The sequence below is a fragment of the Streptomyces sp. Edi4 genome, from assembly GCF_040253615.1.
In the GTDB taxonomy this organism is placed as follows: Bacteria; Actinomycetota; Actinomycetes; order Streptomycetales; family Streptomycetaceae; genus Streptomyces.
The window spans coordinates 5,593,821-5,651,491 of record NZ_JBEJGY010000004.1 but is presented as its reverse complement, the minus strand read 5'-3'; the positions used below and the strand labels follow the sequence as shown (position 1 = coordinate 5,651,491).

The window sequence follows — 57,671 nt, the reverse complement described above, 5'->3', positions numbered from 1 at the left end:
GCCGCCATCGCCGTCTGGTGGACCCAGCTGATCTGCCCGGCGACCAGCGAGGGCAGCGGCTCATCCGGGCGCGCTTGGACCTCCTGGCGCAAGGTGGTGTCCAGGTTCTCCAGGACTTCCTGGCCCACCGCCCACAACCGGGCCTTGAGCGCGGGCGAGTCGTGGATGACGGCCATGAAGCGGCTGTAGCCCTCCATCAGGCCGACCCGGGGCGACACCGACTCCACCTCGGCGCGCAGCTCGCGCAGGACGGCGGCGGCGGCCGACTCCCCCTCGTCCCGACCGCGCACCCAGCGCGAGAGCCGGTCCACGACGCCGTGGCTCCGGTCGAAGAACAGGTCTTCCTTGGCGGGGAAGTAGTTGTAGACGGTGTTCACCGAGACGTCGGCCACGTCGGCGATCTCGGCGATGGTGACCGCCTCGAAGCCGCGCTCGATGAAGAGCCCGGTGGCCAGGTCCGAGATCCGCTGCCTGGTCTCGCGCTTCTTCCGCTCCCTGAGCCCTTCTGCCATGCCACCAGCGTAGACGAACCACTGCACCCGCTTAAAACTTGGGGGCATTGCAAAATTGGCGTGACTCTGTTTTTCTGGAGTCATGGCAATCATCAGCACGGCCGGGCTCGCCCGGACCTTCCAGGGCAAAGGCGGGCCCGTCGAGGCGGTGCGGGGCATCGACCTGACGGTGCGCGAGGGCGAGATCCTGGGCTTCCTCGGGCCCAACGGCGCGGGCAAGACCACGACCCTGCGCATGCTCACCACGCTGCTCCCGCCGACCGGCGGCGCCGCGACCGTGGCCGGGTACGACCTGGTGCGCGAGCCGTCGGCGGTGCGCGGGGCGTGCGGTTACGTGGCTCAGTCCGGCGGCCTCGACCCCACCGTCTCGGTACGCGAGGAGCTGGTCACCCAGGGCCGCCTCTACCGGCTCACCAAACCCCAAGCCGCCCTGCGCGCGCGGGAGTTGGCGGCGGAGCTCGGCCTCGAAGACCTCCTGGAACGCAAGACGTCCACGCTCTCCGGCGGCCAGCGCCGGCGGCTGGACATCGCGATGGGCCTGACGCACCGGCCCTCGGTGCTCTTCCTCGACGAGCCGACCACCGGGCTCGACCCGGGCAGCCGCGCCGACCTGTGGGACCTGATCCGGCGGATCCGCGCCGAGCACGGCACCACCGTCTTCCTCACCACCCACTACCTGGACGAGGCCGACGCGCTCGCCAACCGCCTGGTGGTCGTCGACCGGGGCGTGGTCGCGGCCGAGGGCACACCGGCCCACCTCAAGACCCGGTACGCGAAAAGCCCGGACGCCTCGCTCCAGGACGCCTTCCTCGCCATCACCGGGCGCAGCCCCACGCCCCAGGAAACCGCCCCCGTAGCCGTCTAGGACTCCCCCATGACCGTCTCACCTTTGCTGCGTGACACCGCGCTGGTCTTCGGCAGGTACGCCCGCCAGACCCTGCGATCCAAGTTCCAGATCTTCTTCGGTGTCCTGATGCCGCTGCTCTACCTGCTCTTCTTCGGCCCGCTTCTGACCGGCATGCCGCTGGGCTCCCGGGGCAGCTCCTGGCAGGTGCTCGTGCCCGGCCTGCTGCTCCAACTGGCCCTGTTCGGCGCCTCGTTCACGGGCTTCGGGGTCATCATCGAGAACAGCTGGGGCGTCGTGGAGCGCCTTCGCGTCACGCCCGTGTCCCGTCTTGCGCTGCTGCTCGGCCGGGTCCTTCGGGACTGCGCGCTCTTCGTCTTCCAGGCGGCCCTGCTCGTCCTGACCGCCCTGGCGATGGGCCTGCGGGCTCCGCTCGCCGGCATCCTCATAGGCTTCGCCTTCGTGGCCTTGCTGGCCCTGGCGCTGGCCTCGCTGTCGTGCGCGCTGGCCATGAAGGTGCCCACGCCCCAGGGGTTCGGCCCGTTGGTCAACGCCATCGCCATGCCCTCGATGCTGCTCTCCGGTCTGATGCTGCCCATGACGCTCGCGCCCGCCTGGCTGAACGTGCTCTCGCATTTCACGCCGCTGCGCTATCTGGTGGACGCGGTGCGCTCGGCCTATCTCGGCGCGTACGCCACGCCGGCCATGCTGTACGGGGCCTTGGTGGCGGCGGGGTTCGCGGGGGCGGCCGTGACGGTGGGCACACGGGTCTTCCGGACGGCCGGAGCGTAACTACGCTGGCGGCATGGTCAATCTGACGCGCATCTACACCCGCACCGGCGACCAGGGCACGACGGCCCTGGGCGACATGAGCCGGACCGCCAAGACCGATCTGCGGATCGCGGCGTACGCCGACGCCAATGAGGCCAACGCCGTCATCGGCACGGCCATCGCGCTCGGGCAGCTGTCCGAGGAGGTCGTGAAGGTGCTCGTCCGGGTCCAGAACGACCTCTTCGACGTCGGGGCGGACCTCGCGACGCCGGTCGTCGAGAACCCCCAGTACCCGCCGCTGCGGGTCGAGCAGTCGTATGTGGACAAGCTGGAGGCGGACTGCGACCGCTTCCTGGAGGACCTGGAGAAGCTGCGGAGCTTCATCCTGCCCGGCGGCACGCCCGGGGCGGCGCTGCTGCACCAGGCGTGCACGGTGGTGCGGCGGGCGGAGCGCTCGACGTGGGCGGCGTTCGAGGTCCACGGCGAGGTGATGAACCCCCTCACCGCCACCTACCTGAACCGCCTCTCCGACCTCCTGTTCATCCTGGCCCGCGTGGCCAACGTGGGGGTGGGGGATGTGTTGTGGGTGCCGGGGGGTGAGCGGTGACACTTTTTTTGGGGTGAGTGCGACCGGGTTGAGGGTGCGGGGGGGGCTCCCCGGCCCTCTGTCGGGATGGCATCCGGGCCGCACGAATTGCGGGCCCCGCACCCCCGTTCGCGCAGTTCCCCGCGCCCATGCCTGCTCGGCGCCGGCCCGGACCCGCAACCCCAGCCCGTCCGGCTGAGCGCGCAGTCCCCCGCGCCCCTGGCGGGGTCCGTGCTGGCCCATGTGCATATACCCAGCCCGTCATGGGGTCCCCCCTGGCCCTTAAGGTCTTGGGGGAGTTTGAGGACGAGGCCCTTCAGGCCGAACGGGGTCCGGGGCGGAGCCCCAGGGGCCTCGGCTGCGGACCGTGGTCGCTCCTCGCGCAGTTCCCCGCACCCCTGACTACTTGGCGCTGGCCGCATGGGCATACCTAGTGCTGTGACCGGGAAGGTTCGCCTGGGTTGCTCCTTGCACTGGCTGGTAATGCTTTCCCGGCCTACTGGGAAGGCGGGATGGCAAAACCGGTCGGGGTTCGCGGGCTGACGGAGCACGAGGGCCAGAAACTCCAGCACAGCGTCTGGTAGGGAAGTACCAGCTCGTGTGGTTCCGGCGGGCAATGATGAGAACGCCCGCCATCCCGCCCTACCCGCAGCCTGACGACGCGAACGCGTCCGCATCCGCGGCGTCGCCGTGCAGGAGCGGAAAAGCCCGTGCTTCCCGGGACAACCGGGTGGTGACTGAGGGGAGGCCGGCTCTTCTTCCGCATGGTTGAAGGTGGGGTGGAAATTGTCGGAAAAGCCGACAAGGGTAACGAGCCCAAGGTAATCGCTCGATTGGAGAAGATTTTTGCGAAGTGACACCACGAGGGAGATCGGAACTCTCGGGCTGAAGGTGGAATTCTCGATTTCAGAGGATGAGGATCCAGGATCTATTGCTGACGTCGACGCCATCATCACGGCGAAAGATGGGACACGTTGGAGTGCTACGCTCATGACGGTAGAGCGGATCACCTCATTGATGGATCGTTGGTCCACCACAGGAGAATCCCTCTCGGGGGCTTACTTCCAAGTGCGTGATCTGGTGATTGTGCGAAACGAAGGCATCGATGCCATGGCCCTCGCGCTGGAGGACATCTTCCGGGAGTATGGCCTGGCCACACACGTCCTGCCCCAACTGGACTGAGAGACAGGTTCGGTAGGCGTCAAGTTCCGCGCCTCCTGCGAGGCGCGGAACTACGACGGGCGCCGAGCGCGTTGCGCAGTGGAATGTTGGATGCCGCGATGCGCCGGCCTTGCCATCCACGAGTAGCGCGTCCGGCTCCTGCGCACCCGGCTCGACGGATCAACTGGGCGTGCCTCGACAGCAGACTTCGGCTATTTCGCGGCCGAAGCCGCTTCCTTGGAGGCGGGCCCACCCAGCCTCGACCGCTCGGCTCTCGATGACCTCCGCGGCCAGCCCCTGAACGTCCAGTGTGTAGATGCCGGTTCTGAAACCGGCGGCAGCGCGGGGCATCCGTCAGGCGGTATAGGCCCCGGTGTCCTAGCGCAGACACCAGCCGCAAAGTAGCGGGGTGATCACGTACTCGCCTCCGTAGCGGCCTGCGCGTCATGCTCGCGGAGCATCCGCATGACGGTGGCTGGCGAGGGAGGCTGCCCCTTCTTCGCGCCCGTGGTGATGACGAGTCGCTTGGCGATGTCGCGCAGGCTCATCTCCTGGTCGCGCAGGTGGAGGGCCATGGACAGCATGGAGTCGTCGGTGACGCCAGCGCCGCCGATGGTCTTGCCGCGCTTACGGGCGGACTCGTGGCCTTCGAGGGTGCGGTCGCGGATGTACTCACGCTCCATCCCGGACATGGCCGCGAGCACCGCGAAGACGATGCCGGAGGGGTCGTGCGAGCCTTTCAGCTCGCCGGTGAGGAACTCCAGGCCGACGTCGCTCGCCTTCAGCTCCTCGGCGAGCATGGCGAGTTCGATGCCGCGGCCGAGCCGTTTGTGTTCGTGGACGACGAGGGTGACGGCGACGCCGGAGGAGCGGATCTCCCCGGCGAGCTTCACGGCGGCCTCCAGCTCGGGGCGCTTGGTGGCGCGGGTGGAGATCTTCTCCGAGAAGACCCGGGTGACCCCGGCCTCGCCGAGCGAGTCGAGTTGTGCGTCGAGGGACTGCCGGGCGGTCGAGGCGCGGGCGTAGCCGAGGCGGACGTGTCCGACCGGTTCGGCGCTGGCGTGCACGGGCCTGGGTAGTTCGGTCCACGCCGAGCCCGGCTTGCGTACGGCGGGAGTCGGCACGCTCAGGGCCTTGGCGAGTTGGGGCACGAGGCGGAAGCGGGCTGTGTGGTACTGGATGGCCACCTTGCCTTTGCCGGTCCGGCACGGGGAGCCCGAGGGGGCGGCGCAGGTGGACATCGGGCAGTCGTGCGCTTCCACGCGCTTGAAGTCGTCGCTCACGACCCCGGACTGTTTCATGAGGATGTTTCAGGTGTCCAGTTTTTTGCAACAACTCATGAAACATGATCGCCGCAGGTGGCCGACGTCCCGGCTGGGTGTTTCATGAGCGACCACCTATGAAACGAACTGCTGCAAGCAGTGCGGAGCTGGCGAAGTCTTGCTCAGACACTGCATGCTGATGGGGGCTCGGCGAAGGCGCCGGCGGCTGCGGCGAGGGCGGCGGTTCTGGCTGCATGGCCGGGCAGTTGCGGATCGGGTGTCGTGCGGAGGAGCACCAGTTGGTGGTACAGCGGTGCGGTGGCCGCGATGAGCAGCTGCCGGGCGTCAGTGTGCGGTGGTAGTTCGCCGTGCCGGACAGCCCGGCTGACGATGATTTCGCAGCGGGCGTACCGGTCCTCCCAGAGCCGCTGTTGGGCCTCGGCGGCTTTCTCGGAGCGGAACGAGGCGGCGATCAGTGCTGCCATGATCGGTGGCTGTGCAATCAGGGCTGTGTGGATCTCCTGGTTCAGTGCTGCCAGGTCGCTTTCCAGTGAGCCGGTGTCCGGTGGCTGCCAGTCGTCATCGGACGCCGCGTCGAGAACGTCGGCGAGCAGGCCGCCGACGTCCCCCCAGCGCCGGTACACCGTTGTGCGGTGTACGCCGGCGCGGGCGGCGACGGCGTCGGTGGTGAGCCCGTCATAACCGTGTTCGCCGAGTTCGGCGACGACTGCGTCGAGCACCTGCTGACGAATACGGGCGGTGCGACCCCCGGGCCGGCGGCGGGTCGGCGGCGGAGGGGTGCCTTCCGGTCCTGGGTCTGCGGGAGTCATCGCTGAATACCTTTGCTCGGGCGTCGTCGCTATGGCAAGATCTTAAAGCAGCAGTTGTCGCACTAGTGGAGTGATTGATGCTCTTCCGAAGCGTTCGCCCGGCCGCGCAACCCTCGACGGCCGCCTCGTTCCCGAATGCTTTGGAGTCTCTGCATGCCCACACAGATCACTGCGCTCGCCGTCAGCAAGTCCTTCAACGGCAGGCCCGTTCTTGACTCGGTGACCTGCTCGCTCGCCGCGGGCGAGCGCACCGGGATCATCGGCGAGAACGGATCGGGCAAGACCACCTTGCTGCGCCTGCTCGCCGGGCGTGAACGGCCCGACCAGGGCGAGGTGGTCGTCCAGGCCACCGGCGGGGTCGGCTACTTCGCCCAGGACGAGCAACTGGCGGCGCAGGCGACGGTCCAGCAGGTCATCGACCGGGGGCTGAGCGATCTGCGTGCGGTCGAGCAGCGAATGCGCCGTCTGGAGACCGCGATGGCCGACGGTGACGAGTCCGGCATGGCCGAATACGGCGAACTGCTCACGGTCTTCGAGGTGCGCGGCGGCTACGACGCCGACGCCCGCGTGGAACGTGCCCTGTACGGGCTGGGCCTGGGGCTCGTGGGCCGTGACCGTACGGTGGGCAGCTTGTCCGGCGGGGAACGGGTCAGGTTACGACTGGCGGCCTGCCTGGCGGCGGCGCCGGAAGTGCTGCTGCTGGACGAGCCGACCAACCATCTCGACGACAGTGCCCTGAGCTGGCTGGAAGAGCACCTGCGCGCACGGCGGGGCACCACCGTGACGGTCTCCCACGACCGGGTCTTCCTCGAACGGGTCGCGACCAGCCTGTTGGAGGTGGACAGCGACACGCGTCGCGTGGTGCGGTACGGCAACGGCTACACCGGTTACCTCGCCGAGAAGGCGGCTGCCCGGCAGCGCTGGGCCCAGACGTACGACCAGTGGCGCGCCGACATCGACCGGCTCCGCGAGGCAGCCGCGACCACCGCCCGCCAGGTGGCCCCAGGCCGTCCGATGAAGGACGGCAACAAGCTGGCCTATGACCGCGCGGGCGGCCGCGTGCAGCAATCGCTGGCCAGCCGGGTGCGCAACGCCGAGGAACGACTGCGCCGCCTCCTTGCCGACCCGGTACCGCCCCCGCCGGAGCCACTGCGCTTCACCCCCGTACTACGGACCCGCCGCCTACAGGGCGTCGTACTCGACGCCGCCGACATCGCCGTCACGGACCGGCTTGCCCGCACCTGCCTGTCCGTCACGGCGGGCCAGCGCCTGCTGATCACAGGAGCGAACGGAGCGGGCAAGAGCACCCTGCTGCGCGTACTGGCCGGGGACATCACTCCCGACAGCGGAAGCCTCACCCGCCGCGGCAGGATCGGCTACCTCCCCCAAGAACCGCGCCCCGGCAAGCCGGCCGAGACCGTGCTGGCCGCCTTCGCCCGTGGCCGGACAGGAGAGGCCGCCGGACACGCCGAACAACTACTGTCCCTCGGCCTGTTCGACCGCGACCAGCTCGCGGTGCCGGTCGGCCGGCTGTCCACCGGGCAGCTGCAGCGTCTGGCCCTGGCGCGCTTGCTCAGTGCGCCTTCGGACGTCCTGTTGCTCGACGAACCAACCAACCATCTCTCGCCCGCCCTCACCGAGGAGCTGGAAACCGCTCTGAGCGGGTACAACGGCACGCTCGTCATCGTCAGCCATGACCGCTGGCTGCGTCGGCACTGGCAGGGCGTCCATCTGGCCTTACAGGCGACAGATACGTCCGCCGCCACGTGCTGAGGTCCTCCGGGCCCGCAGACACCCGCAGACATCGCTCAGGAAGGATGAAATTCGTAATGCCGCCTGTTCCCGCCGACCCGACCGTGGTGCACCCGATGCCCGAACAGCCGCGGGTGGTGCTGCTGAAATCGCTGATCACCTCGCCCCTGATCGAGGTCGGAGACTTCTCCTACTACGACGACCCCGATGACCCGACCGCCTTCGAGACCCGCAACGTGCTGTACCACTACGGGCCGGAAAAGCTGGTCATCGGCAAGTTCTGCGCACTGGGCGAGGGCGTGCGGTTCATCATGAACGGCGCCAATCACCGCATGGACGGCCCCTCCACGTTCCCGTTCCCAATCATGGGTGGTTCCTGGGCCGAACACTTCGACCTCATCACCGGCCTGCCCGCACGAGGCAACACAGCGGTGGGCCATGACGTCTGGTTCGGCTACCGGGCCACGGTGATGCCCGGCGTCCGCATCGGCCACGGAGCGATCATCGCCTCCGGCTCCGTCGTCGTCGACGACGTCCCCGCCTACGGCATCGTCGGCGGCAACCCCGCCCGCCTCATCCGCCGCCGCTACAGCGAAACCGACATCAACCGCCTCCTCGCCCTGGCCTGGTGGGACTGGCCCCTCCAGCACATCACCGAACACATCCGCACGATCATGTCCGGCAGCATCGACGACCTGGAGAACGCCGCACCCGGGCACGTGGAAACGGAACATCTGGACCCAACAACCCCCAGCGCCACCGACCGTTGAACGAGCCCGGCCCAGGACGACCTGCGCGGTAACCCGCCCCCTATCCACGCTCCACCATTCCAGCACCGAGAATCGAGCTGTCAGCATGCCTGCTTCGCTCCACCACAACCCGTTCGTCAACTGGCTTCGCACGCACGCCGTCCCCCTCGACCACCTCGACCCCGAGGCACCACTGGATGATCTGGAACCGCTGCGCGCCATCATCGGCGACGCACGTGTCGTCGCGATCGGCGAAAGTTCCCACTTCATCAACGAGTTCGCATCCCTGCGCGAGCGCATCCTGCGCTTCCTGGCCGAGCGCTGCGGATTCACCGTCCTGGCCTTCGAGTACGGCTTCAGCGAAGGCTTCCCCCTGGACGCGTGGGCCCAGGGCGAGGGGAGGGACGACGACCTGTCGGCGCACCTCGCCGGGACGATCCCGGTGGGAGTCGACGAGCCGCTGCGCTGGATACGCCGCTACAACCGAACCGCCTCAACACCGGTGCGCTTCACAGGCATCGACATCCCGGCCGCCGGTGGGTCCTTGCTGCCCGCCCTGGCCCCGGTCGCCGACTACCTGCGCCGCATCGATCCCGAAACCCTGCCGGTCGTCCAGGAGGCGATACGGATCGCCGAATCGTTCGCCGGCAGCTCCGCGGCCGTCGCCGCGCCCGCGTGGGCACGCCTGGCCACCGCCGAACAAGACGCCCTCACCGCGACCCTGACGCGCCTGCTCATCCGGTTCCGCTCCGTCGAACCGCTGTACGTCTCCCGCAGCGACCAGCACAGCTACGACATCGCCGTACGCCGACTCGAAGGCGCCTGCCACGCCGACTACACCTTCCGCGCCATGGCCGACCTCTTCGCCGGCAAAGGGCTGACCGCCGACACCTCAGCCCGCGACGTCTACATGGCCGAGTCGGTCCTGTGGCACCTGGGACGCTTCGAACCCGGGACCCGCGTCGTGCTGGCGGCTCACAACGCCCACATCCAGAAGACACCGGTGGCCTTCAACGGCCACCTCACGGGACTCCCCATGGGACAGCACCTGCACCGCACGCTCGGCGATGACTACTTCGCCCTCGGCCTGGTGAGCACCACCGGACATACCGCGGACATGCCCCGCGACGAGAACACGCCCTTCGGCTTCACCATCGAAGCCACCGCGCTGGAGCAGGCCGAGCCGGGAAGCATCGAAGCCGCATTCGCCGACGCCGAACTCGGGCTCAGCATCGCCGATCTCCAGCAGGCACGCCCGCAGGAGGCCCATGGAGACTCCGACCTTGCCCCGAGCCCCGACCGCATCCGGGTCCAAAGCACCTACCTCCACACCCCCATCCTTGAGGCGTTCGACGCCATCCTCCACACCCCGACCTCCACCGTTGCCGACGACCTCAAAAACATGTGACAAGGGCCAATGACCCGGGCGGTGAGGCCAAGCCAATACACCCGGACCCAGCGCCGGAACCATCCCTCACCGTCCCGGGTGCCGAGTCCGCCGCCGTCTGGTCGGCAGTCCTGGGGGTGCCCGGCGATGTGCTCACCGTGACCGGCCCCCGGTGCCCGCCGCGCGGCTTCGTTCATCTGGGGGTCGGTGAGGTCGGCAAAGTCCTTCATCGCATCTCCGTGCTCGATCGGTCGGCGGCCTCCGCCGGGGTTCGAGGACGGGGCATGGCGGCCGGCCCAAGGTCGATGCGCTTGCTCATGTCCAGGCGGAAGGTGCCGTACGGGTTGACGTTCGACCAGAACAGCGCGGTCAGGCCGCGTCGGTCCTCGTCGCTCAACTTCTTCGCCCACGCCGGTTCGGCCAGGACCTGCTGCATCAGCAGGGTGTTGACGTGCACGAGCGCGGACTGGAGCAGGTGCAGAGCGAGCATCGACGTCTCGGCGTGCTCCTTGTCCGGGCCGGTCAGGGCGCCGTCCTTGCCGTAGTGGAGCACGGTATTCGCACTGTTCCAGTTCTCCACGACCTGGAGCCCACCGTGGATCTCACGGCGCAGGCCGGGACTGGCCAGGCAGTCGCAGGCGAAGATCGTGCGCACGGCGCGGCCGAGTTCTTCGAGTGCCTGGTAGGTGGAGTGCTTGGGGCCACCGCGGGTGAAGCGCCGCAGGACCTGCTCGGCCTCCGCTGTCCCGAGCCGGAGCGCGGTCGCGTACTTCACCATCTGGTCGTACTGCTGCTCGATCAGCTCCCAGCGGATCGGCCGCGTCAGCGAGGCGCCGAGCGCGGGCCAGCCAGGCGGGGCGTCGTCCGGGCGGTACAGGCGGATGCTGCCGATATTCTTCAGCCTCGGCAGCAGGCGGAAGTTGAGCAGTTCGGTGAAGGCGAACCCGACGACGCTCGCACCGTGGGTGTCGACGTAGTTCGACTCGATCTCGGCGTCCGTGCAGTGCCGCAGCAGGCCCTCGATCATCGCGGCGACCTCGGACGACGAACAGCTCTTGAGCTGGGAGTAGATGCAGACGTTCTTCCGCTCGACGTGCCAGTAGATCATCACGCCGTTGCCGCCGTAGCGGGCGTGGTACTCGGTCATGAAGTTCGAGGACCAGGACCCGAACTTCTTCGAGTCTGACGCGCACGCGGTGCCGCGGCCCCACCATGCCGTGTCTCGGGCGGCCAAGGTGGAGTTCACCAGCCTGGTGACGGCGGCCCGCAGGTTGTCGACCGTGATGAAGTGCCGCCGGACGTGCCGCAGCGCGGCCTCACTCTCGCCGTGCTCGCCGGTCGCCACGATCGCGCGGATGCCCATGTTCGTGCCCAGGGCAAAGAGGGCCAGCAACAGGCGGCGCTGGAGGACGTCACGCTCGATGCGCTCGTACGCGGCCACCGAGGAGAACTCCTCGGTGAATCCGGTGAGAAAGTCGGCGTTCTTCAGCACGTCCAGGAGGTCCAGGACGCCCCAGCGGCGTGCAACCTCGTCCTTGAGGTCCGCCAGGCCGGTGGGCTCGGCCAGCAGCTCCAGCTTCGGAACGGTGATCCACGGCTCGCCCTTGCGGATGGTGACCTTCACTCCACCCGCGCTGCCGTCCGCGAGCGAGGCGGAGAACCGGTCCAGGCCCGCGGTCATGCGCTTCTTCAGGTCCGCGATGAACGCCCTTGGGTTCAGCGGCTGACGGATCGCGGCGTAGTGCACAGCGCGGGTGGCCTCGAAGTCGCCGGGCAGGTCGTCCTCAGGGTTTCGCCAGCGGGCGGCACCCCCGATGTAGATCTCGCGGCGGCGAACCGCGTCCCGCAGCGCGACCAGGACGCACAGCTCGTAGGGGATTCGCTCGACCTTGCCCTTGTCGTCGACGACCGCCTCGCGCCATTCCTTGCGCACCACGCCGTCCATGGGTGCCTCATCGCCGACGTCGTAGAAGCGGGTCTTGCCGTCGATGTCGGCGTACTTCTTCAGCAGCTTCATCGCGTCCATCACCGGCCGGTACGCGGTGTTGTTGCAGTGGAAGCCCAGCGTATTCAGCAGCGGCGGCAGCATCTGCCGGTAGTACGAGCTGTACGACGACCGGAGCGTGGTGCGGACCTTGGCCTTGAAAACCTTCTCGTTCGCCTTTGCCTCGGCCACCAGCTCGCGCAGCGTCTTCTCCCCGACCACCGGGAACAGGGCCCGGCGGACGACCTCGTCGGGCTTGTCGACGGCAGCTGTCGCCAGCTTGAAGAGGATGCCCTCCTTGCCGCGGACTTTCTTCAACTCGGCGGTGAGCTGCTTCTCCACCCGCCGCTCGGCACGAGCGTTGATCTTGTGGACCAGAGCGACCAGCAGGTCAACCAGAGCGTCCGTGATCTCTGCCTGACGGGACGAGCACAGCGCCGCGAGCAGGGTGATCCGTACGTCCTCGCTTGTGTCGCGGAAGTCCGAGGGGTACATCTTGATCGCCCGCGCCCGCCAAGCGGCCACCAGCTTCTCCGAGCAGTCCGCGAACAGCCCGTCGGGCAGCCCGAGCCTGCGCACGTCGTTGAGCTTGGTGATCTCCGTCAGGAGGGAGTCCAGGCCGACCGCGCCCGGGTCGCGCTTGAGCGCGGCCAGCAGGGCGGTACCCGTCTCCTTGTCCTCGGCCACCAGGGACAGCAGCCGAGCCGTGCTCGCCTCGCCCAGGCGGTCGATCGTGCGGACGCAGAACGTCCTCTCCCACCTGCCCCGCGCCGCGGCGAGTACCTTCTCGACCCGGGTCCGGCCCGGCGGCTCGATCTTCCGGGCCCGGCACTCCACCAGCAGAGCCTCGCGCTGCCGGTCCTCCACCAGCTCCACCGGGCAGACCTCCACAGCCAGCCACTCGGTCAGCGACTTCTCGCCGGCGACCGTCGACGGCCGAAACCCCAGGGCCTCACGGATCTGCTTGCGGTGGTACTCGGCAGTCCGGCCGACCAACGTGTACTTCACGAAGTCGGTGGCCGGGACCTTCACCAGATCGGCGACGTACTCCACCGCGGCCGGCGGGACCTCTTCCAGCACATCGGGGAACCGGCCTTCCAACTCGAAGAACTTCAGCAACAGGCTGAAGCCGAGCCGGGTCGCCCCGCTCTTGTTCGCCACCAGGTCCCAGTCGCCGTCTACCAACGTCCAGTTCGCCAACAGCTCCTCTGACGACCACTCTTGCCGCACGCCCGCCCCTTTGGCCTCGATCACTCCATCAGACCAACGACGACGCCCAGGACCCGGAAACGGGGCGAGTCCGGCTACCCGCGACCTACTTTGCGGCTGGTGTCTGAGCTAGGACACCGGGGCCGTATAGAGAACTCGCCTCCTCGGACGTGCGATCGACAATGACCAAGCGGTCAGCCGACGTTCGTTGTCCCCGTCAGCCTGCTCGGACCCTCCTACCGCAACCGCGGCACCCCACAGCCCACAAGCCCTGCTCAAGACCGTGCGACAGCTGATCGAGTCGGTCAACGACACCCTCAAAGACCAACTCGACCTCGAACAGCACAGCGGCCGAACCATCGGTGCACCCACCACCAGGTCACTTGCGGCCTACGACCACTGAGCCACATCGGAAACTACTCATCCAGTGCTGCGACCGGCGATTAAGGACGAGGCCGTTCAGGCCGAACGGGGTCTGGGGCAGAGCCCCAGGGACCCCGGCTGCGGACCGTGGGCGCTCCTCGCGCAGTTCCCCGCGCCCCTGGCGGGGTCCGTGCTGGCCCATGTGCACATACCCAGCCCGTCATGGGGGTCCCCCCTGGCCCTTCAGGCCGAACGGGGTCTGGGGCAGAGCCCCAGGGACCTCGGCTGCGGACCGCGGGCGCTCCTCGCGCAGTTCCCCGCGCCCCTGGCGGGGTCGGCGCTGGTCCGCATCGCATGCCCAGCCTGTCCGGAGATTGAGGACGAGCGCCTTCAGTGCGGCCGGGGTCTGGGGCGGAGCCCCAGGGGGCCCGGGTTATTGGTTCGCGGTGGTGTCCGCGTCGGCCGCCGCCGCCGCGGACTCCGCGTCGCTGACCTTCTGCTCCATCTGCCGCTCCGTCCCGGAGGACGACGCCCCGGACGCCGGATGCCCATGCCCGCACCCCGCGGCGAGCACGCCGGTGAGCGCCACCGCCGCCAAGCCGAAGCGCACCCGCCGCCCCCGCATCACTTCGTCCCGTTGTTGTTCGCCCGGCACCACGCCGTCACGTCCTTGAGGTCCTTCTGACGCTGCTGAAGAGTCGTCACCAGCCCCTTGCGGTAGGTGAGTTTATGGTCGAGCAGGGTCGCGATCGCGGTGTGCCCCTCCTTCTTCGCGTTGTCCTCCCGCAACTGCATGCGCGCCACCGAGCCCACCGTGGTCGCGCCCCCGTCGAGCCGGTTCAGGGCGCGCTCGACGCGCTGGTCCGCCTTGGGTGCCCGCTTGCAGATGCCCTTGGCGCCGTCCGTCGTGGGCGCCGGCGCGGTGGCCGCCTTCGAGGGCGCCGAGTCCGCGAAGGCACTGGGCGCGGTCACGGTCAGCACCGCCGCCGCGGCGAGCGCGGCCGCCGCGATCCGGCGGTGGTTGGAGATGGGGTTGTTCATGGCTGTTGCCTCCCAGAAGGTGGGGACCGGTACGCCCCACAAACTAGGAAGACTCTTTGTGGGAACTCTGTGACCGCTCGGCGGTGAGCGTCAACCAGTCCCGCCGCCCCGGGAGTTCCCCGCCGCGGCCCGGCTCTTCGCGGGGCAGCCGTACCGTGCACCGGGTCCCGGTGCCGTCGGCTCCCGCGCCCAGCTCCACGCTGCCCCGGTGCAGCGCCGCCTGCTGGGCGACGAGGGTGAGCCCGAGCCCGGATCCGGTGCTGCCGGGCCCCCGGTGGAAGCGGCGGAACACCTCCTGACGGTCGGCCGGCGCGATGCCGGGCCCCCGGTCGTCGACGGTGATCAGCACCTCGCTCCCGGCCACCACGACGGCGACCGCGATGTGGGCGCGGCCGAGCGCGTCCCTGCCGTGCGCGAGGGCGTTGCCCAGCAGGTTGTCGAGCAGGATGCGGATCCCCGGCTCCCAGCCGTGCACCGGCGCGGGCCCGGCGTCCAGGGTGATCACGGCGTCCGGGGCGCGCCTGCGGGCCTCGGCGACCGCGGCGTCGGCGACCTCCGCGACGTCCAGCACCCGAAACGCGTCGGCCTCGACCAGGTCCCCGCGCCCGAGCTCGCGCAGCGCCACCAGCATGCCGAGCAGCCGCGCGTGCTCGCGGCGCAGGTCGTCCACGACCTCGGCGCGTTCGGCGTCCGCGAGGCCGGGGTGGGCCAGGACGTCCAGGTTGGTGCCCATGCTCATCAGCGGGTTGCGCAGTTCGTGCGACGCGGCGGCCGAGAAGGAGCGGGCGGTGTCCAGGGCCTCGGCGGTGCGGGCGGCCTGTTCGTCGTAGCGGGCGAGGACGGTCTGGAGGGTGGCGGCCAGGTCGTCGACCTCGGCGATCCGGGTCGGGCGGTGGGCCAGGCGTACGGAGGTGGCGCGCGGGTCGAGTCCGGCCGCGGCCTTGCGCAGCCGCCCCAGCGGACGGGCCGCGCCGCTCGCGATCGCCCAGGCCAGCAGCGCCGACAGCGGGGCGGCGAGCAGCGCGGTGGTGACGACGCGCCCCCGGACCAGGGCGATCTGGGCGCGGCTCGCGGTGTCCGGCGCGAACACCCACAGCGTGGCGGAGACCTGGGCCCCCTTGACGGGCAGTGCGTACGCCCGCCAGCTCCGGCCGCCGCCGCGCACGGTGACCGGTCCCTTGCCGGGCGCGGGCAGCGTCACCGCCGGGCCGGGCTGGGGGCCGCCGCTGAAGGTGCCCTCGGGGCCGGTGAGACGTACACCCACGTCCAACGCGGCGTTGAACAGCCTGCGTTGGCGGTTCTCCTCCGCGCTCGGCTGCCCGTTGGCGGCGGCCCGCAGCAGCGTCCGGGCGTCCGGGGCGATGGCGGCGGCCCTGGCCCTCAGATGACTGTCCTCGGCCTGGCGCAGATCGCGGGCGACGAGGGCGAGCAACAGCCCGCCGCAGGCCAGCACCAGGAGCGGAACGGTGACGCCGACGGCGAGCGCGATACGGGTGGAGAGCTTCACGGCCGCTCCCGCAGGACGAAGCCGACACCGCGCACGGTGTGCACGAGCCGGGGCGCGCCGTCCGCCTCCAGTTTGCGGCGCAGATAGCTGATGAAGGTGTCCACGGCGTCGGTGCGTACGTCGACGTCGTACCCCCAGACCCGTTCGAGCAGCTGGTCGCGGGTGAGGACGATCCCGGCGTTGCGGGCGAGCACGTCGAGCAGCGCGTACTCGCGCCGGGTGAGGTCGAGGGGACGCCCGTCGCGGTGTGCGGTGCGGGCCGAGGGGTCGATGACGAGGCCGAAGGCACGGACCACGTCGTGCTCGGCGGGCGGCCGTCGGCGCAGCAGGGCGCGCAGGCGCAGCACCAGTTCCTGCAAGGCGAAGGGTTTGACCAGGTAGTCGTCGCCGCCCGCCTGGAGGCCGGCGATCCGGTCGGCGGTCTCGTCGAGCGCCGAGAGCATCAGGACGGGCAGGTCGTGCCCGTCCCGCCGCAGCGCGGCGCACACCTCGATGCCGCTCATGCCGGGCATGGACACATCCAGGACAAGGACGTCGGGCGGGCGCCGGGCGATCGCGGCGAGGGCCGCGGGGCCGCCGTCGGCGGTGCGCACGCGGAACCCGTGCAGCCGAAGCCCCCGGTCGAGCGAGCGGCGTACCGCGTCGTCGTCGTCCACGACCAGGACGTCACCGGCCCGATCCGTCCCGCTCATCCGCGCTCCCTCACTTGGTCCCGCTCACCTCGTCCGCCCATCGCCGGGTCAGCGTACGGTCCTCGGCTGTGTGCGCCGGGGAGCGCTTTTGGCGGTTCGCGGAGTGCGCCCCGGCTGGTTTGCGCGCTGACCGCGGCCCGTCCCGGCAGGGCGAAGGCGGCGGTGGAGGCTCCGGCGAAGGCCCCGGTGAAGCCCCACGTCAGCGGCCGCCCGGACAGGCCGGAGACGCGCGGCCGGGCCCAAGTGGGCGGCGTGGCAGCGGAGTTGCCGGGCCGAGGCGGATGCGGGTGTCGGAGGTCTGGACCTCTTGACGGTTGGTCCAGACCTTTCTACGCTCGCCGCACACTGCTGTGGTGGGCATGCCATCCCTGACGCACCCAGGCACGCTCACCGGACGGAGCAGGGTTCCACCCCCACCACCGTCGCACCATTCGGGAGCAGCCTTGAGTACCGCACGTCGCATCCGCACGGGCTTCAGATCAAGAGCCGCAGCGGCCCTGACCGCACTCGCCCTCCCCGTGGCCGCACTCGTCGGCCTCGCCTCCCCCGCCCACGCCGCCACATCCGCGACCGCCACCTACGCCAAGACCTCGGACTGGGGCGGCGGGTTCGGCGCCTCCTGGACCATCAAGAACACCGGCTCCACGGCCCTGAGTTCCTGGACCGTGGAGTGGGACTACCCCTCGGGCACATCCGTGACCTCGGCCTGGGACGCGGACGTCACCAGTTCGGGAACGCACTGGACCGCCAAGAACAAGTCCTACAACGGCACCCTCGCCCCCGGGGCGAGCCTGAGCTTCGGCTTCAACGGCGCGGGCTCGGGCTCACCCTCGGGCTGCAAGCTCAACGGCGGTTCCTGTGACGGGAGTTCGACGCCCCCGACCGGCGACAACCCGCCCTCCGCCCCCGGCACGCCGACCGCGAGCAACGTCACCGACACCGGGGTCTCGCTCTCCTGGTCGGCGGCCACCGACGACAAGGGCGTCAAGAACTACGACGTCTACCGGGGCTCGGCGAAGATAGCGACCGTCACCGGCACCACGTACGCCGACTCCGGTCTGACCAAGGGCACGACGTACACCTACAGCGTGACCGCGCGCGACACCGCCGACCAGACCGGGCCCGCCTCGGGCACGGTGACGGTGACGACCACCGGCGGAGGCGGCGGGCCCGCGCCCAGCGGTGACAAGGTGCGGCTCGGCTACTTCACCGACTGGGGCATCTACCAGCGCAACTACCAGGTGAAGAACATCGTCACCTCCGGCTCGGCGAGCAAGCTGACCCACATCAACTACGCGTTCGGCAACGTCACGAACGGGCAGTGCGCCATCGGTGACGCCTACGCCGACTACCAGAAGACCTACGACGCCTCCTCCAGCGTGGACGGCACCGCCGACACCTGGGACCAGCCGGTCGCGGGCAACATCAACCAGCTGCGCGAACTGAAGAAGAAGTACCCGAACATCAAGATCCTGTGGTCCTTCGGCGGCTGGACCTGGTCCGGCGGCTTCGGGGCGGCGGCCGCCAACCCGGCGGCGTTCGCCGACTCCTGCTACTCCCTGGTCAAGGACCCGCGCTGGGCCGATGTCTTCGACGGCATCGACATCGACTGGGAGTACCCCAACGCCTGCGGCCTGTCCTGCGACACCAGCGGACCCGCCGCCCTGAAGAACCTGCTGGCGGCGCTGCGCGCCAAGTTCGGCAGCTCGGCCCTGGTCACGGCGGCGGTCACCGCCGACGGCTCCACCGGCGGCAAGATGGACGCGGCGGACTACGGGGGCGCGGCGAGCTACGTCGACTGGTACAACGTGATGACGTACGACTTCTTCGGCGCGTGGGACGCCAAGGGCCCCACCGCCCCGCACTCCCCGCTCACCTCCTACAACGGCATCCCGATCGCCGGCTTCAACACGGACGCGGCGATCCAGAAGTACCTGGGCAAGGGCGTCCCGGCGAGCAAGCTCAACCTGGGCATCGGCTTCTACGGCCGCGGCTGGACGGGTGTCACGCAGGACGCGCCCGGCGGCACGGCGACGGGTCCCGCGCCCGGCACGTACGAGCAGGGCATCGAGGACTACAAGGTCCTCAAGTCCTCCTGCCCCGTGACCGGCGCGATCGCGGGCACGGCCTACGCCCACTGCGGGTCGAACTGGTGGAGCTATGACACGCCGTCGACGATCACCGGGAAGATGAGTTACGTGAAGAACCAGGGGCTTCGCGGCGCGTTCTTCTGGGAGTTCAGCGGCGACACGTCCAATGGCGAGCTGCTGACGGCCATGGACTCCGGCCTGAAGTAACCCGGCCCCACCCCGGCACCCCGGCCCAGCGGGCCCGTCCCCCGCGACCGGGGTGCCGGCGTACCCCTGGGGCGCCCCCGGCGGGGCTGACCTCGGCAGGGTGCCCGGTGCGGGCGACCTCAGCCCGTCCGGCAGTCGAGGACGAGCGCCGTTCAGGCGCGAACGGGGTCTGGGGCGCAGCCCCAGGGCTTGGACCTCAGCCTGTTCAGAGCCCCGGAGGGTTTCGGGAAGGGGCGGGGTGGGGCCATCGTCGGGGTCTGGGGCGGAGCCCCTGCTCGGGCTGCTACGCCACGTTGACCCGCTGGCCTGGTGGGGCCGCTTCCAGCCAGGCCAGGAAACCCGTCAGCGCGTCCTCGCTCATCGCGAGCTCGAGCCGCGTACCCCGATGGGTGCAGCCCAGGATGATCGCGTCGGACAGGAGCGCCAGCTCCTCCTCGCCCTCGGGCAGGCGGCGCGACACCACATCAATGGCGGACCGCTCCAGTACGCGGCGCGGCCGAGGCGCGTAGGAGAACACGCGGAACCACTCGATCCGGTCACCGTTGTAGCGGGCCACCCCGTACACCCAGCCCTTGCCGCTGGTGTCCGGCGTCTCCGGAAGCCCCCAGCGCAGACTGCAGTCGAAGGTCCCGCCCGAGCGCTGGATCAGCCGCCGGCGCAGACCGAAGACGAAGAGTCCCACCAGTACCAGCGCGACGACCAGACCACACACAAGCAGAGCGAGAGTCATCTACACCGACCTCCTCGCTCAACCAGTAATCCAGCAACGGAAAAATCTGCCTGCATCGCCTCAGCCGCGACCGGCTCCGGAAAGTTCCGGACCGTGCCGCGGCTGAGGGAAATCTCCGGCGGAGTGCTAGCGCACCGCCACCGCACGCAGTCGTACGTCGGCACGCCGCTCAGCGGCGGCGTCCGACTCCGACTTCGCGCTCTCCAGCGCACGCTCGGCGCGCTGGACGTCGATCTCGTCCGCCAGCTCGGCGATCTCCGCGAGCAGCGACAGCTTGTTGTCGGCGAAGGAGATGAATCCACCGTGCACGGCCGCGACGACGGTGCCGCCCTCGCTCGTACGGATCATCACCGGGCCCGACTCCAGCACACCAAGGAGCGGCTGGTGACCGGGCATGACGCCGATGTCGCCGGACGTGGTGCGCGCGACGACCAGGGTGGCCTCGCCGGACCAGACACTGCGGTCCGCGGCGACGAGCTCGACGTGCAGCTCAGCAGCCATGGTTGGCTCCTCGGGTCACCACCCGGCGGTTCGGCCGGGTGTTGGGTCGATTCTAGTCAGTTCTCGGGTGGCGATACGGAGAGGGGCGGGACGCGCCCGCCCCTCTTCGTGGCCGGAGCGTCAGGAGACGCCCAGCTCCTTGGCGTTGGCCTTGAGGTCTTCCAGGCCACCGCACATGAAGAACGCCTGCTCGGGGAAGTGGTCGTACTCGCCGTCGCAGATCTGGTTGAACGCCGTGATCGACTCCTCCAGCGGGACGTCCGAACCGTCGACGCCGGTGAACTGCTTGGCGACGTGCGTGTTCTGCGACAGGAAGCGCTCCACGCGACGGGCGCGGTGCACGACCAGCTTGTCCTCTTCGCCGAGCTCGTCGATGCCGAGGATGGCGATGATGTCCTGGAGATCCTTGTACTTCTGAAGGATCGTCTTGACGCGCATGGCGGCGTCGTAGTGCTCCTGCGCGATGTAGCGCGGGTCCAGGATGCGGGACGTGGAGTCCAGCGGGTCCACGGCCGGGTAGATGCCCTTCTCGGAGATCGGACGGGAGAGAACCGTCGTCGCGTCGAGGTGGGCGAACGTGGTGGCCGGGGCCGGGTCGGTCAGGTCGTCCGCGGGGACGTAGATCGCCTGCATCGAGGTGATCGAGTGACCGCGGGTCGAGGTGATGCGCTCCTGGAGGAGACCCATCTCGTCGGCCAGGTTCGGCTGGTAGCCCACCGCGGAGGGCATGCGGCCGAGCAGGGTCGACACCTCGGAACCCGCCTGGGTGTACCGGAAGATGTTGTCGATGAAGAAGAGGACGTCCTGCTTCTGGACGTCACGGAAGTACTCCGCCATCGTCAGACCGGCCAGGGCGACGCGCAGACGCGTGCCCGGCGGCTCGTCCATCTGACCGAAGACCAGGGCGGTCTTGTCGATGACGCCCGAGTCCTGCATCTCCTCGATGAGGTCGTTGCCCTCACGGGTGCGCTCGCCGACACCGGCGAACACCGACACACCGTCGTGGTTGTTGGCCACGCGGTAGATCATTTCCTGGATGAGGACGGTCTTGCCGACACCGGCACCACCGAACAGGCCGATCTTTCCACCCTTGACGTACGGGGTGAGAAGGTCGATGACCTTGACGCCGGTCTCGAACATCTCGGTCTTGGACTCGAGCTGGTCGAAGTTGGGCGCCTTGCGGTGGATCGGCCAGCGCTCGCCGATGTTGGCGTTCTCCTCGGGCTTGTTCAGCACCTCGCCGAGGGTGTTGAACACCTTGCCCTTGGTGAAGTCGCCGACCGGCACCGTGATGCCGTTGCCCGTGTCGGTCACCGGGGCCTGGCGCACCAGGCCGTCGGTGGGCTGCATCGAGATCGCGCGGACGATGCCGTCACCGAGGTGCTGGGCGACCTCGAGCGTCAGCGTCTTGAGCTTGCCGTCCTCGGCCGGGTCGGCCACCTGGACGTGCAGCGCGTTGTAGATCTCCGGCATCGCGTCGACGGGGAACTCCACGTCGACGACCGGGCCGATGACCCGGGCGACGCGGCCCGTGGCAACGGCCGTCTCAACAGTGGTCGTCATTACTTGTCACTCCCCGCGGTCGCGTCGGCCAGCGCACTGGAGCCACCGACGATCTCGCTGATTTCCTGGGTGATTTCGGCCTGGCGGGCCGCGTTGGCAAGCCGGGAAAGGCTCTTGATGAGCTCTCCGGCGTTGTCGGTGGCCGACTTCATCGCACGGCGACGGGCGGCGTGCTCGGAAGCGGCCGACTGAAGCAGCGCGTTGTAGATGCGGCTTTCGACGTAGCGCGGCAGCAGGGCGTCGAGGACGTCCTCCGCCGACGGCTCGAAGTCGAAGAGCGGAAGGATGTGGTCCTTCGTGCTCGTCTCGTCCTGAGCCTTCTCCAGCGACAAAGGCAGCATCCGGTTGTCGACCGGCGTCTGCGTCATCATCGACACGAACTCCGTGAAGACGATGTGCAGTTCGTCCGCGCCGCCCTCGGCCGTCTCCGTCTGGATGGCCTCGATCAGCGGCGCGGCCACCTGCTTGGCGTCCGCGTAGGTCGGGCTGTCGGTGAAGCCGGTCCACGACTGTGAGACCTTGCGCTCACGGAAGCCGTAGTAGGCGACACCCTTGCGGCCGACGATGTACGTGTCGACCTCCTTGCCCTCGCCGCGCAGCCGCTCCGACAGCTTCTCCGCGGCCTTGATGGCGTTGGAGGAGTAGCCGCCGGCCAGACCGCGGTCGCTCGTGATGAGCAGGACCGCGGCGCGGGCCGGGGCCTCGGCCTCGGTGGTGAGCGGGTGGTTGGTGGTGGAACCGGTCGCCACCGCGGTCACCGCACGGATGAGCTCGGTCGCGTACGGCGTGGAGGCCGCCACCTGGCGCTGCGCCTTGACGATGCGCGAGGCGGCGATCATCTCCATCGCCTTGGTGATCTTCTTGGTCGCGGTGACGGATCGGATGCGACGCTTGTAGACCCGGAGCTGCGCTCCCATGAGTCAGGTCCCTTCCGTCGTCGTCACTTGCTGGTGCTGACCGGCACGTCGTCGCCCAGGAGCTTGCCGTCCGAGGTCTCGAACTGCCGCTTGAAGCCGGCGATGGCGTCGGCCACGGACTGAAGGGTGTCGTCCGACATCTTCGCGCCCTCGGCGATCGAGGTGAGGAGTTCCTTGCGCTCGCGGCGCAGGTACTCCAGCAGCTCGGCCTCGAAGCGGCGGATGTCCTCGACCGGCACGTCGTCCATCTTGCCGGTGGTGCCGGCCCAGATGGAGACGACCTGCTCCTCGACCGGGAACGGCGAGTACTGCGGCTGCTTCAGGAGCTCCACCATGCGCTTGCCGCGCTCGAGGGAGGCCTTGGAGGCCGCGTCCAGGTCGGAACCGAAGGCGGCGAACGCCTCCAGCTCGCGGTACTGGGCGAGGTCGACACGGAGACGGCCCGACACCTGGCGCATCGCCTTGTGCTGCGCGGAACCACCGACTCGCGAGACGGAGATACCGACGTTCAGGGCGGGGCGCTGACCGGCGTTGAACAGGTCCGACTCCAGGAAGCACTGGCCGTCGGTGATGGAGATGACGTTGGTCGGGATGAACGCCGACACGTCGTTCGCCTTGGTCTCGACGATCGGCAGACCCGTCATCGAACCGGCGCCCATGTCGTCCGACAGCTTCGCGCAGCGCTCGAGCAGACGCGAGTGCAGGTAGAAGACGTCGCCCGGGTAGGCCTCGCGGCCCGGCGGACGGCGCAGCAGCAGGGACACGGCGCGGTAGGCGTCGGCCTGCTTCGACAGGTCGTCGAAGATGATGAGGACGTGCTTGCCGTCGTACATCCAGTGCTGGCCGATGGCCGAACCGGTGTACGGGGCGAGGTACTTGAAGCCGGCCGGGTCGGACGCGGGCGCGGCGACGATCGTCGTGTACTCCAGCGCGCCGGCCTCTTCCAGGGCGCCACGCACGGAGGCGATGGTCGAGCCCTTCTGGCCGATGGCGACGTAGATGCAGCGGACCTGCTTCTTCGGGTCGCCCGAGCGCCAGTTGTCGCGCTGGTTGATGATCGTGTCGACGGCCAGAGCGGTCTTGCCGGTCTGACGGTCACCAATGATCAGCTGACGCTGGCCACGGCCGATCGGCACCATCGCGTCGACGGCCTTGTAACCGGTCGCCATCGGCTCGTGCACCGACTTGCGGACCATGACGCCAGGAGCCTGAAGCTCCAGGGCGCGGCGGCCGTCGGTCTCGATCTCGCCGAGGCCGTCGATCGGGTTGCCGAGCGGGTCTACGACGCGGCCGAGGTAGCCCTCGCCGACGCCGACCGAAAGCACCTCACCGGTGCGCTGCACCGGCTGGCCCTCTTCGATGCCGCTGAACTCGCCGAGGACGATCGCACCGATCTCGCGCTCCTCGAGGTTGAGGGCGAGACCGAGGGTTCCGTCCTCGAACCGCAGCAGCTCGTTCGCCATGGCCGAGGGAAGACCCTCGACCTTCGCGATGCCGTCGCCGGCAACGCTGACCGTACCGACCTCCTCGCGCGAGGCCGCGTCCGGCTGGTACGACTGGACAAAGGTCTCCAGCGCGTCCCGGATCTCCTCCGGCCGGATCGTGAGCTCCGCCATCTGGGTTCCCTGCTCTCCTTGTTGGGCCCGAAGTTTCTAAGGGGTCTGGGGGCCGACCCCCAGGAATCTTCCGCAATTTCTGCACGGCCCAACCGGGCCGCTGGTGTTGCTGAATTCAGTTGGTGCGCGACCCGGGGGTCAGCGCGCCAGCCGCCGGTTCGCCTCTTCGAGGCGTTCCGCGATGGTGCCTTCGATGACCTCGTCGCCGACACGCACCGAGATCCCGCCAAGGACCTCGGGGTCCACGTCGAGGTTCAGGTGCATCTGACGGCCGTAGATCTTCGCCAGAGCCGCGCCGAGGCGCGCCTTCTGGATGTCCGTGAGCGGGATCGCCGAGGTGACGACCGCGACCATCCGGTCCCGGCGGCCCGCGGCGAGCTTGGACAGGGACTCGAGGCCCGCTTCCAGGCTACGTCCACGCGGCCGGGTCACCAGACGGACGACCAGGCGCTCAGTGACCGGGTTCGCCTTGCCGCCGAGCAGACCGCGCAGCAGCTCGCTCTTGGCCGCGACCGTGGCGGTGCGGCTGGTGAGCGCGGAGCGCAGCTCGGGGCTCGAGGTGACGATGCGGCCGAACCGGAACAGCTCGTCCTCGACGTCGTCGAGCGCGCCCGACTGCTGCGCGGCGGTGAGGTCGGCGGTGCTCGCCAGCTCCTCGAGCGAGTCCACCAGGTCACGCGACTGCGACCAGCGCGAGCGGACCATGCCGCCCACCAGGTCGGCGGTCTCGCCGCCCACCTGACCGCCGAGAAGACGCGCGGCCAGCTGGGCCCTGGCCTCACCGGGCTGCGCCGGGTCGGTCAGGACCCGACGCAGCGAGACCTCGCGGTCGAGCAGCGTGGTGACGGCGGCCAGCTCGTCGCCGAGCTTCGCCGCGTCGACGGACGTGTGGTCCATCAGCGCGTCGAGACGCTCCCGTGCGGCGGCCAGTGCCTCGCGGCTCGCGCCGTTCATCGGACGGCCTCGGCCTTCTCCTCGAGCTCGCCGAGGAAACGGTCGATGGTGCGGCTCTGGCGGGCGTGGTCCTCAAGGGACTCGCCGACCAGCTTGCCGGCCAGGTCGGTCGCCAGCTTGCCCACGTCCTGACGGAGCGAGTGCGCGGCGGCCTTGCGGTCGGCCTCGAGCTGGGCGTGACCGGCAGCGATGATCTCCTCACGCTGCCGCTGGCCTTCCGCCCTCATCTCCTGGATGAGTGCGGTGCCCTGCTCAGTCGCCTCCTGACGCAGGCGCGCGGCCTCGTGGCGGGCCTCGGCGAGCTGCGCCTTGTACTGCTCAAGGACGCTCTGCGCCTCGGTCTGAGCGGCTACCGCCTTCTCCATCCCGCCTTCGATGGCCTCACGACGCTCGTCCAGAACCTTGTTGATGTTCGGAAGGAGCTTCTTGGCGAGGAAGCCGAAGACGATGACGAAGGCGATGAGGCCGATGACGAGCTCAGGCCACGGCGGGATGAGCGGGTTTTCCTGCTCCTCGGCCGCCAGCTGAACCATGGTGAGGTTCACATCAGTGCCTTTCGTCTAAAAATGCAATCCGAGGACTGCGTCAGACAGTCGGGTAGACGAACGGCATGACCAGGCCGATGAGGGCAAGCGCCTCACAGAAGGCGAAGCCGAGGATCTGGTTGGCGCGGATGAGGCCGGCGGCCTCGGGCTGACGGGCCAGCGCCTGCGTACCGTTACCGAAGATGATGCCGACGCCGACGCCGGGGCCGATGGCAGCAAGGCCGTAGCCGATGGAGCCCAGGTTGCCCTTGATTTCGACGCCAGCGGCGACGGTCTGCGCGAGAGCGGACATGCCGGTTCTTCCTTTTCTTTCATGGACCGGTGGGGGTTGGCCACCGGACGTCTGATGGCTTGGGGGGTGTGGCTGGGTCAGTGGCCCTCGGCGAGAGCGCCCTGAACGTAGCTGCAGGCCAGCAACACGAAGACGTAGGCCTGGACAGCCTGGATGAAGAGCTCGAAGGCGGTCATGACGATGACCATCGTGAACGAGACCGCCGAGTACGCGATGCCGATGCCGTTGAGCATGTACCAGCTGGCGATCGTGAAGAGCAGCAGCAGCGTGTGGCCCGCGAACATGTTGGCGAACAGTCGCACGGTGTGCGTGAAGGGGCGGACGATGAGGTTCGAGAAGAACTCGATCGTCATCGACAGCGGCAGCACCGGGCCGAGCGACTTGTCGTAGCCCGTGAAGTTCTTGAAGGCACCGACGAATCCGTGCCGCTTGAACGTCAGGCACACCCACATGAGGTAGACGATCGCGGCGATGGCGGCCGGGTAGGCGATGATCGCCGTCACCGGGAACTGGGCGATCGGAACGATCGACCAGAGGTTCATCATCCAGACGAAGAAGAACAGCGAGACCATGAAGGGCACATACTTCTCGCCCTCCTTCTTGCCGATCGTCTCGTACACGATGCCGCGGCGCACGAAGTCGTAGCCGGCCTCGGCGACCATCTGCAGTTTGCCTGGGACGAGCTTCGGCTTGCGGAAGGCCGCCCAGAAGAAGGCCACGATGACGACCGAACCGAGCAGGGCCAGCAACATCGTCTTGTTGAAGTACAGGTTGCTGTCACCGTCGCCCCAGAGGGGCTTGAACAGGAACGAGTGCAGGCCGGGAGCCGGGAAGCCACACCCGTCGAAAAGGTGGCAGTTGGTCTCGAAGGCGAGCACCTGCGTCGGATCAGCACTCACCGCGGGCTCCTTCAGCGTGGCGCATGGGTACGGCAACCTCGTTGTGTCGGCGCGGCGCGCAGCCGCGGTTCGGCACTGGACTGGTGTTTCGGATGATGGGGCGGCGGTCGGGCATCAAGCCTCGCGATCGAGCAGGCGTCAGCTCAGATGCCCAGGCCCGCAGTGCCGCAGTTGGCACCGGACGATAGCAGGGTCCAGAACTCGCACTTATCCCGCCCCTACCGTTCACGATTTCGATCCCGGCGTTACGGACTTTTCGGTCTTGGCGGAATCCGGCTCGACATAAAGGATCTTGGCCTTCATGTGCGCGCGTGCCTGCGCGCCGATCCATGCGAGGGTCAGCGCAACCAGCGTGATGGCAAAGGCCTTTGGGTTGAACAGCGTCGTGTTCTTGAAGACCGCGACGAAGATGAACAGCAGCAGCAGCTGAGCCGTGTACAGCGCCAGGCCCATGGCCTGGAACAGCTGCGGGTAGGACCTGGCGGTGCGTTGCAGGACGACGAGTCCGATACCCATGAAGAGGATCACGACCAGCGTCGCGACGATGGCACCCAGTGCCCCCTTGCCACCCGCGACCACGCCGCTGACAACGGTCGCGACAGCGCCGGCGGCAGCGGTGGGCAGGGCGGTCTGGAGAAGGGTGCGTGCGTCGTTGGACGGCATGGCGGCAGCTCCGCTTGCTGGTGGGGGCAAAGTGGTGTCGTCATGGACGAGCGTAAGCCCGGGCCGAGTTGGTATCTCAGGCCAACGGACCGTCGCACTACGGTCCTTCGGCTCTGGCGCCGGGTCTCGTGAACCGTATCACAAACTATTTGATGAGGTCTTTACCATGAGAGTGTGCTGCCCGTCACACTTGAGAGTGATGCTGCGCGTTTGTGCGCAACGGGCGGCGAGATGTCTGGTATTGGGCGTCGACGCGGCAATTCGTCAGCGCGACGCACCGGTCTTCCGTCGGTCGGGGAAACGCGAACGGGGGCCGATGGCGGTCGCTCCGTTGACGCCGGAGACACCGGCCGCCACGGGAGTACGCTCCTCGGCCGCCTCGGCTGCCTCGTCGTCCTGTGCCGTCCCCTCCTCGTCGGCCTCTTCGTGAGCGGCCGCTCCGCGCGAGGCAGCCGACGCGCCGCCCTTGACCCGTCGGTAGCGCGGCGGCACGAACCGCTCGGCCCACCGGGGGGCGCGCGGCGTGAACCGCGGCAGCAGCAGCAGGACGAGCCCGACCGCGCTCAGCGCGACGATCATCAGCACGATCCACATCGACGCCGAGTGCACCGAGTAGGCGACCGCGCCGAACGCGATGAGCGCCGACCAGAAGTACATGATCAGCACCGCCCGGCTGTGCGAGTGCCCGATCTCCAGAAGCCGGTGGTGCAGGTGTCCGCGGTCCGCCGCGAACGGCGACTGTCCGTTCCAGGTCCTGCGCACGATCGCGAGCACCAGGTCGGCCATCGGAATGGCGATGATCGTCAGCGGCATGAGCAGCGGGATGAAGACCGGCAGCATCGCGTGGGTGGCGTCGCGGGTGCCGCCGAAGTTGAGCTTCATCGCGTCCGGGTCGACCTGGCCCGTGATGGAGATGGCGCCGGCGGCGAGGACGAGCCCGATGAGCATCGAACCCGAGTCGCCCATGAAGATCCGCGCGGGGTGCATGTTGTGCGGCAGGAAGCCCAGGCACATGCCCATGAGGATGGCGGCGAAGAGGGTGGCGGGGGCGGCCGCCTCGATTCCGTACCCGTACCAGAGCCGGTAGGCGTACATGAAGAACGCCGCGGAGGCGATGCACACCATGCCTGCGGCCAGGCCGTCGAGGCCGTCCACGAAGTTCACCGCGTTGATGGTGATCACGACGAGGGCCACCGTGAGCAGGGTGCCCTGCCAGGAGGTCAGCGAGACCGAGCCGATACCGGGGATGGGCAGCCACAGGATGGTCAGACCCTGCATCACCATGACGCCTGCGGCGATCATCTGTCCGCCGAGCTTGATCAGGGCGTCGATCTCGAACTTGTCGTCCAGGACGCCGATCAGCCAGATCAGGGCCGCGCCCGACAGCAGCGCCCGTGGTTCGTTGGACTGGCTGAAGACCGCGTTCAGCCCGTCGAGATGGTCGGCGACCAGCAGTCCCGCGCACAGGCCGCCGAACATGGCGATGCCGCCGAGTCTCGGCGTCGGCTCCCGGTGCACGTCGCGCGCACGGATCGCCGGCATCGCGCCCACGGCGATGGCGAACTTCCGCACCGGCCCGGTGAGCAGATAGGTCACCGCGGCCGTGACGCAGAGCGTCAGCAGGTATTCACGCACGGGCTGCCCCAGAGGTATCGCTGGCCATCTCAGCCCCACACCCTAGCTTCGCGCGCATGTGGTTGAGGACATCCGGATCCGGCGGATGGTTGCGGGTACCCCCCGGAAGCGGGGATAAGCCAGCATTTTTCCCGTATGCGCACCCTGTGAATGCGGGCCGGAGCGTGAATTCGGGCCTTCTTCCCGACCGCTCCGGCCCCTTAAGGAGGAGGAAACCGTTCCGCCAGCTCCCGTACGCCCGCCCGCGCCCTCGGATCCTCGCGCATCGCCATCGCGAACAGCACCGCGATTCTGGCCATCTCCGTCTCCCCCATGCCCTGGGTGGTGACGGCGGCGGTGCCGAGCCGGATGCCGCGGGCCTCGGCATGCGGCAGCGCGCAGCTGTCCAGGACGAGGCCGGCGCCGGCGAGGCGCCCGCGCGCGGCGCGGCCGTCGACGCCGAACGGCGCGGGGTCGGCGAGCACGAGGTGGGTGTCGGTGCCACCGGTGGCCACCCCGAACCCCTCGGCGAGCAGGCCCTCGGCGAGGGTGCGGGCGTTGACGACGACCTGGTGGGCGTAGGCGGTGAAGGCGGGCGTGGCCGCCTCGCCGAAGGCGATCGCCTTCGCCGCGATGGTGTGCATCTGCGCGCCGCCCTGCGTGAAGGGGAAGACGGCGCGGTCGATGCGGGCGGCGAGGTCGGCGCCGCACAGGACGAGCCCGCCGCGCGGGCCGCGCAGCACCTTGTGGGTGGTCGCGCACACCACGTCGGCGTACGGGACAGGGCTCGGCGCAGCTCCTCCCGCGATCAGGCCCATGGGGTGCGCGGCGTCCGCGATGAGGTAGGCGCCCACGTCGTCCGCGATCTCCCGGAAGGCCCGGTAGTCCGGGTGGCGGGGGTAGGCGATGGAGCCGCACACGATGGCCCGGGGCCGGTGCTCGGCCGCCAGGTCCCACACCTCGCCGTAGTCGATGAGCCCGGTGTCGGGCTCGACGCCGTAGCCGACGAAGTCGAACCAGCGCCCCGAGAAGTTGGCGGGTGAGCCGTGCGTGAGATGTCCGCCGTAGGGCAGGCCCATCGCCAGAACGGTGTCTCCCGGCTTCAGGAGCGCCGCGTAGGCCGCGAGCACCGCCGAAGTGCCCGAATGCGTCTGTACGTTGGCGTGGGCGGCCCCGAAGAGGGCTTTGGCGCGTTCGACTGCGACGCGTTCGGCGACGTCGACGACCTCGCAGCCGCCGTGGTGGCGGGCGCCGGGATACCCCTCGGCGTACTTGTTGCCCAGGTGCGAGCCGAGAGCGGCGCGCACGGCCGACGAGGTGAAGTTCTCGGCGGCGATCAGCTGGAGCGAGGTGGCCTGCCGCTCGGCCTCACCGAGCAGCACGTCGGCCATGTCGGGGTCCTGCCGCCTCACGGCGTCGAGCCCGGCGAGTTCAGTGCCAACTGCGGACGTGACGGACATGCGTCCAGCGTAGGTCGCGGGTGCTACGCGCGCCCGGTGTGCGGGCGGGCGGTACTCCGGGTGGTGCTTCGGGTGGTGTCAGTGGTGCTGTCAGCGGTGGGTCGAGACGCCCGTCAGCGCGGTCACGACCGGGTCGAGCGCCTGGTTGATCTCGTCGCCGATGGAGCGGAAGAACGTGATCGGGGCGCCGTAGGGATCGTTGACCTCGTCGGCTTCCGCGCTGGGCGCGAGCAGCCACCCGCGCAGCGCCGCAGCGGCCCGCACCAGGGCCCTGGCCCGCTCGACCATGCCCTCCTGGAGCGGATCGGGCAGGGTGGCCGGGTCTATGGCCCGCACCAGGCGCGTGAACTCCTTCAGGGTGAAGGTGCGCAGGCCCGCCGAGTGGCCCATCGAGATGACCTGGGCGCGGTGGTCCCGGGTCGCGGTGAGGACCAGGTCGGCGGTGATGACGTGCTCGTCGAGGAGTTCGCGCCCGGTGAAGCCGGTGGCGTCCGCCCCGAAGTCGGCGAGCACGGCGGCGGCGTTGGCCTCCATCGGGGCGCCCTCGTGCCCCCAGGTGCCGGCGCTCTCCACGATGAGGCCACCCGTGAACGGGTCCCCGAGGCGGTCGCTCAGGGCATGGCGGGTCAGCCGCTCGGTGATCGGCGAGCGGCAGACGTTGCCGGTGCTGACGTGGAGGATGCGGAACGAGTCCACCGTTGGGTGGACCGTGCCTATGCCACGCCCCTCAGGGGCGGTCAATTGGCCACCTCGAGGTCGGGTACCACCTTGCGCAGCTCGTCCGCGTCGAGCGCGCCGGCGCGCAGCAGCACCGGGACCTTGCCGGTCACGTCCACGATGGAGGAGGGCACGATGCCCGGGGTGGGGCCGCCGTCCAGGTACACCGAGACGGAGTCGCCGAGCATGCCCTGGGCCGCGTCGCAGTCCTCGGGCGAGGGGTGACCGGTGAGGTTGGCCGAGGACACGGCCATCGGGCCGACCTCGGTCAGCAGCTCGATGGCGACGGGGTGCAGCGGCATCCGGATGGCGACGGTGCCCCGGGTGTCGCCGAGGTCCCACTGGAGGGACGGCTGGTGGCGCGTGACCAGGGTCAGGGCGCCCGGCCAGAACGCGTCGACGAGCTCCCAGGCCTGCTCGGTGAAGTCGGTGACCAGGCCGTGCAGGGTGTTGGGCGAGCCGATGAGCACGGGCGTGGGCATGTTGCGGCCCCGGCCCTTGGCGTCGAGCAGGTCGGTGACGGCCTGCGAGCTGAAGGCGTCCGCGCCGATGCCGTACACGGTGTCCGTCGGCAGCACCACGAGCTCGCCGCGGCGGACGGCGGCAGCGGCTTCACGCAGACCGGTGGTGCGGTCCGTCGCGTCGTTGCAGTCGTATCGCCGAGCCATTAGCGGGCCTCCTCGTACACGTACGCGGTCTGGGGGGTGGGGCTGGTCACGGTGTGGCCTTGCGGGCGGTGGCGAAGCGCGGGCGGTTGTTCAGGTCGGGGTGGTCGGCCGCGTCCGCCCAGCCGGCCTCCTCGTTGAAGATCCACGGCACTTGGCCGCCCTGGGTGTCGGCGTGCTCGATGACGACGAGCCCGCCGGGCCGCAGGAGGCGGTGCGCGGTGCGTTCGATGCCCCGGATGGTGTCGAGACCGTCCTCACCGGAGAACAGCGCGAGTTCGGGATCGTGGTCGCGGGCCTCGGGGGCGACGTACTCCCACTCGGTGAGCGGGATGTACGGCGGGTTGGAGATGACCAGGTCGACCTGACCGTCGAGCTCGGGCAGCGCGGTGAGGGCGTCGCCCTGGTGGAGAACGACGCGGGACCCCTCGACGTTCTTCCGTGTCCACGCCAGGGCGTCCTCGGACAGCTCCACGGCGTGCACGCGCGAACGCGGCACCTCCTGCGCCATGGCGAGCGCGATGGCGCCCGAGCCCGTGCACAGGTCGACGATCAACGGCTCGACGACGTCCATCGCGCGGACGGCGTCTATGGCCCAGCCCACCACCGACTCCGTCTCCGGGCGGGGCACGAACACCCCTGGCCCGACGTGGAGTTCGAGGTAGCGGAAGAAGGCGCGGCCGGTGATGTGCTGAAGCGGCTCACGCGCCTCGCGGCGGGCGATGGCCTCCCAGTAGCGGGCGTCGAAGTCCGCGTCCTTGACGTGGTGCAGCTCTCCCCGCTTCACGCCGTGGATGTGCGCGGCGAGCTCTTCCGCGTCGAAGCGCGGCGAGGGCACGCCCGCGTCGGCCAACCGCTGGGTGGCCTGGGCCACTTCGGCAAGCAGCACGCTTCGGGGGCCTGGGGTTCGCCCCCCAGAGTTTTGCTGCACGCTGGTCCTCCGGCAGTCGTACGGGGGTGGGGATTACTGGGCGGCCGCGAGCTTGGCGGCGGAGTCCGCGTCGACGCAGGCCTGGATCATGGCGTCCAGGTCGCCGTCGAGGACCTGGTCCAAGTTGTACGCCTTGAAGCCGACCCGGTGGTCCGAGATGCGGTTTTCCGGGAAGTTGTACGTCCGGATCTTCTCGGAGCGGTCGACGGTGCGCACCTGGCTGCGGCGGGCGTCGGCGGCCTCCTGCTCGGCGGCCTCCTGGGCGGCGGCCAGCAGCCGCGAGCGCAGGATGCGCATGGCCTGCTCCTTGTTCTGGAGCTGGCTCTTCTCGTTCTGGCAGGAGGCGACGACGCCGGTGGGGATGTGCGTGATGCGCACGGCGGAGTCGGTGGTGTTGACGGACTGACCGCCGGGACCCGAGGAGCGGTACACGTCGATGCGCAGGTCGTTCATGTTGATCTCGACGTCCACCTCCTCGGCCTCGGGCGTGACCAGCACGCCGGCGGCGGAGGTGTGGATGCGGCCCTGCGACTCGGTGGCCGGCACGCGCTGCACGCGGTGCACACCGCCCTCGTACTTCATCCGCGCCCAGACGCCCTGGCCGGGTTCGGTTGCGCCCTGGCCGCCCTTGGTCTTCACGGCGACCTGGACGTCCTTGTAGCCGCCCTGGTCGGACTCGGTGGAGTCGATGATCTCGGTCTTCCAGCCGACGCGCTCGGCGTAGCGCAGATACATGCGCAGGAGGTCGCCGGCGAACAGGGCCGACTCGTCACCGCCCGCACCCGCCTTGATCTCCAGGAGTACGTCCTTGTCGTCGCTCGGGTCGCGCGGGACCAGGAGCAGGCGGAGCTTTTCGGTCAGCTCCTCGCGCTGCGCTGTCAGGTCCTTGACCTCGGCGGCGAAGTCGGGGTCGTCGGCCGCGAACTCCCGGGCCGTCTCGATGTCCTCGCCGGCCTGCTTCCAGGCGCGGTAGGTCCCCACGATCGGCGTCAGCTCGGCGTAGCGCTTGTTCAGCTTGCGCGCGTTGGCCTGATCGGCGTGGACCGAAGGGTCGGCGAGCTTCGTCTCGAGATCGGCGTGCTCGCCGATCAGGTCCTCGACCGCTTCGAACATCGGTGGCTCCTGGGATTTCAAACGGAGAAAGACAGAGAAGAGCGGGGAAGAGCGGAGAAGTAGGTCTTGACGGCAAAGCGCCGGTCGCGGCGCCCCCGGGAAGGAGGCGCCACGGACCGGCGCAGTGGGCTCGCTACTTCTGGGCGGAGCCGGCAGCGGCCTTGCCGAAGCGGGCCTCGAAGCGGGCCACGCGGCCGCCGGTGTCCATGATCTTCTGCTTGCCCGTGTAGAACGGGTGGCACTCGGAGCAGATTTCGGCGCGGATGGAGCCGCCGCCGATCGTGCTACGGGTGGTGAAAGCCGCGCCACAGGTGCAGCTGACCTGGGTCTCGACGTACTCGGGGTGGATGTCGCGCTTCAAGGTGTCTCCTAGGTTCGGGAGGGCGCCGGGTCGCAGACGCGGATTGCGCATACGTGAACCGGGGCCGACGTACCAGTCTGCCAGGACTGGGCGCATCTCCCAAAACCGGGGTGGAGGCGGAACTATTCCCCCGCCCGCGCCGGGGCTCTCCCCCGGCGCGGCCCTGGCATCCCCCCAGCCCCGCCGCGGCCCTACTGACCAGCCACGTAGCCACCGGCCGTGCCCTTGTCGCCCGCCGAGTCGGCGGTGGCGGACGCCGGGATCGGCTGGTCCTTGGCGAGGGCGTCCCACACCTGGCGCGACTGCTCCTCCAGAGGGCTGACGCGGTTGGGGTCGCGCTTGTCGTACTGCACCGGCAGCGTGATCATCTTGACGTTGGACGCGTCCAGCCCCTTGAGGCCGCTCGCGAAACCGATCAGCGAGTTCACCGAGCTCAGATCGGTGTCGGTGGTGATCGCCTTGGTGGCGGCGTCGGCGAGACCGTAGAGCCTGGCGGGGTTGCCGAAGACGCCGACGCTCTTGACCTGGCTGATCAGCGCCTTGATGAAGGCCTGCTGGAGCTGGATACGGCCCAGGTCGCTGCCGTCGCCGACCACGCCGTGGCGGGTCCGTACGAGGCCGAGCGCCTGCTCGCCGTTGAGGGTGTGCTTGCCGGCCGGCAGGTCGAGGTGGCTCTTGTCGTCCTTGATCGGCTTGTTGGTGGTGACGGGCACCCCGCCGAGCTGGTCGATGAGCTTCTTGAAGCCGGTGAAGTCGACCTCGACGTAGTGGTCCATGCGGATGCCGGACATCTGCTCGACGGTCTTGACGGCGCAGACCGGGCCGCCGACCTCGTACGCCGTGTTGAACATCTGGCGCTTGCCGCCGGGGTCGCTCTTGCCGTCGTCGGTGGTGCAGGAGGGGCGCGTGACCAGGGTGTCGCGCGGGATGGAGACGACGCTCGCGCTCTTGTGGCCCTGGTAGACGTGGACGATCATCGCGGTGTCGGAGCGGGCTCCGCCGTCGTCCGTGCCGTACTCCTTGTTGGCGCCGGCCCGCGAGTCCGAGCCGAGGACCAGGATGTCCTCCGAGCCGTTGTCGACGTTCTGCGGGCGGTCGGTGCCGAGCTGGGCGTTGATGTCGACGCCCTTGAGGTTGCCGTTGAGCTTGAAGTACACGTAGCCGAGGCCGGTCCCGCCGACGAGTACGACCCCTGCCGCGCTCCACGCGGCGATCCGCACGGCGCGGCGGCGCCCGCTGGGCTGCTTGCGGCGCTTTCCCGCCCCGCGTATTCGACTGTTGCGTGCGCCCTGCTCGGCCATGGTCTCCTCAGTTCTCGGTGCTTCCCGATTGCCCCCTGCCCCGGTGTTCAGGCACGGATTGTCGACACTCGTCAGACGTCGAAGCACCAAGAAGGGTTGCACAGGGTTCTAAGAGCCCCCTAAGAGAGCGGCGGGTTCCGCGCGCTCCTCGGCGCCCCTTTCGCCGCTCTCACCTGCGGGTTCGCGTGGACGCCGCCGACCGCCCCGGGCCCGGGCGGGCGCGCGGGGTGTGTCGAATACCTCAGCCGGCGCGCGTGCGGCCCCGAGCGCCCCGCACGCGACGGCGCCCCCGGCACCGAAGTGCCGGGGGCGCCGTCAACTGGCCCTGGGGGAACCGGAGTTACTAGTCGTTGCCGTTGCCCGGACCCGGAGTGGTCTTCTGGATCTGGAGCAGGAACTCGGCGTTCGACTTCGTCTGCTTCATCTTGTCCAGGAGCAGCTCGATGGCCTGCTGCTGGTCGAGGGCGTGCAGCACCCGGCGCAGCTTCCAGACGACCGCGAGCTCGTCGCTGCCGAGCAGGATCTCTTCCTTGCGGGTGCCGGACGCGTCCACGTCCACCGCCGGGAAGATGCGCTTGTCGGCGAGCTTGCGGTCGAGCTTGAGCTCCATGTTGCCGGTGCCCTTGAACTCCTCGAAGATCACCTCGTCCATGCGCGAGCCGGTCTCCACGAGCGCGGTGGCGAGGATGGTCAGCGAGCCGCCGTCCTCAATGTTGCGCGCGGCACCGAAGAAGCGCTTCGGCGGGTAGAGCGCGGTCGAGTCGACACCACCGGACAGGATGCGGCCGGAGGCCGGGGCCGCCAGGTTGTACGCACGGCCCAGACGGGTGATCGAGTCGAGAAGGACGACCACGTCGTGGCCGAGCTCGACGAGACGCTTGGCGCGCTCGATGGCCAGCTCGGCGACGGTGGTGTGGTCCTCGGCGGGACGGTCGAAGGTCGAGGAGATGACCTCGCCCTTCACCGACCGCTGCATGTCGGTGACTTCCTCCGGACGCTCGTCGACCAGGACGACCATCAGGTGGCACTCGGGGTTGTTGTGGGTGATCGCGTTGGCGACCGCCTGCATGATCATGGTCTTGCCGGTCTTCGGCGGAGCCACGATCAGGCCTCGCTGGCCCTTGCCGATCGGCGACACGAGGTCGATGATCCGCGTGGTCAGGATGCCCGGGTCGGTCTCCAGACGGAGCCGGTCCTGGGGGTAGAGCGGGGTCAGCTTGTTGAACTCGGGGCGGCCGCGGCCCGAGTCGGCGGCCATGCCGTTGGAGGAGTCCAGACGCACCAGGGCGTTGAACTTCTCGCGGCGCTCGCCGTCCTTGGGCTGACGCACCGCGCCGGTGACGTGGTCACCCTTGCGCAGACCGTTCTTGCGGACCTGGGCGAGCGAGACGTACACGTCGTTGGGGCCCGGCAGGTAGCCGGAGGTCCGGATGAACGCGTAGTTGTCGAGGATGTCCAGGATGCCCGCGACGGGGATCAGGACGTCGTCGTCGGCGACCTGCGGCTCGGCGCCGAACTCCTCACGGCCCCCGCGACGGCCGCGGCGGTCGCGGTAGCGTCCACGCCGGCCACGGCGGCTGCCGTCGTCGTCGAAGTCGTCCTGCGGGCCGTTGTTCTGCTGCTGGCTCTGCTGACCCTGCTGGCCGCCCTGGCGCTGGCGCTGGCCGCCCTGCTGGTCGTCGCCCTTGCCGCGGTCGCCGCGCTGACGCTCCCCGCGCTCACCGCGGTCGCCCCGCTCGGCCCGGTCGCCACGCTCACCGCGCTGGCGGTCCCTGCGCTCGCCACGGTCGCCGCGCTCACCGCGGTCGCGGCCACGGCGGCCCTCGGCGGTGTCGACGGCCTCGGCGGCCTTGGTCTCGGGCTGGTTCTCGGTCTTCACCTCGGCCTTGGCCTCCGTCTTGGTGACGGTCTCGACGGCGGCCGAGGTGGACTCGGGGCTGCCGGAAGGCGCGGTGGCCCGACGGCGGCGCCGCTCGCCCGCGGGCTGCTCGTCGCCCGCGCCGGACTGGTCGGACGCCTTGGCGGACGGCTGGCCCGGGATGTCGATCTGCTGCTGCGCGGCCTGCTTGTCGGCGGCGGGAGCGGCGGCGTCGTCGCCGGTGCGCGCCTTGGAGGTGGCGCGGCGCTTCGGCTTGGTCTCGGCGCCGTCGGCGGCCGGGGCGCTCTTGGCCGACGCCGATGCGCCCCCGGCCTGCGCCTCCTTGATGACCTCGATCAGCTGGCTCTTGCGCATGCGCGCGGTGCCCCTGATGCCGAGGCCGGACGCGACCTGCTGCAGCTCGGCCAGGACCATGCCGTCGAGGCCGGTGCCGGAGCGGCGGCGCCGTGCGGTGGTGCCAGAGGCAGCACCTGCGGCGGGCGCGGCGTTGTCGACAGAACTGTCGGCACTCACGCCCATCAGATCGGTGGTGTCGCTCACGAAGGGTCCTTCCCTGGAGCGGACGTCGGCCTGTCTGGCTCGGCGACCGGTTGTGCTGTCCGGCTGCGGCCCGTGATCTTGTCGATCACTGATCGTGCCGGGGCGGTGGTCCGCCGCGTACGGCGGAGAGACAAAAGTGCGTGGGTTCCGGCCCGAGATCCCCCTGCTCGGCCCCTGCCGGGAAGGAGCGTGGGGTGTCGTGCCGGTTCCGGAGCGTGCTCGAAACTGCTCAGGCAGGCTGCGCAGGCAGTTGGGGAGGCTCTCGGAAGAAAGGCGGTCCCTGAAGGGGACACGAAGCACCGCGCCACGAAGACGACCGATGCAGACTTGAGGTTAACACTACCGGATCCAACAAACATTCCCCCTCTCGTTCACCGGCAAGCCGTGCTCCCTGACGCCCGGTCCCGGCCCTAGGAGCCGAGCGGCAGGACGCTCGCGCCCGCGGCGTCGAGACTGAGCCGGTTGGCGGCCCACCCCTCCCCCGCAAGGCGTGCGACCTTGTCGGCCGCACCGTCCTCGACCAGCGCGAGCACCGTGGGGCCCGCGCCGGAGATGACCGCGGGGACACCGTCCGCGCGCAGCCGGTTGACCAGTGCCACGCTCTCCGGCATGGCCGGTGCGCGGTACTCCTGGTGGAGCCGGTCCTCGGTGCCGGCGAGCAGCAGCTCGGGGCGCCGGGTCATGGCCTCCACGAGCAGGGCCGCGCGTCCCGCGTTGGCCGCCGCGTCGACGTGCGGAACGGAGCGCGGGAGCAGCCCGCGCGCGGTCTGGGTCAGGACCGCCTTGCCCGGCACGAAGACCACCGGAACGATGGAGTCCGCGGGATCCATCCTGATCGCGCGGGCCGCGCCGCCGTCCATCCAGGAGAGCGTGAAACCCCCGAGCAGACAGGCGGCGACGTTGTCGGGGTGGCCCTCGATCTCGGTCGCGAGTTCCAGCAGGGCCACGTCGTCGAGCCGGGCGTCGCCGCCTATGGTCACGGCGCGCGCGGCGACGATGCCGGCGCAGATGGCGGCGGAGGAGGACCCGAGGCCGCGCCCGTGCGGGATGCGGTTGGCGCAGACGACCTCGAGGCCGCGCGGCTGGCCGCCGAGCAGGTCGAAGGCGGTGCGCAGGGACCGTACGAGCAGATGGCTCTCGTCGCGGGGCAGGCTCTGGGCGCCCTCACCCGCGATGTCGATGCCGAGGCCGGAGTCGGCGACGCGGACGACCACGTCGTCGTAGAGCCCCAGTGACAGGCCGAGGGAGTCGAAGCCCGGGCCGAGGTTGGCACTGGTGGCGGGGACGCGCACCCGTACGGCGGCGGCGCGGAACGCGGGACCGGCCATCGCTCTGATGACTCCTTGTGAGGGCTGCTGCTGGGGTCTGCTGCGAGGTTTTCCGAAGATGTACAAAACACCCGAGGGGCCACGTGGGCAACTGCACCACGGCATATGCGGCGGGGCGGGTTGGGTACAGCCTATCGAAGGAAGGTTCCGCGGCGACATAGGGCGCACAGGAGGCGCACGATGCGTGTCGCGAGCCCCCTGTGCCCCTTCGGGCGGGGTTGCCCCGCTTTACGTACGCGTCCCGGCTCGGCGGGACGCGTACGCGGGGCGGCGCGCAACCGCGATCACGCGCGGTGTGGCACTACACCAGGCCAAGACGCTCGGCCGCGGCGGCCGCGTCCACCGGGACGGTGACGGGCTGCGGGGCTCCGGCGACCGCCCAGTCGGGGTCCTTGAGGCCGTTTCCGGTCACCGTGCACACGATCTTCTGGCCGGGGTCGACCAGACCGCGCTCGGCGGCCTTGAGCAGACCCGCGACGGAGGCGGCGGACGCCGGCTCGACGAACACGCCCTCCTGCGAGGCGAGCAGCCGGTAGGCGCGCAGGATCTCACGGTCCGTCACTTCGTCGATGAAACCGCCGGATTCGTCCCGCGCGGCCAGCGCGAACTGCCATGAGGCGGGGTTGCCGATGCGAATCGCGGTGGCGATCGTCGAGGGGTCCTTGACGACCTCGCCGCGCACGATCGGCGCCGAACCCGACGCCTGGAAGCCCCACATGCGCGGGGTGTGCGTGGAGACCTTGTCGGCGGCGTACTCCTTGTAGCCCTTCCAGTACGCCGTGATGTTGCCCGCGTTGCCAACGGGAAGGACGTGGATGTCAGGGGCGTCGCCCAGCGCGTCCACGATCTCGAACGCGGCGGTCTTCTGGCCCTCGATGCGCACCGGGTTCACCGAATTGACCAGCGCCACCGGGTAGTTGTCGGACAGCGAGCGCGCCAGCGTGAGGCAGTCGTCGAAGTTGCCGTCGACCTGGAGGATCTTCGCGCCGTGGACGAGGGCCTGGCCCATCTTGCCGAGCGCGATCTTGCCCTGCGGCACCAGGACCGCGCACACCATGCCGGCGCGCACCGCGTAGGCGGCGGCGGATGCCGAGGTGTTGCCGGTGGAGGCGCAGATGACCGCCTTGGCGCCCTCCTCCTTCGCCCGGGTGATCGCCATCGTCATGCCCCGGTCCTTGAAGGACCCGGTCGGGTTGGCGCCCTCGACCTTGAGGTGGACCTCGCAGCCCGTGCGCTCGGAGAGCACCTGCGCGGGCACGAGCGGCGTGCCGCCCTCGCGGAGGGTGACGACCGGCGTCGTAACGGAGACGGGGAGCCGGTCCCGGTACTCCTCGATGATTCCGCGCCACTGGTGGGTCATTGCTGGTTACTCCCCTTCAACACGCATGATGCTGGCGACACCACGCACGGTGTCGAGCTTGCGCAGCGCTTCCACGGTCCCGGTGAGGGCCGCGTCCGCCGCGCGGTGGGTGACGACGACGAGGGAGGCCTCTCCGCCCTCCTGGACGCCGACCGCGTCGCCGCCGCCGGAATTGCGGCTCTGCTGGCGCACGGTGTCGATGGACACGCCGTGCTCGGCGAAGACCGTCGCCACCTGGGCCAGCACACCCGGCTTGTCGGCCACGTCGAGGCTGATGTGGTAGCGGGTCACGACCTCGCCCATGGAGCTCACGGGCAGCCGCGTGTACGCCGACTCGCCGGGCCCGGTGGCCCCGGCGAGTTTGTTGCGGCAGACCGCGACCAGGTCGCCGAGTACCGCCGACGCCGTCGGGGATCCGCCGGCGCCCGGCCCGTAGAACATCAGCTGGCCGGCGGCCTCGGCCTCGACGAACACCGCGTTGTAGGCGCCCCGCACGGAAGCCAGCGGATGGTCGAGCGGGATCATCGCCGGGTGGACGCGGGCGGTGACAGAACCGCCGTCGGCGGCGCGCTCGCAGATGGCGAGCAGCTTGATGGTGCAGCCCATGGCCTTGGCCGACGCGAAGTCGGCGGCGGTCACCTCGGTCATGCCCTCGCGGTAGACGTCGTCGAGGCGGACGCGGGTGTGGAAGGCGATGCCGGCGAGGATGGCGGCCTTGGCGGCGGCGTCGAAGCCCTCGACGTCGGCGGTCGGGTCTGCCTCGGCGTAGCCGAGCGCGGTGGCCTCGTCCAGGGCCTCCTGGTAGCCGGCGCCCGTCGAGTCCATCTTGTCGAGGATGAAGTTGGTCGTGCCGTTGACGATGCCCAGCACCCGGTTGACCTTGTCACCGGCAAGGGACTCGCGCAGCGGCCGGATCAGCGGGATCGCGCCGGCGACGGCGGCCTCGTAGTACAGGTCGCGGCCGTGCTCGACGGCGGCCGCGTGCAGCGCCGCGCCGTCCTGGGCGAGCAGCGCCTTGTTGGCGGAGACGACGGACGCGCCGTGCTCGAAGGCGGTGGTGATGAGCGCCCTGGCGGGCTCGATGCCGCCGATGACCTCGACGACCACGTCGATGTCGCCGCGTTTGACCAGGGCCGTGGCGTCGGTGGTGACCAGGGCGGGGTCGATGCCCTCGCGCACCTTGGAGGGCCGGCGCACGGCGACGCCGGCGAGCTCGACCGGGGCGCCGATGCGCGCCGCGAGGTCGTCGGCGTGCGTCGTCATGATGCGCGCCACCTCTGAGCCGACCACTCCACAGCCCAGCAGCGCCACCTTCAGCGGACGCGTACGCATCATCCGACCTCGTTTCCTCTTCAAACCTGCAATGCCAACCAGTCTCACTCACCGGACCGGGGTTTCTGCCCTCGGTCCGGATCCTGAGACAACTATTTCATTTACCCGACGTCGAGACGCAGGAGATCTTCCTCCGTCTCACGCCGGACGATCACCCGCGCCGATCCCTCGCTCACCGAGACGACCGGCGGGCGCAGGGCGTGGTTGTAATTGCTTGCCATGGAACGGCAGTACGCGCCGGTCGCCGGCACCGCGATCAGGTCGCCCGGCGCGAGATCGGCGGGCAGGAACGCGTCGCGCACCACGATGTCACCGCTCTCGCAGTGCTTGCCGACCACCCGGACCAGCATCGGCTCGGCGGTGGAGGTGCGCGAGACGAGCGAGACGGAGTACTCGGCGTCGTACAGCGCGGTGCGGATGTTGTCGGACATGCCGCCGTCCACGCTCACATACGTCCGCAGCCCTTCGAGCGGCTTGATCGTGCCGACCTCGTACAGCGTGAAGGCGGTCGGCCCGACGATCGCGCGGCCGGGCTCGACGGAGATGCGGGGCACGCGCAGCCCTGCGGCGTCGCACTCGCGCGTGACGATCTCGGTCAGCGCCTTGGCGATCTCGTGCGGCTCGCACGGGTCGTCGTCGGAGGTGTACGCGATGCCGAGGCCGCCGCCCAGGTCGATCTCGGGCAGTTCGACGCCGTGCTCGTCGCGCACCTCGGCCAGCAGCTGCACGATGCGTCGCGCGGACACCTCGAAACCCGCCATGTCGAAGATCTGCGAGCCGATGTGGGAGTGGACGCCGACCAGTTCGAGCCCGTCGAGCTTGAGGGCGCGGCGCACGGCCTCGGCGGCCAGGCCGTCGGCGAGCGCGATGCCGAACTTCTGGTCCTCGTGCGCGGTGGCGATGAACTCGTGGGTGTGGGCCTCGACGCCCACGGTGACCCGGATGAACGCCTTCTGGACGGTGCCCAGCTCCCGCGCGATGTGCGCGACCCGCACGATCTCCTGGAAGGAATCGAGCACGATCCGGCCCACGCCCGCCTCGATGGCCCGCCGGATCTCGGCCTCGCTCTTGTTGTTGCCGTGGAAGGCGATGCGCTCGGCGGGCATCCCCGCGTCCAGCGCGGTGGCGAGCTCGGTGCCGGAGCACACGTCGAGGTTGAGCCCTTCCTCGCGCAGCCAGCGCACCACGGCCCTGGAGAGGAAGGCCTTGCCGGCGTAGAACACGTCCGCCTCGCGCCCGAAGGCGTCGGCCCAGGCCCGGCAGCGCTCCCGGAAGTCGGTCTCGTCCAGGACGTACGCCGGCGTCCCGAACTCCTCGGCCAGACGCGTCACTTGGAGCCCGCCGACGGTGAGCCGGCCGTCCGCGTCACGGCCGACGGTGCTCGACCAGATCTTCGGGTCGAGGACGTTGAGGTCGGCGGGCGGCGCGGAGTAGTGCCCTTCGGTCAGCACGTCGGCGTGGCGGGGGCCGGCGGGGTGCGCGGATCGGCTCATGTTCTGTACGTCTCTTCTCTTGCACGGCTTGGGTCATGACGGTGGCCGACGGTGTCCTCTTGCCCGGTCACAGAAATTCCGGAGCGTCGACGCCGAGCAGGGTCAGGCCGCCGGCCAGCACCGTCCCGGCGGCCTCGGCGAGGGCGAGCCGGCAGCGGTGGGCGGCCGAGGGTTTCTCGTCACCCAGCGGCAGCACCGCGTGCTGGAACCGCAGCAGTTCGTCGGCGACGGCTTCGAGGTGCCGCGCGAGCCGGTCGGGAGCCCGGTGCCGGGCGGCGCCTTCGAGCACCGCCGGGTGGTCTCCGAGGAGCCCGAGCAGCGCCGCCCCCTCGGGCGCGGGTCCTGGCTCCGAGGCGAATCCCAGCTCACCGGCGTTGCGCGTGAGGGCGCGGGAGCGGGAGTACGCGTACCGCACCCGGAACAGGGTGTTGCTCTCGCGCTGGGCGAGCAGTTCCCGCGTGCCGGTACGCGGCCGGTCGTGCCGGGCGGCCCGCAGCATCGCCCAGCGGGCGGCGTCGCCCCCGACGAGCCCGGCAAGGTCCGGCACGGGACAGGCGACGACGGGCAGACTCTCCCCGCCGCGCTCCACGACCCGCGCGCGGGCCCCCTGGGCGCCGAGCAACCGCACGACCACCTCGGTGACGATCCGCGCCCGCTCCTCGGGGACGGCCGGGAACGCGAAGCTCCGGCCGGTCAGCGCCTCCCCGTACCCGTACCGCGCGCCGGCCGCCCGGACCTGCCGTACGACGTCGTCCTGGGCGGCGCGGTCCAGGGTGATGTTGAGGAACCCCGGCCCGCTGATCTCGACGAGGGCGATACCGGGCTGCGCGGCGATGCGCGGGCGCAGTGTCTCGGCGACCCGGCGCGGCTCAAGCCCCGTGACGGCGGCGAGCTTGAGTGCGACCCCGCTGGCGTAGTCCCCCCGGCCCCCGGGCCGGGGCCGCTCCACCTTGACCACGGCGGGCGCCAGCTCCCCCACCCCCGCGATGGCACCCTCGTCCACCGCGCTGCGCACGACGCGCACGACGGTGAGGGAGAGCTCTGCGGGGGTCACGGGACCAGCGTAGGCGAGAAGGGGGGCCCCTTCGCGAACCGGTTTCGCCATGCGGGCAGACCGGGGGCGCGGCCGGGGCGGGGGCGCGGAACGGGGGCCGCGGCGCGGGCTCGGCGCGCACACGGAGGACGCGGTGCGAGGAACGCGCACACGGAGGTGGGGCGCAGTGAGGCGAGGGCCACAATGGACGAGACGCACGCCGGGGGCGGGACTCGCGCCAGGGCGAGACGCACGCCGGGGCGAGGCGTCCGCACGGGCAACGGGCGTCGGGCGCACATGGGCGACCCGGCCGTGGGCACGGCGCGGCGGCCTTCAGCCTCGGGTGCTGCCGGCCCGCCCCGGCGCCCTGCTGCCGTCGGTGGACGGCGGAGCCTCCCGGTGTGCCAACTGCCGTACGAGCCGCACCAGCTCGGCGGGCTCGAAGGGCTTCGCGAGGAAGGCGTCGACCCCGGCCGCGAGCCCGGTCTCCACCTCGTACTGGTTGCAGGCGCTGATGATCGCCACGGGCAGCCGGCTCGTCCGGGGATCGGAACGCAACCGCGCCGCCGTCCGCAGCCCGTCGAGCCGGGGCATCATCACGTCCAGGGTGATCACATCGGGGCGGACCTGGTGCACGACCTCCAGGCACTCGGCACCATCGGCCGCGGTCACGACCTCGAAGCCCTCCAGCTCCAGGTTGACCCTGATCAGCTGCCGGATGACCTTGTTGTCGTCCACAACAAGAACCCGGCCCGACGCGCCTGACACACTTCGAGGTTAGGTCCGAGGAGGGCGCCGCGTCCGGGTTTTCCCCACTTCCGCCCCGCCCGGGGGACGCGGCCCACGACCGTGCCGGAAATACCTGTTCACAGGCACCCCGGCAGAGCTGGTAGTGTTCAACCCGTCGCCGCCGAGAGCGGCGAACGCCCCCGTAGCTCAGGGGATAGAGCAACGGCCTCCGGAGCCGTGTGCGCAGGTTCGAATCCTGCCGGGGGCACTCCGGATCAAGGCGCTGAACAGCGGAAACGCAGTTCAGCGCCTTTTTGTGCGCACCAAAACGCGCACGGCCCACTTGGCCGTGACCACTCGACCCCTCAGAGCTCTGATCCGGGGGTTTTTGTGGCCGGGCGGACGAAAATCCCCATGGTCCGATCCCGCAAGATTAGTTCCCGTGGGACGCGGATGACGTGCTCCCCTCCTCCAAGCAGCCGAGCACGGTGATCTCCAGCTGCCCGGGGTTCCGGGCCGGCTTACCGGGCGCTGTCCGGCCCCGCGCCGTGGGCGCCGGGGGACGACGAACGCCGAGCCCCGCGTCGCCGGCGAGCCACGGCCCTTGCCGCGTTTCCGGTCGGGAACGCCGCACGGCTGCGATTTCGGATTCGTGCTCGCGTCGACAAGCACCACGACGGCCGTCTCCGCCAGCCCCATCCCGCAAGGGGGGATGCGAAGTAGGATAGGTATCATGAGTGAGCCTACCGGCAAGTACTCGATCACCATGCCGCGCGACATCGCCGAAGCGGCCAAGGCTCGCGGCGGCCCATCCGGACTGTCCGCCTACGTCGCCGCAGCCGTCGCCCGCCAGATCGAGCGGGACAACCTCAACGAACTCATCGCGGTGGCAGAGGCCGAACACGGCCCCATCACCGACGAAGAGACCCGCGCTCTGCGCGAGCAACTCCACCAAGCCCGGGAGCAACAGACCCAAGGCGGGGCGAACGCCGCGTGACCCCCTCCCCCGCCGCCCCCGGCGGCACCCTGGTCCTCGACAGCGAAGGGCTGGCCAAGGCCGTTCTGCGTGACCGCACGGTCACTGGTTGGCTCGCCCTCGCCCGCGCCGATGACCTACGGGTGATCACCTCCGCGGCCACCCTCGTGGAAGTGATCCACCCACGGATCAATCGCCCAGCCCTTGAGTGGACGCTGTCCCGCCTCGTCATCGAACCGGTCACCGAGCCCATCGCCCGCCACGCCGCCGCCCTCCTCGCCGACGCCGGCCTACACGGCCACAAGTACGCCATCGACGCCATGCTTGTCGCCACGGCGCTGGTCGCCCCCGGACCCGTCACCGTCCTCACCTCTGACCCCGAGGACCTCGCCACGCTCTGCCGCGGGCGCGTTACCGTCATCAAGATCTGACGACACGCCGGACGTCCTCCGGAGCCCTGTGCGCGGGTTCGGATCCTTCGCGTAGGAGCGGTCGGCACGCCAGGCCGGGGATGAGTCCGCGGTGGTGCGGCTGCACGACGCCGAGCCCGCGCTTCGCCAGGCGTTTGAGGGCGCGGGAGAACTGGTCGGCGGCGTCGCCGAGTTCTTGGTGGAGAGCGCGTACGGTCGCGTGCGCGCCGGGCTCCAACGTGCGGGCGCCCCGGGCCTGGTGGGAACGGATCTGGCCGTCGACCTGGTGGGCGTGGCCCCGGACGAGCACCGGTTTCTCGAACAGCGCCAGCGGGTCGGACGCCATGGAGCACCACCTGGGGGCAGCGCGCGGCAAGGTGGACGCGATCCCGATCCACCGGTCGGCCGGGGTCTGTCCCCCCAGCACCGGCATGAGTTGGATCCGTGCCTCGATGAACGGCGAGGTGAAGCAGTGGAGTTCGCTCTGGAGGGGGTCGAACTGCGTGATGGTCGCGGCCCGGACGCTCCCGAGTGACGTATACCGGGCCCCCAGCGCGGTGGCCACGGCGCCCACCAGCACTCCGCCAAGACCGATCCACGCCACCGGAACTTCGGACTGGGCCACCGGCTCCCCCTCTGCGCTCCCGTCACACAGCCCAACCCATGGCGCCAGGGGGCGGCGCGACCAGGGAATACAGCGGAACCGTGCTGTCGGAGTGCCGGCCGGGCGGTGATTGCCCGTGCGGCTCAGTGGTTCACCACGGCACCTCCCCCTCGTCGTCGAAGAAGCGGCCCGTCGGGCCACCGTCCGGCAGGGACGCGAGCCGGATCGCGATGGCCGCGCCTTGAGCCGGCGTTCGGACGCCTCGGAACCCGTTGAGGTCGGTCGCACAGTACCCGGGGCAGCCGGCGTTGATCAGGATGTCGGTGTCCGCGAGCTCCTTGGCGTACTGCACGGTCACCGCGTTGAGGAACGTCTTCGACGGCGAGTACGCGACGGAGATCGGGCCCACCTCGACGCCGGGCGTGGTCTGGAGGGTGAGCGAGCCGACGCTGCTCGACATGTTCACGATGCGGGGCGAGGACGAGCGACGCACTAGCGGAAGCATCGCGTTGGTGACGCGGATGACGCCGATCACGTTGGTCTCCACCGCGGCCCGCACCGTGCTCACGTCCACCGCGGTCGGCATCTGTGGCGCGTTGCCCGTGGTCCCGGCGTTGTTGACGAGCACGTCGAGCCGTCCGGCGCGCTCCTCGATCAGCCGGGCCGCCTCGGCCACGCTCGCGTCGTCGGTCACGTCCAGCGGCACGGCGAACGCGTCCACACCGGCCGCCCGCAGCTTCGCCACAGCGCCCTCGCGCCGCTCCTGGTCCCGGGCGCCGACCCCGACGCTCCAGCCGAGAGCGCCGAGGCCCGCCGCGATCTCGTATCCGATGCCTTTGTTCGCGCCGGTCACCAGCGCGATGGTCTGTTCCGTCATACGTCGATCCTGCCCGGGCCCGGCTACGGACGGCCAACACCCGTTGGGTGGGGATCAATACCCGCCGAGTATCGGGCCAGCTGGGAGGGCCCGAGCAGTACGCTGAGGGCGTGGAGACCAGGGAGTTGCGGTACTACGTCGCCGTCGCGGAGGAACTGCACTTCGGCAGGGCCGCCCAGCGGCTCGGGATCGCGCAGCCCCCGCTGTCCCGGGCGATCCGCCAACTCGAACGGCGCCTGGCGGCAACCCTGTTGGAACGCCGCAGCCGTGCCGTCACCCTGACCGAGGCCGGCACGGTGCTCCTGCGCGAGGCCCGGGCCGCACTCGACGCGATCGAGGCCGCGGAGCGCCGCACGCGCCGCGCCGCACTCGCCGCGAGGGGCCAGGCCGACGTCGTCCTCGCCATCAAGGCGGGCGCCTCCAGCGACCTGCTGGCAAAGCTCCTCGACGCCTACGCCGCCGAACCCGACGCGGTCACCGTCGATCTGCTCCTGTGCGGCATCGGCGAGCAGGAACGCATGCTGCGCGACGGCCGCGCGGACGTGGCGATGCTGCACCTCCCCTACGACACGACGTCCGGTTTCGACACCGAGGAACTGCGCACGGAGGGCCAGGTCCTGGTGGTCCCGGCCCGGCACCCCCTCGCCGAGCGGGCACATGTACGCATGGCCGACGTCGCCGACCTCGCCGATCTGCCCACGCCACGCTGGCCCGGCCGGGACGGCTCATACCCGGACGGCCCCGGCCCCGAGGCCCGCGACCACGCGCAGTTGCTCCAGCTGATCGCGCTGGGCCGCGCCTGCTTGATCGCTCCGGAGTCGTGCCAGGCTCAGCTGCACGAGGAACACGCCGCGGTGCCGGTGCTGGACGCGCCGAAGATTACGACAGTGATCGCCTGGCCGCCGCACAGCCGCTCCCGTGCCGTGGCCGGCCTGGTCAGAACCGCCGCCCGCATCTGAATTCCCGCCACGTAGGTCTCTCAGGAACCTGGCGCAGCACCTAGACCTTGCAAACGCGAGAAAGCCCCGCACCGTCGACCGTATTCCTACGATCGGGTGCGGGGCTTTTCCCACAATTTGTTCGGCGGCGTCCTACTCTCCCACAGGGTCCCCCCTGCAGTACCATCGGCGCTGAAAGGCTTAGCTTCCGGGTTCGGAATGTAACCGGGCGTTTCCCTAACGCTATGACCACCGAAACACTATGAAGTTGAACTCGACCAGCACACACCCCAAAGGGCATGCGGGAGTTCATTGCTTCAGAACAAACACAGTGGACGCGAGCAACTGAGGACAAGCCCTCGGCCTATTAGTACCAGTCAGCTCCACCCGTTACCGGGCTTCCACATCTGGCCTATCAACCCAGTCGTCTACTGGGAGCCTTACCCTCTCAAGGAGGTGGGAACACTCATCTCGAAGCAGGCTTCCCGCTTAGATGCTTTCAGCGGTTATCCTTTCCGAACGTAGCCAACCAGCCATGCCCTTGGCAGGACAACTGGCACACCAGAGGTTCGTCCGTCCCGGTCCTCTCGTACTAGGGACAGCCCTTCTCAATGTTCCTGCGCGCGCAGCGGATAGGGACCGAACTGTCTCACGACGTTCTAAACCCAGCTCGCGTACCGCTTTAATGGGCGAACAGCCCAACCCTTGGGACCGACTCCAGCCCCAGGATGCGACGAGCCGACATCGAGGTGCCAAACCATCCCGTCGATATGGACTCTTGGGGAAGATCAGCCTGTTATCCCCGGGGTACCTTTTATCCGTTGAGCGACGGCGCTTCCACAAGCCACCGCCGGATCACTAGTCCCGACTTTCGTCCCTGCTCGACCCGTCGGTCTCACAGTCAAGCTCCCTTGTGCACTTACACTCAACACCTGATTGCCAACCAGGCTGAGGGAACCTTTGGGCGCCTCCGTTACTCTTTAGGAGGCAACCGCCCCAGTTAAACTACCCATCAGACACTGTCCCTGATCCGGATCACGGACCGAGGTTAGACATCCAGCACGACCAGAGTGGTATTTCAACGACGACTCCACAACCACTGGCGTGGCCGCTTCAAAGTCTCCCACCTATCCTACACAAGCCGAACCGAACACCAATATCAAACTGTAGTAAAGGTCCCGGGGTCTTTCCGTCCTGCTGCGCGAAACGAGCATCTTTACTCGTAGTGCAATTTCACCGGGCCTATGGTTGAGACAGTCGAGAAGTCGTTACGCCATTCGTGCAGGTCGGAACTTACCCGACAAGGAATTTCGCTACCTTAGGATGGTTATAGTTACCACCGCCGTTTACTGGCGCTTAAGTTCTCAGCTTCGCAACCCCGAAAGGTCACTAACCGGTCCCCTTAACGTTCCAGCACCGGGCAGGCGTCAGTCCGTATACATCGCCTTACGGCTTCGCACGGACCTGTGTTTTTAGTAAACAGTCGCTTCTCGCTGGTCTCTGCGGCCACCCCCAGCTCAGAGAGTAAATCTCATCACCGGTGATGGCCCCCCTTCTCCCGAAGTTACGGGGGCATTTTGCCGAGTTCCTTAACCATAGTTCACCCGAACGCCTCGGTATTCTCTACCTGACCACCTGAGTCGGTTTAGGGTACGGGCCGCCATGAAACTCGCTAGAGGCTTTTCTCGACAGCATAGGATCATCCACTTCACCACAATCGGCTCGGCATCAGGTCTCAGACTATGTGTGCGACGGATTTGCCTACCGCACGTCCTACACCCTTACCCCGGGACAACCACCGCCCGGGCTGGACTACCTTCCTGCGTCACCCCATCGCTTACCTACTACCACCTTGGGTCAGCGGCTCCACCACTCCCCTCAACTCCGAAGAGATCAGGGCGGCTTCACGGCCTTAGCATTAATGGATTCGATACTGGGCGTTTCAAAGCGGGTACCGGAATATCAACCGGTTGTCCATCGACTACGCCTGTCGGCCTCGCCTTAGGTCCCGACTTACCCTGGGCAGATCAGCTTGACCCAGGAACCCTTAGTCAATCGGCGCACACGTTTCTCACGTGTGTATCGCTACTCATGCCTGCATTCTCACTCGTGAACCGTCCACCACTAGCTTCCGCTGCGGCTTCACCCGGCACACGACGCTCCCCTACCCATCCCAGCAGGCGTTGGCCCTATATGCTGGAATGACACGACTTCGGCGGTACGCTTGAGCCCCGCTACATTGTCGGCGCGGAATCACTTGACCAGTGAGCTATTACGCACTCTTTCAAGGGTGGCTGCTTCTAAGCCAACCTCCTGGTTGTCTCTGCGACTCCACATCCTTTCCCACTTAGCGTACGCTTAGGGGCCTTAGTCGATGCTCTGGGCTGTTTCCCTCTCGACCATGGAGCTTATCCCCCACAGTCTCACTGCCGCGCTCTCACTTACCGGCATTCGGAGTTTGGCTAAGGTCAGTAACCCGGTAGGGCCCATCGCCTATCCAGTGCTCTACCTCCGGCAAGAAACACACGACGCTGCACCTAAATGCATTTCGGGGAGAACCAGCTATCACGGAGTTTGATTGGCCTTTCACCCCTAACCACAGGTCATCCCCCAGGTTTTCAACCCTGGTGGGTTCGGTCCTCCACGACCTCTTACAGCCGCTTCAACCTGCCCATGGCTAGATCACTCCGCTTCGGGTCTAGAGCGTGCAACTACGCATCTAAAAAGACACAGCGCCCTGTTCGGACTCGCTTTCGCTACGGCTTCCCCACACGGGTTAACCTCGCTACACACCGCTAACTCGCAGGCTCATTCTTCAAAAGGCACGCAGTCACGACGCACTGAGTAAACTCAGCGCGCGACGCTCCCACGGCTTGTAGGCACACGGTTTCAGGTACTATTTCACTCCGCTCCCGCGGTACTTTTCACCATTCCCTCACGGTACTATCCGCTATCGGTCACCAGGGAATATTTAGGCTTAGCGGGTGGTCCCGCCAGATTCACACGGGATTTCTCGGGCCCCGTGCTACTTGGGTGTCTCTCAAACGAGCCGTTGATGTTTCAGCTACGGGGGTCTTACCCTCTACGCCGGACCTTTCGCATGTCCTTCGCCTACACCAACGGTTTCTGACTCGCCTCACAGCCGGCAGACTGTGAAAGAGAGATCCCACAACCCCGCATGCGCAACCCCTGCCGGGTATCACACGCATACGGTTTGGCCTCATCCGGTTTCGCTCGCCACTACTCCCGGAATCACGGTTGTTTTCTCTTCCTGAGGGTACTGAGATGTTTCACTTCCCCTCGTTCCCTCCACATACCCTATGTGTTCAGGTATGGGTGACAGCCCATGACGACTGCCGGGTTTCCCCATTCGGAAACCCCCGGATCAAAGCCTGGTTGACGGCTCCCCGGGGACTATCGTGGCCTCCCACGTCCTTCATCGGTTCCTGGTGCCAAGGCATCCACCGTGCGCCCTTAAAAACTTGGCCACAGATGCTCGCGTCCACTGTGCAGTTCTCAAACAACGACCAACCACCCATCACCCCACCAGAACCTGGTGAGTGCACTGGGGCCGGCACTTGAAGGCAGCCTTTCGGCCGTACCTTCAGATACCCAACAGCGTGCCCGGCCCGGTCCTCTCTGGTTCACTTTCCACGCCGAAGCAGTACTAGTGACCTTGAAGAACCGTGCCGAATAGTCAACGTTCCACCCATGAGCTGACCGTGCAGAACATGTGTCTGCAATCGGTACTGTGCTCCTTAGAAAGGAGGTGATCCAGCCGCACCTTCCGGTACGGCTACCTTGTTACGACTTCGTCCCAATCGCCAGTCCCACCTTCGACAGCTCCCTCCCACAAGGGGTTGGGCCACCGGCTTCGGGTGTTACCGACTTTCGTGACGTGACGGGCGGTGTGTACAAGGCCCGGGAACGTATTCACCGCAGCAATGCTGATCTGCGATTACTAGCAACTCCGACTTCATGGGGTCGAGTTGCAGACCCCAATCCGAACTGAGACCGGCTTTTTGAGATTCGCTCCGCCTCACGGCATCGCAGCTCTTTGTACCGGCCATTGTAGCACGTGTGCAGCCCAAGACATAAGGGGCATGATGACTTGACGTCGTCCCCACCTTCCTCCGAGTTGACCCCGGCAGTCTCCTGTGAGTCCCCATCACCCCGAAGGGCATGCTGGCAACACAGAACAAGGGTTGCGCTCGTTGCGGGACTTAACCCAACATCTCACGACACGAGCTGACGACAGCCATGCACCACCTGTATACCGGCCACAAGGGGGCGACTATCTCTAGCCGTTTCCGGTATATGTCAAGCCTTGGTAAGGTTCTTCGCGTTGCGTCGAATTAAGCCACATGCTCCGCTGCTTGTGCGGGCCCCCGTCAATTCCTTTGAGTTTTAGCCTTGCGGCCGTACTCCCCAGGCGGGGAACTTAATGCGTTAGCTGCGGCACCGACGACGTGGAATGTCGCCAACACCTAGTTCCCAACGTTTACGGCGTGGACTACCAGGGTATCTAATCCTGTTCGCTCCCCACGCTTTCGCTCCTCAGCGTCAGTAATGGCCCAGAGATCCGCCTTCGCCACCGGTGTTCCTCCTGATATCTGCGCATTTCACCGCTACACCAGGAATTCCGATCTCCCCTACCACACTCTAGCTAGCCCGTATCGAATGCAGACCCGGGGTTAAGCCCCGGGCTTTCACATCCGACGTGACAAGCCGCCTACGAGCTCTTTACGCCCAATAATTCCGGACAACGCTTGCGCCCTACGTATTACCGCGGCTGCTGGCACGTAGTTAGCCGGCGCTTCTTCTGCAGGTACCGTCACTTTCGCTTCTTCCCTGCTGAAAGAGGTTTACAACCCGAAGGCCGTCATCCCTCACGCGGCGTCGCTGCATCAGGCTTTCGCCCATTGTGCAATATTCCCCACTGCTGCCTCCCGTAGGAGTCTGGGCCGTGTCTCAGTCCCAGTGTGGCCGGTCGCCCTCTCAGGCCGGCTACCCGTCGTCGCCTTGGTAGGCCATCACCCCACCAACAAGCTGATAGGCCGCGGGCTCATCCTTCACCGCCGGAGCTTTTAACCCCTCAAGATGCCCTGAGGAGTGTTATCCGGTATTAGACCCCGTTTCCAGGGCTTGTCCCAGAGTGAAGGGCAGATTGCCCACGTGTTACTCACCCGTTCGCCACTAATCCACCCCGAAGGGCTTCATCGTTCGACTTGCATGTGTTAAGCACGCCGCCAGCGTTCGTCCTGAGCCAGGATCAAACTCTCCATGAATGTTTACCCGTAATCGGGTGCACACATCACGTAAGAGCGGGACGGAACCACCGGAATAAGGCGGCCCGTCCACAGCGTCCTCGCTGTGTTGTTGCCTGACGACCACGAGGGTCGGCAGGACTTTTCAAAGGAACCTCGTCCCACCGAAGTGGAGACGGGGTTGTCAATCTGGCGTTGACTTTTGGCACGCTGTTGAGTTCTCAAGGAACGGACGCTTCCTTTGTACTCACCCTCTCGGGCTTTCCTCCGGGCGCTTCCCTTCGGTATTTCGTGTTTCCGACTCTATCAGACTCTTTCGTGTCCGATTTCCTCGGTGCCTTTCAGGTTCTCCCTCGCGGGTTTCCCTTTCCGGCGGCTCCGACTCTATCAGATCCTTTCGGGCCTGATTCCCGGTCGAAATCGGGTTGCCTTCCCGGCTGTTGGGCCGTTCCGACGTCCTGAACTCTAGCGGATCCCCCCGGTGATTCGTACCCCGGTGATTCGTAATCGAGTCTCCGGGCCGACAGAATAGGAATTCGGCATGCCGAATTCACCCCGGTCGGGGATCTTGCTGAGTGGGGGTGCCGCAGGAATCTGCGGCGGATGGTTGGCGCGGAACCGTCCCGGCTGCACGACAACCCGGAGAACATTACACGAGGCGGGGCGTGGTTCCGTACGCCCCTCGCGCTCGGTCTCGTGCCCCCGCCGGGACGGACCGGCCGGCCCGCGCGCGGGGTGCCGTCACAGCCCGGTGGCACGGGCGGGGCGCGCGGCTTGCGGTTTCCGTTGCGTCAACTTCTAACGTCGTTCTCGGGCCGGAAACGCCGGCCCGGCGATGGGAGGGCAGTCATGGCCTGGTCGATCGCGGAGGTGGCCCGGATGTCAGGGGTGACGTCCCGGACGCTGCGGCACTACGACGAGATCGGACTGCTGCCGCCCGCCTGGATCGGAAGCAACGGGCACCGCTACTACGAGGAGGCGGATCTGTTGCGGTTGCAGCAGATCCTGCTGATGCGCGAGCTGGGTCTCGGGCTCCGTGAGATCCAGGCGGTCCTGGACAGCCAGGTCGACCGCGTGGCGGTGCTCCGCGAGCACCACCAGCGGTTGCTCGCGGAAAAGGACCGGCTCGCCACCCTGGCGCGCACGGTCGGCCGCACCATCGCCGAACTGGAGAAAGCAGAGGAGAACGACGCCATGACCAAGATCAACCGTCCGGAGAACCTGTTCGAGGGGTTCGAGCCCTCCGCCGAGGAGAACGAGAAGGTCCGCGAGCAGTGGCCGAAGGCGTGGGAGCAGTCCCAGCGGGCGGTCGAGACGATGACGCCCGAGGACACCGAGCGGTGGCAGCGCGAGGTGACGGCCCAGATGATCCGCTTCGCGGAGTTCATGGTGGCCGGCACGCCGGTCGACGACGCCTCGGTCCAGGCCGAGGTGGAGGAGCACTACCGGGGCATCTGCCGGTTCTGGACGCCGAACGCGGCCGCGTACAAGGGGCTGGGCCAGACCTATGTGGACGAGCCTCGGATGCGCGCGAATTACGACAAGATCGCTGATGGTCTCGCCGTCTATCTGCGGGACGCGATGGTCGTCTACGCCGACGCCCGCCTGAGCTGACGGGCCCGTCCGGGTCCCGTCGCGACCCGGCCCCTTCCCGCACGCGGGACGGGTGCACGTGCCCGTCACGATGGGCGACTCGCATCACCGGCAGGACCGGCAGGGGGCTGCAGACCCCTGTCCGGGCGGTCCCGTCCGGTGGCACCAGAGGGAAATCAGGGCCGTTCGCGCAGCGTCCTGGCCGGCGCCGGCCAGGCCCGCGTCGGCCCAAGTGTCATTCCCGGTGGCGCAGGAGGAGCATCGCGGCGTCGTCGTGCAGGGGGCCCTCGGTGTGCAGGATCAGGTCGCGGCGCAGCGACTCGAGGGCGGCCTCCGGGTCCGGGTCCTTGAGGAGGAGGGTGCGGGCGCCCAGGGGGTAGAACGCGCCCGAGCGGTCGCGTGCCTCCGTGACGCCGTCCGTGTAGAGGAGCAGCTGGTCGCCGGGGGCGAAGGGGACCTGGAACGGCTGGGGGCCCTCTCCCGTGCCGAGGCCCAGGCCGAGCGGGAGGGCGTACTGGGCGGGTTCGGGGAAGGAGACCTCGCCGTCGGCGCGTACCAGAAGGGGTGGCGGATGGCCGTAGTTGAGGAACACCGCGCCGTTCGCGGGGTCGAGTTCGGCGATGATCGCGGTGACGAACTTCTCGCCCTCCAGGGCCCGCCCCGCTGCCCGCTCCACCCGCGCGCCCACCCCTTTGAGGTCGGGCTCGTCGTGCGCGGCCTCCCGGAACGCGCCGAGTACCACGGCCGCCGTCTCCACCGATTCCAGGCCCTTGCCCTGCACATCGCCGATGATCACCCGGACCCCGCCGGGCGCGGACACCACCTCGTACAGGTCTCCACCGATCCTCGCCTCCGCGACCGCCGAGGTGTAGGAGACCGCCGCGCGCAGATGGCCCGCGCTGCGCGGCACGGGGCGCAGCAGGACCCGCTGGGCGACCTCGGCGATGGAGCGCATTCCGGCGAGTTCCGCCTCGCGGCGCAGGCGCATCACCGATCCGGCCACGCCGACCGCGGTGACACCGGCGACGGCGGCGAGCGAGGCGTAGCCCCTGCGTTCTTCGAAGAGGCCGCTGTAGACGCCGAGTCCGACACCGGCCACCAGCGCGATCAGGCCGGCCGCGACGGTACGTCTCCAGCCGCCGGCCAGGCCGGCGAAGGCGGGGCCGAGCGAGACCAGCGGCAGCAGTCCGACCGTGGGGCCCGCTATCAGGTTGGCGACGACCACCAGCGCCATCACCGCGTACGGCAGGACCGAGAGCACGGCCGGTTCCGCGCTGCCGCGCCCTTCGCTACGGGTGTGGTCGTCGACGGTTCTTGGCAGCATGACCACACCCCTTTCACACCCTTGGGCATCCATTTCGCCACCTGGGGCGCGCCGCAACCCTTCCGTTACCGAATCGAGGCCGGGCGTCGGGGCGCACGACTCAGGCGCTGGCCCGCTTCTTGGGCGCCGTCTTCTTCGCCGCCGTCTTCTTCGCGGTGGTGGAGGTGGACTTCTTCGCGCCGGTGGATTTCGGGCTCGC

The 57,671-nt window shown here is 68.7% G+C and carries 49 protein-coding genes, 1 tRNA gene, 3 rRNA genes and 1 pseudogene (2 of these 54 cut by a window edge); 14 read left to right on the top strand and 40 right to left on the bottom strand.

Translation table 11 applies throughout. The features are described 5' to 3' along the window. Positions 1-512, bottom strand: partial view of a TetR/AcrR family transcriptional regulator gene (locus tag ABR738_RS27820; RefSeq protein WP_350232689.1) — the 5' portion only. 130 nt of this gene lie to the left of the window's left edge; 512 of the gene's 642 nt are visible here — the first part of the coding sequence; the start codon lies at positions 510-512; its stop codon lies beyond the left edge, outside the window. An 82-nt stretch (positions 513-594) separates the two neighbouring features. Between ABR738_RS27820 and ABR738_RS27815 the strand changes: the two genes are divergently transcribed. The 4 genes from ABR738_RS27815 (at position 595) to ABR738_RS27800 (ending at position 3,895) form a co-directional block, all read left to right on the top strand. Beyond that, positions 595-1,377: an ABC transporter ATP-binding protein gene (locus ABR738_RS27815; RefSeq protein WP_350232688.1), complete on the top strand. Its 783-nt coding sequence runs from the start codon at positions 595-597 to the stop codon at positions 1,375-1,377. 9 nt (positions 1,378-1,386) lie between these two features. After that, positions 1,387-2,148: an ABC transporter permease gene (locus ABR738_RS27810; protein WP_350232687.1), complete on the top strand. Its 762-nt coding sequence runs from the start codon at positions 1,387-1,389 to the stop codon at positions 2,146-2,148. A 13-nt stretch (positions 2,149-2,161) separates the two neighbouring features. Beyond that, the gene (locus tag ABR738_RS27805; RefSeq protein WP_350232686.1) at positions 2,162-2,734 is read left to right on the top strand and encodes a cob(I)yrinic acid a,c-diamide adenosyltransferase; all 573 of its coding nucleotides are present in this window, start codon (positions 2,162-2,164) and stop codon (positions 2,732-2,734) included. Positions 2,735-3,604: 870 nt separating this feature from the next. Next, positions 3,605-3,895, top strand: coding sequence for a hypothetical protein (locus tag ABR738_RS27800; RefSeq protein WP_350232685.1), 291 nt, complete (start codon positions 3,605-3,607; stop codon positions 3,893-3,895). 392 nt (positions 3,896-4,287) lie between these two features. Here ABR738_RS27800 and ABR738_RS27795 read toward each other — a convergent pair whose 3' ends face one another. Together ABR738_RS27795 and ABR738_RS27790 are read right to left on the bottom strand one after the other, a co-directional pair. Further along, the gene (locus ABR738_RS27795; protein WP_350232684.1) at positions 4,288-5,157 is read right to left on the bottom strand and encodes a recombinase family protein; all 870 of its coding nucleotides are present in this window, start codon (positions 5,155-5,157) and stop codon (positions 4,288-4,290) included. 161 nt (positions 5,158-5,318) lie between these two features. Continuing rightward, positions 5,319-5,966, bottom strand: coding sequence for a TetR/AcrR family transcriptional regulator (locus ABR738_RS27790; protein ID WP_350232683.1), 648 nt, complete (start codon positions 5,964-5,966; stop codon positions 5,319-5,321). 153 nt (positions 5,967-6,119) lie between these two features. Between ABR738_RS27790 and abc-f the strand changes: the two genes are divergently transcribed. From abc-f to ABR738_RS27775, 3 genes are all read left to right on the top strand, one after another. Then, positions 6,120-7,739: a ribosomal protection-like ABC-F family protein gene (abc-f, locus tag ABR738_RS27785; RefSeq protein WP_350232682.1), complete on the top strand. Its 1,620-nt coding sequence runs from the start codon at positions 6,120-6,122 to the stop codon at positions 7,737-7,739. Positions 7,740-7,795: 56 nt separating this feature from the next. Then, positions 7,796-8,488: a CatB-related O-acetyltransferase gene (locus tag ABR738_RS27780; RefSeq protein WP_350232681.1), complete on the top strand. Its 693-nt coding sequence runs from the start codon at positions 7,796-7,798 to the stop codon at positions 8,486-8,488. Between the two features lie 85 nt (positions 8,489-8,573). Then, complete coding sequence (locus ABR738_RS27775) at positions 8,574-9,875, top strand: erythromycin esterase family protein (RefSeq protein WP_350232680.1); 1,302 nt, start codon at positions 8,574-8,576, stop codon at positions 9,873-9,875. 205 nt (positions 9,876-10,080) lie between these two features. On the opposite strand, the gene ABR738_RS27770 is transcribed toward ABR738_RS27775, so the two are convergent. Continuing rightward, positions 10,081-13,068, bottom strand: coding sequence for a Tn3 family transposase (locus tag ABR738_RS27770; RefSeq protein WP_350232679.1), 2,988 nt, complete (start codon positions 13,066-13,068; stop codon positions 10,081-10,083). Positions 13,069-13,312: 244 nt separating this feature from the next. Here ABR738_RS27770 and ABR738_RS27765 point away from each other — a divergent pair. Further along, positions 13,313-13,450, top strand: a pseudogene (locus ABR738_RS27765) (IS982 family transposase); the annotation flags it as partial. A gap of 393 nt (positions 13,451-13,843) precedes the next feature. On the opposite strand, the gene ABR738_RS27760 reads toward ABR738_RS27765, so the two are convergent. From ABR738_RS27760 to ABR738_RS27745, 4 genes are read right to left on the bottom strand one after another with little or no spacing between them, the layout of a single operon-like run. Then, positions 13,844-14,020 carry a hypothetical protein gene (locus ABR738_RS27760; RefSeq protein ID WP_350232678.1) on the bottom strand — a complete coding sequence of 59 codons (177 nt, stop codon included), beginning with the start codon at positions 14,018-14,020 and terminating at the stop codon, positions 13,844-13,846. A gap of 14 nt (positions 14,021-14,034) precedes the next feature. Continuing rightward, positions 14,035-14,451: a hypothetical protein gene (locus tag ABR738_RS27755; protein WP_350232677.1), complete on the bottom strand. Its 417-nt coding sequence runs from the start codon at positions 14,449-14,451 to the stop codon at positions 14,035-14,037. Positions 14,452-14,494: 43 nt separating this feature from the next. Next, positions 14,495-15,958 (bottom strand): sensor histidine kinase, encoded by a 1,464-nt coding sequence (locus ABR738_RS27750; RefSeq protein ID WP_350232676.1) that lies wholly within the window; start codon positions 15,956-15,958, stop codon positions 14,495-14,497. After that, entirely contained in the window at positions 15,955-16,650 is a 696-nt protein-coding gene (locus ABR738_RS27745; protein ID WP_350232675.1) for a response regulator transcription factor, read from the bottom strand. The genes ABR738_RS27750 and ABR738_RS27745 overlap by 4 nt, the downstream gene beginning before the upstream one ends. A gap of 443 nt (positions 16,651-17,093) precedes the next feature. Here ABR738_RS27745 and ABR738_RS27740 point away from each other — a divergent pair, with 443 nt between their 5' ends. Continuing rightward, entirely contained in the window at positions 17,094-18,947 is a 1,854-nt protein-coding gene (locus ABR738_RS27740; protein WP_502964154.1) for a glycosyl hydrolase family 18 protein, read from the top strand. Between the two features lie 283 nt (positions 18,948-19,230). Here ABR738_RS27740 and ABR738_RS27735 read toward each other — a convergent pair whose 3' ends face one another. The 25 genes from ABR738_RS27735 to ABR738_RS27615 form a co-directional block, all read right to left on the bottom strand. Then, the gene (locus ABR738_RS27735) at positions 19,231-19,677 is read right to left on the bottom strand and encodes a DUF2550 domain-containing protein (protein WP_114038179.1); all 447 of its coding nucleotides are present in this window, start codon (positions 19,675-19,677) and stop codon (positions 19,231-19,233) included. 126 nt (positions 19,678-19,803) lie between these two features. Next, on the bottom strand, positions 19,804-20,178 hold the full coding sequence (locus ABR738_RS27730; RefSeq protein ID WP_350232674.1) for a F0F1 ATP synthase subunit epsilon: 375 nt from the start codon (positions 20,176-20,178) through the stop codon (positions 19,804-19,806). Positions 20,179-20,298: 120 nt separating this feature from the next. After that, a complete protein-coding gene (gene atpD, locus ABR738_RS27725; protein ID WP_120721371.1) occupies positions 20,299-21,741 on the bottom strand; it encodes a F0F1 ATP synthase subunit beta in 1,443 nt (480 codons plus the stop codon). Beyond that, positions 21,741-22,658, bottom strand: coding sequence for a F0F1 ATP synthase subunit gamma (locus ABR738_RS27720; protein WP_350232673.1), 918 nt, complete (start codon positions 22,656-22,658; stop codon positions 21,741-21,743). The genes atpD and ABR738_RS27720 overlap by 1 nt, the downstream gene beginning before the upstream one ends. 23 nt (positions 22,659-22,681) lie before the next feature. Further along, positions 22,682-24,274, bottom strand: a complete 1,593-nt coding sequence (atpA, locus tag ABR738_RS27715; RefSeq protein WP_350232672.1) for a F0F1 ATP synthase subunit alpha — start codon at positions 24,272-24,274, stop codon at positions 22,682-22,684. 138 nt (positions 24,275-24,412) lie between these two features. Beyond that, positions 24,413-25,228, bottom strand: coding sequence for a F0F1 ATP synthase subunit delta (locus ABR738_RS27710; protein WP_350232671.1), 816 nt, complete (start codon positions 25,226-25,228; stop codon positions 24,413-24,415). After that, entirely contained in the window at positions 25,225-25,761 is a 537-nt protein-coding gene (locus ABR738_RS27705; RefSeq protein ID WP_350234770.1) for a F0F1 ATP synthase subunit B, read from the bottom strand. Before ABR738_RS27705 ends, ABR738_RS27710 begins: the two co-directional genes overlap by 4 nt. A 52-nt stretch (positions 25,762-25,813) precedes the next feature. Beyond that, complete coding sequence (locus ABR738_RS27700; RefSeq protein ID WP_350232670.1) at positions 25,814-26,065, bottom strand: ATP synthase subunit C-like protein; 252 nt, start codon at positions 26,063-26,065, stop codon at positions 25,814-25,816. A 77-nt stretch (positions 26,066-26,142) separates the two neighbouring features. Further along, positions 26,143-26,964, bottom strand: coding sequence for a F0F1 ATP synthase subunit A (gene atpB, locus ABR738_RS27695; RefSeq protein WP_350232669.1), 822 nt, complete (start codon positions 26,962-26,964; stop codon positions 26,143-26,145). A 225-nt stretch (positions 26,965-27,189) separates the two neighbouring features. Then, on the bottom strand, positions 27,190-27,627 hold the full coding sequence (locus tag ABR738_RS27690; protein ID WP_350232668.1) for a Cg1360 family ATP-synthase-associated protein: 438 nt from the start codon (positions 27,625-27,627) through the stop codon (positions 27,190-27,192). Positions 27,628-27,891: 264 nt separating this feature from the next. Next, positions 27,892-29,274, bottom strand: coding sequence for an MraY family glycosyltransferase (locus tag ABR738_RS27685; protein WP_350234769.1), 1,383 nt, complete (start codon positions 29,272-29,274; stop codon positions 27,892-27,894). A 188-nt stretch (positions 29,275-29,462) separates the two neighbouring features. Then, positions 29,463-30,701, bottom strand: a complete 1,239-nt coding sequence (glyA, locus tag ABR738_RS27680) for a serine hydroxymethyltransferase (protein WP_350232667.1) — start codon at positions 30,699-30,701, stop codon at positions 29,463-29,465. A gap of 90 nt (positions 30,702-30,791) precedes the next feature. Further along, entirely contained in the window at positions 30,792-31,442 is a 651-nt protein-coding gene (locus tag ABR738_RS27675) for an arsenate reductase/protein-tyrosine-phosphatase family protein (protein ID WP_350232666.1), read from the bottom strand. Next, positions 31,439-32,086 (bottom strand): L-threonylcarbamoyladenylate synthase, encoded by a 648-nt coding sequence (locus ABR738_RS27670; RefSeq protein ID WP_350232665.1) that lies wholly within the window; start codon positions 32,084-32,086, stop codon positions 31,439-31,441. The genes ABR738_RS27675 and ABR738_RS27670 overlap by 4 nt, the downstream gene beginning before the upstream one ends. A gap of 46 nt (positions 32,087-32,132) precedes the next feature. Then, on the bottom strand, positions 32,133-33,014 hold the full coding sequence (prmC, locus tag ABR738_RS27665) for a peptide chain release factor N(5)-glutamine methyltransferase (RefSeq protein WP_350232664.1): 882 nt from the start codon (positions 33,012-33,014) through the stop codon (positions 32,133-32,135). 33 nt (positions 33,015-33,047) lie between these two features. Beyond that, entirely contained in the window at positions 33,048-34,127 is a 1,080-nt protein-coding gene (prfA, locus tag ABR738_RS27660; protein ID WP_350232663.1) for a peptide chain release factor 1, read from the bottom strand. Positions 34,128-34,260: 133 nt separating this feature from the next. Beyond that, positions 34,261-34,488 (bottom strand): 50S ribosomal protein L31, encoded by a 228-nt coding sequence (rpmE, locus tag ABR738_RS27655; RefSeq protein ID WP_053726981.1) that lies wholly within the window; start codon positions 34,486-34,488, stop codon positions 34,261-34,263. A 191-nt stretch (positions 34,489-34,679) separates the two neighbouring features. Further along, the gene (locus ABR738_RS27650; RefSeq protein ID WP_350232662.1) at positions 34,680-35,789 is read right to left on the bottom strand and encodes an LCP family protein; all 1,110 of its coding nucleotides are present in this window, start codon (positions 35,787-35,789) and stop codon (positions 34,680-34,682) included. 343 nt (positions 35,790-36,132) lie between these two features. Further along, entirely contained in the window at positions 36,133-38,208 is a 2,076-nt protein-coding gene (gene rho, locus ABR738_RS27645; RefSeq protein WP_350232661.1) for a transcription termination factor Rho, read from the bottom strand. 410 nt (positions 38,209-38,618) lie between these two features. After that, positions 38,619-39,536 (bottom strand): homoserine kinase, encoded by a 918-nt coding sequence (thrB, locus tag ABR738_RS27640; protein WP_350232660.1) that lies wholly within the window; start codon positions 39,534-39,536, stop codon positions 38,619-38,621. Positions 39,537-39,837: 301 nt separating this feature from the next. Continuing rightward, the gene (thrC, locus tag ABR738_RS27635; protein WP_350232659.1) at positions 39,838-40,896 is read right to left on the bottom strand and encodes a threonine synthase; all 1,059 of its coding nucleotides are present in this window, start codon (positions 40,894-40,896) and stop codon (positions 39,838-39,840) included. Between the two features lie 6 nt (positions 40,897-40,902). After that, the gene (locus tag ABR738_RS27630; RefSeq protein ID WP_350232658.1) at positions 40,903-42,231 is read right to left on the bottom strand and encodes a homoserine dehydrogenase; all 1,329 of its coding nucleotides are present in this window, start codon (positions 42,229-42,231) and stop codon (positions 40,903-40,905) included. A 98-nt stretch (positions 42,232-42,329) separates the two neighbouring features. Further along, complete coding sequence (gene lysA, locus ABR738_RS27625) at positions 42,330-43,721, bottom strand: diaminopimelate decarboxylase (protein ID WP_350232657.1); 1,392 nt, start codon at positions 43,719-43,721, stop codon at positions 42,330-42,332. Positions 43,722-43,788: 67 nt separating this feature from the next. Next, positions 43,789-44,775 carry an ArgS-related anticodon-binding protein NrtL gene (nrtL, locus tag ABR738_RS27620; RefSeq protein WP_350232656.1) on the bottom strand — a complete coding sequence of 329 codons (987 nt, stop codon included), beginning with the start codon at positions 44,773-44,775 and terminating at the stop codon, positions 43,789-43,791. Positions 44,776-45,087: 312 nt separating this feature from the next. Next, on the bottom strand, positions 45,088-45,522 hold the full coding sequence (locus ABR738_RS27615; protein WP_350232655.1) for a response regulator: 435 nt from the start codon (positions 45,520-45,522) through the stop codon (positions 45,088-45,090). A gap of 157 nt (positions 45,523-45,679) precedes the next feature. On the opposite strand from ABR738_RS27615, the gene ABR738_RS27610 reads away from it, so the two are divergent. The 3 genes from ABR738_RS27610 (at position 45,680) to ABR738_RS27600 (ending at position 46,890) form a co-directional block, all read left to right on the top strand. After that, a tRNA-Arg gene (locus ABR738_RS27610) sits at positions 45,680-45,751 on the top strand. 465 nt (positions 45,752-46,216) lie between these two features. After that, positions 46,217-46,480 (top strand): CopG family transcriptional regulator, encoded by a 264-nt coding sequence (locus ABR738_RS27605; RefSeq protein WP_350232654.1) that lies wholly within the window; start codon positions 46,217-46,219, stop codon positions 46,478-46,480. Further along, positions 46,477-46,890 carry a PIN domain-containing protein gene (locus tag ABR738_RS27600; protein WP_350232653.1) on the top strand — a complete coding sequence of 138 codons (414 nt, stop codon included), beginning with the start codon at positions 46,477-46,479 and terminating at the stop codon, positions 46,888-46,890. The genes ABR738_RS27605 and ABR738_RS27600 overlap by 4 nt, the downstream gene beginning before the upstream one ends. Here ABR738_RS27600 and ABR738_RS27595 read toward each other — a convergent pair. Continuing rightward, positions 46,880-47,494, bottom strand: a complete 615-nt coding sequence (locus tag ABR738_RS27595; RefSeq protein WP_350232652.1) for a hypothetical protein — start codon at positions 47,492-47,494, stop codon at positions 46,880-46,882. The two genes, ABR738_RS27600 and ABR738_RS27595, sit on opposite strands and share 11 nt — an antisense overlap. A gap of 130 nt (positions 47,495-47,624) precedes the next feature. Next, the gene (locus ABR738_RS27590) at positions 47,625-48,350 is read right to left on the bottom strand and encodes an SDR family oxidoreductase (protein WP_350232651.1); all 726 of its coding nucleotides are present in this window, start codon (positions 48,348-48,350) and stop codon (positions 47,625-47,627) included. Between the two features lie 110 nt (positions 48,351-48,460). Here ABR738_RS27590 and ABR738_RS27585 point away from each other — a divergent pair, with 110 nt between their 5' ends. Next, positions 48,461-49,309 carry a LysR family transcriptional regulator gene (locus tag ABR738_RS27585; RefSeq protein ID WP_350232650.1) on the top strand — a complete coding sequence of 283 codons (849 nt, stop codon included), beginning with the start codon at positions 48,461-48,463 and terminating at the stop codon, positions 49,307-49,309. Between the two features lie 119 nt (positions 49,310-49,428). Here the strand turns inward: ABR738_RS27585 and rrf are convergent. The 3 genes from rrf to ABR738_RS27570 all read right to left on the bottom strand — a co-directional run bounded on the left by rrf (position 49,429) and on the right by ABR738_RS27570 (position 54,576). Beyond that, positions 49,429-49,545 (bottom strand): 5S ribosomal RNA (rrf, locus tag ABR738_RS27580). A gap of 90 nt (positions 49,546-49,635) precedes the next feature. After that, positions 49,636-52,776: ribosomal RNA gene (locus tag ABR738_RS27575) — 23S ribosomal RNA — on the bottom strand. A 274-nt stretch (positions 52,777-53,050) separates the two neighbouring features. Next, positions 53,051-54,576 (bottom strand): 16S ribosomal RNA (locus ABR738_RS27570). Together the 16S, 23S and 5S rRNA genes form the textbook arrangement of a ribosomal RNA operon. Positions 54,577-55,404: 828 nt before the next feature. On the opposite strand from ABR738_RS27570, the gene ABR738_RS27565 reads away from it, so the two are divergent. Then, positions 55,405-56,169 carry a MerR family transcriptional regulator gene (locus ABR738_RS27565; protein ID WP_350232649.1) on the top strand — a complete coding sequence of 255 codons (765 nt, stop codon included), beginning with the start codon at positions 55,405-55,407 and terminating at the stop codon, positions 56,167-56,169. 214 nt (positions 56,170-56,383) lie between these two features. Here the strand turns inward: ABR738_RS27565 and ABR738_RS27560 are convergent, their stop codons facing one another. Next, positions 56,384-57,472 (bottom strand): PP2C family protein-serine/threonine phosphatase, encoded by a 1,089-nt coding sequence (locus tag ABR738_RS27560; RefSeq protein WP_350232648.1) that lies wholly within the window; start codon positions 57,470-57,472, stop codon positions 56,384-56,386. 100 nt (positions 57,473-57,572) lie between these two features. Next, positions 57,573-57,671, bottom strand: the 3' end of a protein-coding gene (gene ku / locus ABR738_RS27555; protein WP_350232647.1) for a non-homologous end joining protein Ku. Its footprint extends 1,071 nt past the window's final position; 99 of the gene's 1,170 nt are visible here — the last part of the coding sequence; its start codon lies beyond the right edge, outside the window; it ends in the stop codon at positions 57,573-57,575.

Excerpts from the sequence above, each read along its gene's own strand:
- ABR738_RS27670 (WP_350232665.1), bottom strand. The coding sequence starts at position 32,086 with ATGGCTCGGCGATACGACTGCAACGACGCGACGGACCGCACCACCGGT.
- ABR738_RS27810 (WP_350232687.1), top strand. The coding sequence starts at position 1,387 with ATGACCGTCTCACCTTTGCTGCGTGACACCGCGCTGGTCTTCGGCAGG.
- ABR738_RS27565 (WP_350232649.1), top strand. The coding sequence starts at position 55,405 with ATGGCCTGGTCGATCGCGGAGGTGGCCCGGATGTCAGGGGTGACGTCC.
- ABR738_RS27730 (WP_350232674.1), bottom strand. The coding sequence starts at position 20,178 with ATGGCTGCTGAGCTGCACGTCGAGCTCGTCGCCGCGGACCGCAGTGTC.
- ABR738_RS27790 (WP_350232683.1), bottom strand. The coding sequence starts at position 5,966 with ATGACTCCCGCAGACCCAGGACCGGAAGGCACCCCTCCGCCGCCGACC.
- thrB (WP_350232660.1), bottom strand. The coding sequence starts at position 39,536 with ATGGCCGGTCCCGCGTTCCGCGCCGCCGCCGTACGGGTGCGCGTCCCC.
- atpD (WP_120721371.1), bottom strand. The coding sequence starts at position 21,741 with ATGACGACCACTGTTGAGACGGCCGTTGCCACGGGCCGCGTCGCCCGG.
- ABR738_RS27690 (WP_350232668.1), bottom strand. The coding sequence starts at position 27,627 with ATGCCGTCCAACGACGCACGCACCCTTCTCCAGACCGCCCTGCCCACC.
- ABR738_RS27710 (WP_350232671.1), bottom strand. The coding sequence starts at position 25,228 with ATGAACGGCGCGAGCCGCGAGGCACTGGCCGCCGCACGGGAGCGTCTC.
- ABR738_RS27590 (WP_350232651.1), bottom strand. The coding sequence starts at position 48,350 with ATGACGGAACAGACCATCGCGCTGGTGACCGGCGCGAACAAAGGCATC.
- ABR738_RS27745 (WP_350232675.1), bottom strand. The coding sequence starts at position 16,650 with ATGAGCGGGACGGATCGGGCCGGTGACGTCCTGGTCGTGGACGACGAC.
- ABR738_RS27735 (WP_114038179.1), bottom strand. The coding sequence starts at position 19,677 with ATGACTCTCGCTCTGCTTGTGTGTGGTCTGGTCGTCGCGCTGGTACTG.
- atpA (WP_350232672.1), bottom strand. The coding sequence starts at position 24,274 with ATGGCGGAGCTCACGATCCGGCCGGAGGAGATCCGGGACGCGCTGGAG.
- glyA (WP_350232667.1), bottom strand. The coding sequence starts at position 30,701 with ATGTCCGTCACGTCCGCAGTTGGCACTGAACTCGCCGGGCTCGACGCC.
- ABR738_RS27780 (WP_350232681.1), top strand. The coding sequence starts at position 7,796 with ATGCCGCCTGTTCCCGCCGACCCGACCGTGGTGCACCCGATGCCCGAA.
- ABR738_RS27650 (WP_350232662.1), bottom strand. The coding sequence starts at position 35,789 with ATGGCCGAGCAGGGCGCACGCAACAGTCGAATACGCGGGGCGGGAAAG.
- abc-f (WP_350232682.1), top strand. The coding sequence starts at position 6,120 with ATGCCCACACAGATCACTGCGCTCGCCGTCAGCAAGTCCTTCAACGGC.
- ABR738_RS27815 (WP_350232688.1), top strand. The coding sequence starts at position 595 with ATGGCAATCATCAGCACGGCCGGGCTCGCCCGGACCTTCCAGGGCAAA.
- ABR738_RS27755 (WP_350232677.1), bottom strand. The coding sequence starts at position 14,451 with ATGAACAACCCCATCTCCAACCACCGCCGGATCGCGGCGGCCGCGCTC.
- ABR738_RS27630 (WP_350232658.1), bottom strand. The coding sequence starts at position 42,231 with ATGATGCGTACGCGTCCGCTGAAGGTGGCGCTGCTGGGCTGTGGAGTG.
- thrC (WP_350232659.1), bottom strand. The coding sequence starts at position 40,896 with ATGACCCACCAGTGGCGCGGAATCATCGAGGAGTACCGGGACCGGCTC.
- ABR738_RS27705 (WP_350234770.1), bottom strand. The coding sequence starts at position 25,761 with ATGGTTCAGCTGGCGGCCGAGGAGCAGGAAAACCCGCTCATCCCGCCG.
- ABR738_RS27775 (WP_350232680.1), top strand. The coding sequence starts at position 8,574 with ATGCCTGCTTCGCTCCACCACAACCCGTTCGTCAACTGGCTTCGCACG.
- lysA (WP_350232657.1), bottom strand. The coding sequence starts at position 43,721 with ATGAGCCGATCCGCGCACCCCGCCGGCCCCCGCCACGCCGACGTGCTG.
- ABR738_RS27700 (WP_350232670.1), bottom strand. The coding sequence starts at position 26,065 with ATGTCCGCTCTCGCGCAGACCGTCGCCGCTGGCGTCGAAATCAAGGGC.
- ABR738_RS27720 (WP_350232673.1), bottom strand. The coding sequence starts at position 22,658 with ATGGGAGCGCAGCTCCGGGTCTACAAGCGTCGCATCCGATCCGTCACC.
- prfA (WP_350232663.1), bottom strand. The coding sequence starts at position 34,127 with ATGTTCGAAGCGGTCGAGGACCTGATCGGCGAGCACGCCGATCTCGAG.
- ABR738_RS27805 (WP_350232686.1), top strand. The coding sequence starts at position 2,162 with ATGGTCAATCTGACGCGCATCTACACCCGCACCGGCGACCAGGGCACG.
- ABR738_RS27605 (WP_350232654.1), top strand. The coding sequence starts at position 46,217 with ATGAGTGAGCCTACCGGCAAGTACTCGATCACCATGCCGCGCGACATC.
- ABR738_RS27560 (WP_350232648.1), bottom strand. The coding sequence starts at position 57,472 with ATGCTGCCAAGAACCGTCGACGACCACACCCGTAGCGAAGGGCGCGGC.